This window comes from Leptospira ellinghausenii (assembly GCF_003114815.1).
Taxonomy (GTDB): domain Bacteria; phylum Spirochaetota; class Leptospiria; order Leptospirales; family Leptospiraceae; genus Leptospira_A; species Leptospira_A ellinghausenii.
In genome coordinates, this window is sequence record NZ_BFAZ01000014.1 from 1 (window position 1) to 45,435 (window position 45,435).

The 45,435-nt window shown below is 32.9% G+C and carries 34 protein-coding genes and 5 pseudogenes; 23 read left to right on the top strand and 16 right to left on the bottom strand.

What is annotated here, in order from left to right:
* From DI076_RS20220 to DI076_RS19365, 9 genes and pseudogenes are all read left to right on the top strand, one after another.
* A partial coding sequence (locus DI076_RS20220; RefSeq protein ID WP_167396567.1) for a hypothetical protein occupies positions 1-488 on the top strand: 488 nt, incomplete at its 5' end.
* Between the two features lies 1 nt (position 489).
* Complete coding sequence (locus tag DI076_RS19335) at positions 490-759, top strand: HNH endonuclease (protein ID WP_108961488.1); 270 nt, start codon at positions 490-492, stop codon at positions 757-759.
* Complete coding sequence (locus tag DI076_RS19340; RefSeq protein ID WP_135358416.1) at positions 734-1,204, top strand: hypothetical protein; 471 nt, start codon at positions 734-736, stop codon at positions 1,202-1,204. The genes DI076_RS19335 and DI076_RS19340 overlap by 26 nt, the downstream gene beginning before the upstream one ends.
* 108 nt (positions 1,205-1,312) lie before the next feature.
* The gene (locus tag DI076_RS19345) at positions 1,313-1,549 is read left to right on the top strand and encodes a hypothetical protein (protein WP_108961490.1); all 237 of its coding nucleotides are present in this window, start codon (positions 1,313-1,315) and stop codon (positions 1,547-1,549) included.
* Positions 1,550-2,133: 584 nt separating this feature from the next.
* Positions 2,134-3,891, top strand: a complete 1,758-nt coding sequence (locus tag DI076_RS19350) for an ATP-binding protein (RefSeq protein WP_108961491.1) — start codon at positions 2,134-2,136, stop codon at positions 3,889-3,891.
* Positions 3,892-4,319: 428 nt separating this feature from the next.
* Positions 4,320-5,819: pseudogene (locus DI076_RS20405) on the top strand (VPA1262 family N-terminal domain-containing protein); the annotation flags it as partial.
* Positions 5,820-5,866: 47 nt separating this feature from the next.
* A pseudogene (locus tag DI076_RS20500) lies at positions 5,867-5,914 on the top strand (hypothetical protein); the annotation flags it as partial.
* A gap of 14 nt (positions 5,915-5,928) precedes the next feature.
* The gene (locus DI076_RS19360) at positions 5,929-6,483 is read left to right on the top strand and encodes a hypothetical protein (protein WP_369689778.1); all 555 of its coding nucleotides are present in this window, start codon (positions 5,929-5,931) and stop codon (positions 6,481-6,483) included.
* Positions 6,480-8,447 carry a hypothetical protein gene (locus tag DI076_RS19365; RefSeq protein WP_167396568.1) on the top strand — a complete coding sequence of 656 codons (1,968 nt, stop codon included), beginning with the start codon at positions 6,480-6,482 and terminating at the stop codon, positions 8,445-8,447. Before DI076_RS19360 ends, DI076_RS19365 begins: the two co-directional genes overlap by 4 nt.
* 198 nt (positions 8,448-8,645) lie before the next feature.
* On the opposite strand, the gene DI076_RS19370 is transcribed toward DI076_RS19365, so the two are convergent.
* From DI076_RS19370 to mblB, 4 genes are read right to left on the bottom strand one after another with little or no spacing between them, the layout of a single operon-like run.
* Positions 8,646-9,062 (bottom strand): hypothetical protein, encoded by a 417-nt coding sequence (locus tag DI076_RS19370; protein WP_108961493.1) that lies wholly within the window; start codon positions 9,060-9,062, stop codon positions 8,646-8,648.
* Positions 9,063-9,113: 51 nt separating this feature from the next.
* Complete coding sequence (locus DI076_RS19375; protein ID WP_108961494.1) at positions 9,114-10,205, bottom strand: patatin-like phospholipase family protein; 1,092 nt, start codon at positions 10,203-10,205, stop codon at positions 9,114-9,116.
* Positions 10,206-10,214: 9 nt separating this feature from the next.
* Entirely contained in the window at positions 10,215-12,440 is a 2,226-nt protein-coding gene (gene cap2-3, locus DI076_RS19380) for an anti-phage 6A-MBL system cap2_3 protein (RefSeq protein WP_108961495.1), read from the bottom strand.
* A gap of 4 nt (positions 12,441-12,444) precedes the next feature.
* Positions 12,445-13,581 (bottom strand): anti-phage 6A-MBL system MBL-fold protein, encoded by a 1,137-nt coding sequence (gene mblB, locus DI076_RS19385; RefSeq protein ID WP_108961522.1) that lies wholly within the window; start codon positions 13,579-13,581, stop codon positions 12,445-12,447.
* Positions 13,582-13,683: 102 nt separating this feature from the next.
* Between mblB and DI076_RS19390 the strand changes: the two genes are divergently transcribed.
* The 3 genes from DI076_RS19390 (at position 13,684) to DI076_RS19400 (ending at position 15,635) form a co-directional block, all read left to right on the top strand.
* Positions 13,684-14,085, top strand: coding sequence for a helix-turn-helix transcriptional regulator (locus DI076_RS19390; protein ID WP_108961496.1), 402 nt, complete (start codon positions 13,684-13,686; stop codon positions 14,083-14,085).
* Positions 14,066-14,671 (top strand): ImmA/IrrE family metallo-endopeptidase, encoded by a 606-nt coding sequence (locus tag DI076_RS19395; RefSeq protein ID WP_108961497.1) that lies wholly within the window; start codon positions 14,066-14,068, stop codon positions 14,669-14,671. Before DI076_RS19390 ends, DI076_RS19395 begins: the two co-directional genes overlap by 20 nt.
* 208 nt (positions 14,672-14,879) lie before the next feature.
* Entirely contained in the window at positions 14,880-15,635 is a 756-nt protein-coding gene (locus tag DI076_RS19400; protein ID WP_108961498.1) for a hypothetical protein, read from the top strand.
* A 44-nt stretch (positions 15,636-15,679) separates the two neighbouring features.
* Here the strand turns inward: DI076_RS19400 and DI076_RS19405 are convergent, their stop codons facing one another.
* Positions 15,680-16,618 carry a nucleotidyl transferase AbiEii/AbiGii toxin family protein gene (locus tag DI076_RS19405; protein ID WP_108961499.1) on the bottom strand — a complete coding sequence of 313 codons (939 nt, stop codon included), beginning with the start codon at positions 16,616-16,618 and terminating at the stop codon, positions 15,680-15,682.
* Entirely contained in the window at positions 16,611-17,189 is a 579-nt protein-coding gene (locus DI076_RS19410; protein WP_108961523.1) for a hypothetical protein, read from the bottom strand. Before DI076_RS19410 ends, DI076_RS19405 begins: the two co-directional genes overlap by 8 nt.
* Before the next feature lie 528 nt (positions 17,190-17,717).
* Here DI076_RS19410 and DI076_RS19415 point away from each other — a divergent pair.
* From DI076_RS19415 to DI076_RS19435, 5 genes are all read left to right on the top strand, one after another.
* Positions 17,718-18,443 (top strand): tyrosine-type recombinase/integrase, encoded by a 726-nt coding sequence (locus tag DI076_RS19415; RefSeq protein ID WP_167396569.1) that lies wholly within the window; start codon positions 17,718-17,720, stop codon positions 18,441-18,443.
* A 195-nt stretch (positions 18,444-18,638) separates the two neighbouring features.
* Complete coding sequence (locus tag DI076_RS19420) at positions 18,639-19,283, top strand: hypothetical protein (protein ID WP_108961501.1); 645 nt, start codon at positions 18,639-18,641, stop codon at positions 19,281-19,283.
* A gap of 212 nt (positions 19,284-19,495) precedes the next feature.
* On the top strand, positions 19,496-21,982 hold the full coding sequence (locus DI076_RS19425) for a hypothetical protein (protein WP_135358417.1): 2,487 nt from the start codon (positions 19,496-19,498) through the stop codon (positions 21,980-21,982).
* A gap of 230 nt (positions 21,983-22,212) precedes the next feature.
* Entirely contained in the window at positions 22,213-23,478 is a 1,266-nt protein-coding gene (locus DI076_RS19430; protein WP_108961503.1) for a reverse transcriptase/maturase family protein, read from the top strand.
* Positions 23,479-23,633: 155 nt separating this feature from the next.
* Entirely contained in the window at positions 23,634-24,020 is a 387-nt protein-coding gene (locus DI076_RS19435) for a hypothetical protein (RefSeq protein ID WP_135358418.1), read from the top strand.
* Between the two features lie 312 nt (positions 24,021-24,332).
* Here the strand turns inward: DI076_RS19435 and DI076_RS19445 are convergent, their stop codons facing one another.
* From DI076_RS19445 to DI076_RS20505, 4 genes and pseudogenes are all read right to left on the bottom strand, one after another.
* A complete protein-coding gene (locus DI076_RS19445; RefSeq protein WP_108961506.1) occupies positions 24,333-24,974 on the bottom strand; it encodes a SprT-like domain-containing protein in 642 nt (213 codons plus the stop codon).
* Positions 24,975-25,246: 272 nt separating this feature from the next.
* Positions 25,247-25,990, bottom strand: a pseudogene (locus DI076_RS19450) (DUF5131 family protein); the annotation flags it as partial.
* Positions 25,991-26,533: 543 nt separating this feature from the next.
* Positions 26,534-27,694 carry a hypothetical protein gene (locus DI076_RS19455; protein WP_108961508.1) on the bottom strand — a complete coding sequence of 387 codons (1,161 nt, stop codon included), beginning with the start codon at positions 27,692-27,694 and terminating at the stop codon, positions 26,534-26,536.
* An 18-nt stretch (positions 27,695-27,712) separates the two neighbouring features.
* Positions 27,713-28,069: a DUF2085 domain-containing protein gene (locus DI076_RS20505; protein ID WP_108961509.1), complete on the bottom strand. Its 357-nt coding sequence runs from the start codon at positions 28,067-28,069 to the stop codon at positions 27,713-27,715.
* Between the two features lie 497 nt (positions 28,070-28,566).
* On the opposite strand from DI076_RS20505, the gene DI076_RS19470 reads away from it, so the two are divergent.
* Positions 28,567-28,854 carry a helix-turn-helix domain-containing protein gene (locus tag DI076_RS19470; protein ID WP_282432612.1) on the top strand — a complete coding sequence of 96 codons (288 nt, stop codon included), beginning with the start codon at positions 28,567-28,569 and terminating at the stop codon, positions 28,852-28,854.
* Between the two features lie 942 nt (positions 28,855-29,796).
* On the opposite strand, the gene DI076_RS19475 is transcribed toward DI076_RS19470, so the two are convergent.
* Entirely contained in the window at positions 29,797-30,375 is a 579-nt protein-coding gene (locus tag DI076_RS19475) for a hypothetical protein (protein ID WP_108961511.1), read from the bottom strand.
* Positions 30,372-37,421, bottom strand: coding sequence for an RHS repeat-associated core domain-containing protein (locus DI076_RS19480; protein WP_108961512.1), 7,050 nt, complete (start codon positions 37,419-37,421; stop codon positions 30,372-30,374). Before DI076_RS19480 ends, DI076_RS19475 begins: the two co-directional genes overlap by 4 nt.
* Positions 37,422-37,466: 45 nt before the next feature.
* Here DI076_RS19480 and DI076_RS19485 point away from each other — a divergent pair, with 45 nt between their 5' ends.
* The 4 genes from DI076_RS19485 to DI076_RS19500 all read left to right on the top strand — a co-directional run bounded on the left by DI076_RS19485 (position 37,467) and on the right by DI076_RS19500 (position 40,887).
* Entirely contained in the window at positions 37,467-38,375 is a 909-nt protein-coding gene (locus tag DI076_RS19485) for an LA_3334 family protein (protein WP_245918600.1), read from the top strand.
* Entirely contained in the window at positions 38,375-39,745 is a 1,371-nt protein-coding gene (locus DI076_RS19490; protein WP_108961513.1) for a Kelch repeat-containing protein, read from the top strand. Before DI076_RS19485 ends, DI076_RS19490 begins: the two co-directional genes overlap by 1 nt.
* A 10-nt stretch (positions 39,746-39,755) precedes the next feature.
* Complete coding sequence (locus DI076_RS19495) at positions 39,756-40,325, top strand: hypothetical protein (RefSeq protein ID WP_108961514.1); 570 nt, start codon at positions 39,756-39,758, stop codon at positions 40,323-40,325.
* 289 nt (positions 40,326-40,614) lie between these two features.
* Complete coding sequence (locus DI076_RS19500; RefSeq protein WP_108961515.1) at positions 40,615-40,887, top strand: hypothetical protein; 273 nt, start codon at positions 40,615-40,617, stop codon at positions 40,885-40,887.
* Between the two features lie 600 nt (positions 40,888-41,487).
* Here DI076_RS19500 and DI076_RS19505 read toward each other — a convergent pair.
* Together DI076_RS19505 and DI076_RS19510 are read right to left on the bottom strand one after the other, a co-directional pair.
* Positions 41,488-41,739: a hypothetical protein gene (locus DI076_RS19505; RefSeq protein ID WP_108961516.1), complete on the bottom strand. Its 252-nt coding sequence runs from the start codon at positions 41,737-41,739 to the stop codon at positions 41,488-41,490.
* Positions 41,740-41,835: 96 nt separating this feature from the next.
* Complete coding sequence (locus DI076_RS19510) at positions 41,836-42,069, bottom strand: hypothetical protein (protein WP_135358419.1); 234 nt, start codon at positions 42,067-42,069, stop codon at positions 41,836-41,838.
* Between the two features lie 478 nt (positions 42,070-42,547).
* On the opposite strand from DI076_RS19510, the pseudogene DI076_RS19520 reads away from it, so the two are divergent.
* Positions 42,548-43,105, top strand: a pseudogene (locus DI076_RS19520) (DDE-type integrase/transposase/recombinase); the annotation flags it as partial.
* Positions 43,106-43,175: 70 nt separating this feature from the next.
* On the opposite strand, the pseudogene DI076_RS20410 reads toward DI076_RS19520, so the two are convergent.
* Positions 43,176-43,424 (bottom strand): annotated as a pseudogene (locus DI076_RS20410) (helix-turn-helix domain-containing protein); the annotation flags it as partial.
* Between the two features lie 242 nt (positions 43,425-43,666).
* Positions 43,667-44,608 carry a hypothetical protein gene (locus DI076_RS19530; RefSeq protein ID WP_108961520.1) on the bottom strand — a complete coding sequence of 314 codons (942 nt, stop codon included), beginning with the start codon at positions 44,606-44,608 and terminating at the stop codon, positions 43,667-43,669.
* Positions 44,609-45,435 lie beyond the last annotated feature (827 nt).

Genomic DNA, 45,435 nt, shown 5'->3' on the forward strand with positions numbered 1-45,435 from the left:
TGTGTGATGTAGAAAAGTTCTATTCACCATATATAATAAGTAAAAAATTCCAAATTTCGGATTTCATCTATGTTCCTCTAACTTTAGAAGAACGAACAAAACTTAAAACTAGACGATTAATCAATCAATACACTGAGGAGGAAGTTATAAAATATAACAAAGATTATAGGTCAGCTATTCTACATAATGATTTTTACTGGAAAAATTTTAATGAAAAGGACAGAATGAAGAATGAAATCGAATACAATCACAGAGCTTTTAAGATATATAACTCAATAGAAACAAGGAAATGGTGTGATGTGGATTCATTATCTCGGGAACTAGAGTTAGACAAACGTGAGGTTTCATTCATTATCAGAAAATGGAGTGAGTATGGAATAGCTGAAATCATTGAGAGAAAGGAGCGATATAGGAAAGTTATGAAATTCAAAGTTAAGAATGTAAAACTGTATTATCTAATGTATTCGAATATAAAGGAAGGAAACTAAAATGCAAAAATTTAAACTCAGGGCTGGACACATCAGAACCCTACTACATAACCAAAATTTCAAATGTTATGTTTCAGGAATGGAACTCACCTATGATAACATTGAAATAGAACACATCATTCCTCTAACTATGGGTGGCGAACACTCCTTTGAAAACTTGTGTCTCGTGGATCGGTCTCTAAAAGAATTAAAACGATTCAAGACAAAGGAAGAAATTATAGAATTATGTAAGATAATTTTAGCCAATGAACTACAATTATCAAATAATTAAATCTATCATAGTCAACTTAGAGAACAGAGTATTAACCCATGAGCTGGAGGAGATTTACCTTTCCCCAAACTCATGGAGGAAATCTGTTTATAGGTTCTGTAGGAAAAACTTTGAAAAGCAAGAAAGGAGAAGAATGTCCTATGATATTTTCAAAATCAGAAATAATTCATATTTCAAGGAATCAGAAAGAGGGAAATGGAATCGGAAAATTAGCACTTTGACAGCCTCAAATTTTACCATAGTGAATGATGATGAAGACAGAATTCAAAGGATGATTTTGAAACTAGAAAGGAAAAGATTGGATACTACTAGGCAGTTATCCGACCCATTGCCACTAACTAGGCTCATCGAAAATTTTAACCGTCGGAAAACCGATGTTACCCGTGATGAATGGGACATTCCGATTTTACACCTAGTTAAGAAATTCAATTGGAAAAATTCGTAAAAAACAGGGGTTAGGTTCGATAATTATCAATTGGTCACATTAAGTCTCCTAGAGAAGGCTTGACAATCCATTTAAGTAAAGTATAATCAGGCTTTTATGGGGTAGGGAATGCTTTTTAATCATGTCATTACTAAATGTCAGGCTAATTTTAAATCTGGATCATTAGCTACAATGGAGTTATACAATCCGATTAATTCTACTTTCTATACAGGTGGTATTTTTTGGAATCATCCAATTGGCTTATGGTTAATAAGTGCCTGGTTTAAATCACTTATTGCTATGGATATTCGATTCAGAATTATCTATGAAAATGGAACAGTTATAGATACTCTGGAATTTAAGTAAAAAGAAATGAATTTCAAAGAATTTAAAGATGAAGTTTTCGGAGACAATCAGGCATTGGAAATAACCAAATTGATAATTTCCTAGATACCAATAAGGATATTTTTTTGCAAATCTGCATATAACTCTTGTGCCAATTTAAAATGAGTCATACCAAATAAGTATTTGAAAAAAGCAATGCTTTTCCCATATGCAACTAGCATAAGTTACAAGGCTTGCAAAATGTCTATATTTTCAATCAAATAATTTAATTAAAGATAAAAATGAATCATCGTTTCTCAAAGAAATATGTTGCATTTTCAAAACCCAGTAATAACTTCATTATATCCTTAATTGGGATTTTAATACTTTTTTAAACCATGTATTGAAACAAAACTATAATAGATGTACGATTATACTCAATCGCAGAATCAACGTTATGCAACATAATAATTACCCTAAAAGCTAAATATTGCCCTACAATATGTAAGAAATGAATGTTTTATAAAGTTGCGTCTTTTTCAGTTAAATTTTCATATAACGTAATTCGGAAAAATCAAGTCACGCTAAATGCTATGACACACTAACAATAAAGAAATATTTAACCTATGGACAAAGCAGCAAAGTTTAAAGTAGACCCAGCACTGACCAAAATTTTAGGAGAAAGTTACACTTCTGTTGAGGCAGCGATAAAAGAATTGGTTGACAATTGCTATGATGCGGACTCTACAATAGTTTCAGTTGAATTTCCTAATCCTTTTGACCATTCAAAAATTATCATAACCGACAACGGGGAGGGTATGACGCCCGATGAAGTTAGAGATCAATATTTAAAAATTGCAAGCAGTAGAACTTCACGTAAAGGAGATACCACACACGGTAAAAAACGAAAAGTAAAAGGACGTAAAGGGATAGGAAAATTTGCAGGACTAATGATTGCAAGTTTTATGGAAGTTAAAACTAAATCGAAAGGACAAGAAACAACCATTGTAATTTCAAAAGAAGACATACTAGACAAGGACAAAGACCTTGATGCAATTGAACTGCCACTAAGTTCAATTCCTTGCAGCAAGAAGAGCCACGGAACAACAATTACGTTGACGGGGCTAAATCAAAATTTTACTTTTCCTAATCCTGAAAAACTTAAACAAATTTTATCCAGAGAATATTTACGAGAAAACGATTTTACTGTGACTGTAAATGGAGAAGAAGTTAGTGTAAAAGATATTCCAGGACAAAAATTTGAAAAAGAAATAAAACTTTCAAATGGTCAGATTGTTACTGCTGTTGCGACAATAACAGACAAAGCTCATAAGTATCACGGAGTAAATTATAGAGTTGATGGAAAGGTTATCGGCAAGCCCAATAACCTTTTATCAGAAAATGAACTTGTCCCACAAAAAGTACAAAAAAGATTGCACGTCGAAGTAAAGGCAGATTGCTTATTGAGCGACACAACAGCGGATTGGGGAGAAATAAATGAAAGCAGTAAACTTAAACAAGAAATTGAAGAAGCATTGCAAAGCTGGATGGTTGATAGTTTACAAGAAGGTTGCAAACAAGAAATGATACTTGCGAAAGCAAGACATCAAAAAAAGATTAATGCTTACTTATCAAAACTCCCAGAATTTAAACAGCAGATTGCTAAAGCAGCACTTGAAAAAGTAATTGAAAGATTTTGGACAGAGGATGACAGCAAAATTGATACTATAATTTCCATAATGATTGATGCGTTTGAAAAAGGACATTATTGGGCAGTGTTAGAAAATATTGATCAAGCAGACGACCATCATATTGAAAAGTTAGCAGAAGCCTTCAATGAATTTGGTCTATATGAAATTACAATGATGACTCATCAGGCATCAGCAAAAGCTAAGTTCCTGGACAGGCTTCAAACTCTCATTGACAATCCCGATACATTAGAGGCAACAGTTCATCAAGCACTTTCAAATAACCTTTGGATTTTAGGTTATGAGTATTCACATTTTATTTCAAACCAATCATTGAAAAAAGCTTGCGAACAACTTTGTGACAAATTCTATAAAGGCGAAAACGCAAATAAACGACCCGATTTGTTTTTAGGAATGGCATATAATCGTGAACGACTTTTAATTGAGTTTAAAAGACCGTCACATACGTTGACACGATATGATGAAGCCCAAGCACAGCGCTACAGAGACGAACTTTCAACAATGTTTCCTAACGACAGAATTATTGTTAAATTAATTGGTGGTGATACAGGAGGAAAAATAAAACAACAGAACAATGCCAACGATCTGGCTTATCACTCTTTCACGGAAATTATTTCTAATGCAAGAGCTAATTATGATTGGCTGATCAATGAACTGACTCAATCAAATGGTTAACTTGATACAAACGACAAATAGAGGCAATCGAGATAACACGGGTTTATCAAAAACGATAGATTCTGATCAATACCCCCCCCCTCTTTTCTAAATTTAGAAAACCCTTTACCGTAAATACCCAGCCAATGTATTTTGCCCGAATTCGTCTAAATATTTTTCTATAAAAAATAACTACATAAAAACATTTTTATGGAGAAAAAGTAGGTGTTTTTTATTTATTAAAACTTAGAAAAGTATTAGAGAAATTCAAAGTAGCAATTTATGACTTTTGTGGAGAATTATCTGAAGAGCTGTCTTTAATAGGCAATTGAGATTTTCATACAAATGAAATCTATGGAAAAAGATTAAATTTTTGTTTTCTATATTTTTGATTAAACCCTCGGTAATTATAAGTGGATATTTTTACGACTCATGTTTAGCGGATATAAATGATAGAAAAACTTAAACAAAAATATAGTAAAGCCGTTCGGACAACCCTTTTGGCTCAGGATAAACTGACAAGTAAATGGTACCATTTTTTTTCTGTAATTGAATTGCAAACTGAAGATGAATACCCCTATTCGATTCCGAATGAAAAATGGGAAAATGGATGTGTCCGTGCTAAGCAATCTAATTTGGAGGAATACACTTTTTATCTTTCGATTGATGAGATAGCTTCAGTTGACGAGGCATTAAAATCATTTAATAATCCAACAGATAAATATGAAATTGATGGACATAAAATATCATTCTTTAACTCCTCTTTTGTAAAAGAACCATCAGGAAATTATCCTTTAGTTTTCGGTTCGAATTTCTTCACCGATAAGGGAGTTTCCTCGATCCTTCCAAAAAGGAAATCGGGTCTATTAGTTTGGTGTCAAATTGATGGTGAGCGGAAAACAGATGCTAAATTTATTTCAACGAAAAGTGTAACAAAAGAAATGTCTGCACTCCAAAGTTTAACATTAGAGTGGTTAGATTTTGACATTTTACAAAAAAGAGAGCATATCGGGAATGTATATTTATCTGCACCAAACCCATATTTTAGGGAAATTAAAGTATCTCTTTCAATTGATCCGTTAGGTGTGAATTACAAAGTATTAACACGAGGAATTACTTTTGAACCTTTAATATTTAGAATTATAGATAAACATGGAGATGCAATTGCATTTGATAAATCCATTGAAATAAAAAATCAAGCTGGTTTTATCGAGCTTCCTCACGAACCACATTTATTTGAACTAAGAATTTATAATAAAGATAAAGACTTGATAGCAATCCACGAACCTTCCACATTCGTACGTAGTTTTCGACTTGATATGTCTATGAAACATGAAGACATTAACATAAAAGTAAATTCAAAAAAAGGAATTAAAGAATTTTCTATTGAGAAATACTCAAAAGAATCACCTTATGTCTTTGGAAAGCCAAAAGATTTTATCCCTGAATACTTTTTTAGAAAAGCTGATGAAGAAAGACATCACAGTGATCTTGCAAAACGTAAAGAATTCATCTTTTACTCGGGTGCAAAGGAAGAAACGGAAATAATTAAACTGAAAGAAAGAGCTAAGTCTGATATAAGAGAAATAGTTAATAACGCCAATGATACATGTTACTTATGCGATCCATATTTCAGTAGTATGGACATAGTTGAATTTGCGTTCCATATTAGGAATATTAGTGTTAAAATAAATATACTTAACAGTAAAGAATTTATTACAAAGGAAGAGGCTAAAAATATAACAAACATAATAAATGAATATAATAGTAAAGGAATTGGAAAAATCGATGTTCGTATTCTTAGAGGCGACGGTATTCTTCATGATAGATTTGTTGTTACCGATAACAATATTTGGTTTATAGGTAGTTCATTTAATGAAATTGGAAAAAGAGCCACTTGCGTTGCAAAAATACCTGAATCCTCGGGAAAACTTATAATTAAAGAAATTGAAAAATGGTTTAGTTTAGAAAAGTTTTCTCAAAACATTTCAGACTTCGCAAACGAGGTAAAAAATGGCTAATTTTTTTCCCGAAAATTCGTTAAATGAAGCTCTTAAGATGCATGAATGTGGGCAAGAGGAATATTGGTTTTACCATCAAAGCTCACATCCTGACAATAACCCCTTGTTGTATCAAGAATTGATTAATAATGCTTTGAGTGAAATAATCGTTTGGGACCCTTATTTCAATGTAAATTTTCCTAATTCCGATCAAGATATTTTTGTAAATATTAAAAATGACATTACAATCAAGATTCTGACAGTTAAGAATTTGGTCAGACCAAACCATGATTATCTTACATCAGTTCATAGAGCAATGAAATCTAAAATTGACCCCGCAAAAGATTGCAGGTTTGGTTTAAGAGTTATAAATAAAGTTGATTGTGCAAATCACGGAAAGAGCCTTTTTCATGACAGATTTTTAATTATAGATAGTAATCAAGTGTATTTAATCGGAAGTTCTATTGGTTGGCATTTGAAATCTCATGGATCAACAGGTATTTTTAAAGTATCCAAGCCTGATACAATTTCCTTCATCCAATCAATTTTTAAATTTTATTGGGATAATTCTACAGAACATGAAATACCATTAGCCTATTTGCATCTATTATGAATGATGATAACTTTTACAAATATGACTTGTATACTCTCGAACATATTTATGCTGAGAGCAAATTCGTTAATGAGCTAGATACAATATCGTCGCTAAATGAATCTATAAAGTCTTTCATTGGACAAGTTTCCGACTATCTTTACCAATCAATAATAGAAAGCAAAAAAGTCGACATTGAGGAATTTGTATGTCCTAATATCGATAAAGAACTAGTCGCAAATTTTTCCAAAAATCCGCTCTATAGTTCATATATCGAAATAAATATTTCTGAATTTGTATTTAAAAAATTTTTAAAAAGAATTTTTGAGAAGGACGGACTAAATAATGAATCTCACTTAATTCAAAAATATATCCATTCCTGGTTAGAGAGAAAATTAGCGCTCAATATTGTCCAAGATTTCCGCTTTAAAACTTTAGATGTATTGAAAATATTAATAGATAAAACCGAGATGCTTCGTGGTTTTTACATTGATTTAGTTGATAATATTCCAAAAGAATGGGTTACAAACAATAAAGAAGATTGGACGAGTATTCAAGTTAGCCCCGATAAAATAGTTGATTCTATAAGACTTCATGATAAAGAATTTATTAAAAAATATGATATAACTTTATCGGAACTTTCAAAAGAAAAAAGTTGGACCTTTGTTCGAGAGGCAACCAGGGATTCGGAATATATTTGGTTAAACTCCGAGTTTCATTTTATTTCTTCCGTTCTCATTAGAACTGATATCTTACTATGGATTGAATTTTGGGATAATTTAAAACTTCCAATAATTCAAGATAGTGTGTTTTCATCATCGTATACTTTTATTCCCAAAGCATATTTACAATTAATTGCAGCATTGACAGAAAATAGAGTAAAGGTAAAATCTGATTTGAAAGTTCTACTGTTTATCGTTTCGAAAAATTTTTTCAAAAATTCAGTTGAGCAATCCAATAGATTTTTAATCTACGAGGATAATGAAAGGAAAAATGAAGGAAATTATTTTATTTTTGAAAAAGGGTTAGAAAAAAGAAAAGAATGGCTTGAAGAAAAGCGGAATAACTATGAAATTTTAGTCCAGTCACTAGTTTTAATTCTATCAAATTCGGAAATTGAAGATTGGATTTTTAGTTACAAACCGAAAAGAAATAATTCGCAATTTAAACAAGATGCAAACTATAATTCGGAAATTGAATTACTCATAGTTACTTACAAGAGAAAATTTAATGGGCAATTGAATTTTGAATTGGAGGCGTTCAATCTTCAAAAATTCAATTTCTATGTTGAAGTAGCGAAAGAAAAAGAATATAAAAAAGAGACTTTAATCTTAATCGAAGCAATGACAAACTTTGTTTCCTCAGATAATTTCTTTTGGGACAGAACTTTTTCGGAGCCATACGGGTCCACATTAAAAGGTTTAAGTTTCGTTATAAGCCAACAGGAGAATCCGATTCAAATTGCAAAAGAACTAATCAAAAAATTTAAAACTATTCATCAAGGTTGGAAGCCTTCCAAGATTGACCACTCGCCAATAATAAAAGAATCTTTCATCTGTTCAGGTGTTGCCCTTTTATTTGAATATGAATACGCATTCAGAGATAAAAGAGAAGAAACGATCTTTTTCAAAGAATTATTGGAACATATTTTAATGCAGATAAGGTTCTCACTGACTGATTATTCAGAATATTATCAAATTCCATTGAGGTTATTATTCTTGGTGGCAAATAAAATCTTTACAGAAGTAAAGGAATTATTTGAACTAAAATTAATCGATAGTTACGATGACTTCTATTCCCTTTTAGTTATTTTATCAATTGATAAAATTCCGCTTCTGGAGACCTCAAAAGAGCTACTTAAAGTAAGAATGGAAACAGATTTTTTATTGCTTAAACGTCAGTTAAAAAATCGTAATCAAGAGGATAAAATACACGAATTGGAAAAGATGATAGAAATTTTGGAAATTGAAAAAAAGGAGAGCTAACAAGAAAATTATTGGGATTGGGTAAAGTTGAAGTTAGTAATTACAATATAATTTTCTCACCTGATGTTTATTGTTTTCCTGGGAACTTGGATTATCCAATATAATCTAAATATGGAATATTCTTCGTAGCTTAGAATATCCCATAATATGTATAAATAATAGACAATTGTTTGATTTGCTTGAGAATCGATTCTTTCTTCAATTTCTTGCCCATTTTTTTCTTGAGGAACTTCTTTTGCTTAAATAAATTAAACCTGCAATTGCGCCAAAAGTAAGTACTCCTCTAACTGCTGAAGATGTTTCAATTCCATCTACAATTGAGCTACTAAAGTGCTGGCAATTAAAAGATGTCAAATTATATTGTCTTCGATCATTTAAAGCATGATATATACGTTGAAACACTTCTCGCATAGGCAATCTTGGTTCACGAATTTGAAAGAATTTCTCTTTCCCGAGAAACTCATTAAGAGTTACAATTTCAACATTTTTGTTTTGGTGATTGTGTAAAATTAAAATATTTCCAAAAGCATCTTTTCCTAATATAACTCCAGTATGCCTAAAGCCAAATTCTTTTGGTCTCGATATCTCCCAACCTATGTGCAAATCTAAATTCATATTCTACTTCTCCGCTTTTATGATTTTACAAATTTCAATTTTCCATCGACTTTAAAATTTCATTACTGCATGTGCCGTTTCAAAACCTTGCAATTCGATTTCGTCAAATTCGCTAGTTTTCATTTTTGATAACGAGGTTGGATAATTTGCTACTTTATTTCTAGATTCGTTTGTCAGAAAGGCATATTCATTTTCATTCTTTTGCATTGAATAAGTTCCGATGTAGATATAAGCACCTTTTTTTGAATTCTTAATGAAATTCATAAATGATCTTACTCTAAGTGCTCTAGTTTGATCTAGAGCTAAATCGAATAACCGAAGAAACCTTAATGGATTGAAGATTCCAGGTATTGATTTTGTTTTCAAAGGAAAGCCTGCATCAGAGACTATCAGATAATCGAATGGCTCATTTCCTTTAGTTTTAAATTCTTGGCTACCGCAGTCAAACAATGGTTCAATACCCAAATTGTCGTAAACGCCGCCATCATATAAATTTATCGTGTCATTTTTCTTAAGCGTTATTTCGCTATCATCGGAATCCCAACTGGTCCTCTTTTCCCAAAAGAAAGTATTCTTTCGTATTTTTAGTGGTCCAATCCCGCCTGGGAATGCTGCCGATACTGCTAAAGCATGGCTCAATGGGAAATTGCCTACATCGGCATAACCTAAAGTATATTCTCCCAACTTTTTTCCTTTGAATCGGAATCTTTTGCCAGTTTCAGCTGTCGTTGCATTTATAGACCATACTGGAATTGTAGGTAATTCTTTCAGCTTTCCATTAATACCCCAACATTTTTCTAATGCATCAGCCAATACGAGTGCCCTTGAAAATAAATTAATCCAGTTTTTCATTCTAAAAAATAATCTCAATAAAGCAGTTTTCAGTAGTGATTTGCTGGTTAAAGTAGATTTAAGATCAGTTGATATACGAGCCAAATAATCTTCGGAAGTTGGAAATTTATTATTATTTAGTGAATAAATTAATCCTATCAATAAACTTCCACCAGATACCGTTGATATATTCTTTACTTGTTCTAGCTTTCCTTTTTTAGCTAAATATCGTAACAAGCCTGCATGGAATGCAATAGCTCTAACTCCTCCTCCCGATAAAGCCAAACTTATTTTCTCAATTTCTCTCGACATAGTAATTCTCTATTTTATATAAAAACTTATATCTTCGCTGACAATAATCATTAATATAGGCAATCCTTCTGAATTCATTACCTTTGCAAATTTGTTTAATGATGTTAAATCTGTTTGGCTAGCTTCGGAAGAATGTCCCTTTGGATGAGAATGCCAGTCTCCAATATAATCACAATTTTCAGATGTTCTTTTTTTTACTTTTTCTAGATATTCTGCTAAGCCCTCAGAACCACGCTCGAATCCAGAGATCGACGATATACTATCTCCAGGTGCCTTTGTTATATCAACTATATATATGGACTTTGTTTTTTGATCAGTATATCCTATTATAATTCCGCCAGTCTCTTTCGGTAGGCTTGTTGCTCTTAAACGATTTAATTTGCTTTCAATAAAGCCATCATAGAAAATATTCCAATCATTAATTACAATACTCTTTGGACTAAAAAGTTCGACCTCATAATTGTCTATACGCCCAGTTTCAGCATCTAATTTTAAAATACAAAGTGCTGCATATTTAGATTTGAGTTTCAAACGAAGCAAATTTGATAAGGAAGATGAGAGTAAAATTACTCTTTCATAGGAAAGTATCACAGAAAGATCACTACAACTTGCACCTACCCTTTGTTTTGGAATATTATTTTGAAGAAAATTTTCTCCCCATTCTTCTGATATTAATGCTCTTAAGTAGGAGGTTTCAATAAAATCCAGCCTTTTGGATCTTTCGCTATCCTCTAAAAATAAAACGCCACCCGATCCAATTTGATTAAAAAACAGAGAACATGCACGAGGAAGTTCATTAGACATTGAGATGTCACGTAGTAAAAAACTCGATGCACTTGCATCCACTATCAAATCAATAGATTTATAATCTGAAAATAATTCTGATAAAATAGTTGGACTAAAGTTCTTGGGTGTATAGGTAACGGGTGGATTACCAGGTGAATAATTCAGGTTCATCAACTCTGAAACAAGCTCTGCTTTATTTCTCCCAATATCCTTTTCTTTTGCCAAATGCCGAAAAACATTATGAGGAGCTATGCAATCATTATCAAGTAAAGACCATCTTCCCCATCCTGACTTTGACCAAATTTCTGCAAGTGTGCTACCCAAAGACCCTACTCCAATTAAAACTCCATTAAAAGAAGCATCTGTGAATTCAATACCAGACATCAGGGAAGCGAATTTTTGTGTTAATGGATTTACGATTTCAACAGGTAGAATCGGAATATCGGATAAATGATCATTAGAAGAAGTTTCCTCGATACCAAGTAAATCAATCTTATAATACTTATTAGGGTCTACTGGGGAAATACTTAAAATTCCAAGAAGGTGACCCAGCGCACCAATTCCTTTAGGAATAAAGAATGCAAAAAAATCTGGTTTCTCCAATAAATTACCCGAACTATCATATCTTTTAAATTTTAAAAGTATGAATGTTTGTTCGATAATTTCTCTAACTGGAAATCCAGATGAAGAAGTTCTTTTCAAAATTTCCTCCTTTAGAATATCAATAACAGAGGAAGACCTTTTTTGAAATTGCTCTTCAAGCAGTTTTAGATTCCAAGGTGCAGGGAATACTCTAGTATGCTTTATTGGTTTAACGTCAAGAGTTAGGAAGCTACAATTTCTATCTGGATATGAATTTGAAAATTTGATTACTTTTGTCGTATTATCAAGATAAGCAAAGTCGAATGATTTTTCTTCTTCATAGGATGTCGGAAGTAATAGCTTATAATCACTTATAAAATATGGTCGTTCTAATTCCTGCTCATTTGAGTGTAAGCTGTCTTCCGAAGTTTTTAAAAACCACCAACAAATTCGATTCAGAAAATTTTGTAGAGTCCAATTCCGTTCTACTTCAGCCCACGATTCTAAATACATACATATTGTTTTAGGAATTATTCCAAATGAGAAATTCATGTGTAGAATATCTTCGGGAAAATTTTCACGAATTGGAACAACTCGGAATGGATGTTCAGGCAAGCCATTAATGTAAAGTATCGCTAGAGGCTCTCTGTTCAATATACCTACTGAATTTTTGCTCTTTATTGATGGGTGTTTTAGATCAACCAAAAGTATTTCAATTAGGTTGTCAGGACTGTGAAAAATTCTAGATTCATGTAAACAAAATTCCTTCCTCTCTCCTATTGCAAAAATTAAATTATTAACTTCCTGAGAATGCTCAGAAAGTCGATTCTCTGGAGATATAATTCTAGAATTTTCAAATATCATCATTAAATTATCCAGCTTTATAATTTTTGCTTACAGCAATATTTGAAGCAGATATTTTCTTCTCTTCCTTAGCTAAGCCTGTTTCATCGATGATGAACTTAATTGGCTGTGGGTTACTAGTATCTGATTCTTCCATAGTTACCAAAAACATGCAGCCCTTAACTTTATTTAAATATTTTTCATAGCACTTCTTTGCCTGTATATGCGGTGGCTGAGTCTGTTCGTAAGCTTCCTTATTATCTGGAATAGCGTGACTTGAACTTATAAGAAACGATCCTTCTTTTCCGTATAAAAGTAATTCTTCAATTTTTTCTTTCGGAATAGTTATTTCTTTGCCTTTTTCATCGCTTAGGGCTAAATAACTTGAATGATGAGGAACGTTAAATATATCCCACTTTAGTCTGTCTTCATTATTTCTCTTTTGCGACTTTGTGACAATATCCTCTAAAATATCCCACTTTGAATCCCCGACTGCGAGATAATCGTATATATCAGCTCCAATTTTAAACCTAATATTAAATATTAGAGAAGCTTCATTTCGAAATTCTTCATTCTCATCGACATGCTTCACAAAAGGAGAATGACAAAAAAATTCAACTCCATCGACAGCTAAAGAAAAATCGGGTACTAGCTGACCAGCATCGATAATCAAATGCTTTCTATCTTCAACGGAAATATTATTTTCATTGAGCCAGTCCTTTAAACGATCGGGTTTTGAAAAAACTCGGATTCCTTCTCCTTTTTTTAATCGGTATCGTGCTTCTTGTCTCCATATTACAAATTCACTACTCTGATCCTCATTTGCTGCTTGTTCCAAAATCATAGCTGCTGGAACCCAAAGGGTCTTAATCTTAATTCTTCCTTCACCTTGATATTTTGAGGCAAAATTTAATTCAAAGAATTCGGTGCTATTTTCTATATGATCCTTATCACCATGTGTAAAAGCTACAACATCAAAATAATCTCTGTTAGCTTCATCTAGCTCTTTTTTAAGCCTACCTTTAAGGTTTATTTCTGGTCCTCCATTTTCCTCTTCTGTCTTTTTGATATGTCTAAAGTCCATTAAAATGCGCTTTTTGTTGTTTAAAATAATCTGACTTGTATCACCATTTCCGACTGGGTAAAAAATAATTTCATGTTTCATAACAATACCTTCTTTGTGAAATATTATCCTATAATAGGATAATGACATTATGTCGTCAAGTAAAAGAGTTGAAATATTTTCCTATTTTAGTATATTTTACACGTGAGCATAAATGAAATAGTTGCCCTTAAAATCCGAGAGCTGCGAGAATCTAGCTTTTCTGGAAAAGGAATCTCTCAGACTGAATTAGCAAAAAAATTAAATAAAACTCCAAATACCATTTCCAGATGGGAAACGGGAGAGTATAAACCGAGAATTGAAGACTTGTATGAACTTGCTAAGTTTTTTAAAGTATCAATCCTTACATTTCTGCCAGGCGACACCGTAGGAACTGAAAAAGATCAGAAAATTGATATGATGTTTAGAGGAATGTCAGGACTTTCGGACAAAGAATTAAATGAAATATCAAACTATTTAGAGTTCTATATTGCAAAAAAACAATTAAATGCGATCCAAAAGAAATCCCCAGGGAGAAAGCGAAAAGATGAATCAAACACGGTATGAATATTATGAATCCTTAAAATTAAGTGCAAATAACTTAAGAAAAAAGTATGAAATAAATTTACCAAGGATTCTCCCCAATGAGATTAAAAAAATAATGAAAGCCGAAGGAATTCGAGAGATAAATTATTGGAAGGATTTTAACATTATTCGGGGAGCATACTTTGTAATTTCTGGGGAACCACATGTTGTAGTTAACAAGAATTTGCGTAGAGACCCTAAAACATTTACTTTAGCGCATGAATTAAAGCATCATCTATTTGATAAGGAATTAGGAAGTGTATATTGTTCAAACATTAATATAAATGAACAAATTGAAATAGGTGCAGAAATATTTGCAGCAGAGTTTTTGTTTCCTGATCAGCTTTATTTATATCACCTCAATGAGATGGGAGTAACAAAGGAAAATTTTAAACCAGCTCACTTAGTTTTACTAAAGAATGTTACAGATACAACTTTAAGTTATGCAGGTTTGGCTAAAAAAGCGGAATATCTTAAGATCGCTGAAAAAGGAAGTTTAAGTCAAGTTAAATGGAAAAGCTTGAGCGAAGAAATTTTAGGTAAGCCATTTTATAGGAAGACTGCATAAATTATAAATCTATACTAATTGACTTAAAGAATTTCAAACTTTATACAGTTTTGCTTTATTTATCTAGTTAAATATATTTCATTTTCTCTTTCAAATTTACTTAAATTTACTATAGATATACTTCTTTACAAAGAATTCACCGAATAAATTTAGCTATGCTCTAGTCATTCGAAGAAGAACATACATAGGATGCGAGGGGAAGTTTAGTTTGGAAAATAAAATATTTTTTATAGACGAAGCAAAAAATATATCTAATTCAGCGATAGAAATTCTTAATAGTAATTATTTATTTAAACCTTCCGTCTATCTTGAGGAAAAGCATCTTCATAATGATTTCGATGCAATTATAAAGAAAAGGATGAATGATTTAAATTTTCCACTTACAACTAAAACACTGGATGGATACGAATTTCCAATTTTGATGAATGAATACGTAACTATAAATAAGTATAAACGGTCTGATTTTTTTGAAACGATAAATGAAGAGCGCTCAAGTCCAGCAAAATTAGATTATGTAATTCTCGATCCAAACTGGATAAACAAAAATAAATATATTACATGCGTTAATAAATATGAGCCAGAAAGAGGAACAATTAGAGAGAAAAATGAAATCCCATTTTTTGTTTCAGTTGAATTTAAATTTTTGCATTTTGGAAAGGAATACAAATTAATCGATAGCTCAAAGAATTCGTTAGCTTTTTTTGAAGAGAATAAAGCATCAAAAAAAGTTAGAATAAAAAAAGAAATACTAGCTGACGCTACAAAGCAAATAAATGAAAGAATCCCGATTCCTAATGTAGCTTATTTTAATTCTGAGGTTCCCTTACCTAAAGCCGAGATCGAAACTATTTTATTAGATGTGAAAAACACTTTTAAAAACACTCAATTAGCTTTATGGTATTCTCAAGGAGGAATTACTCATAGGTTTAAAGATCAGAACGATTTTTATTCAATCAATATTTGAATAGAAAGTTTTTCACATATCTTAAGTTTAAAGCATAATTTGAATTATAGCTTTGGAAGAAATGATTTGATCGATGCTAGGATTTCATCCAAGGTAGGATAATCTCGATAGTAAAGAGCCTCAGTATTTTTGTATCTATTCTCTACTTCCTGTCGATGAGCAGAATTAGATAAAATAAAGGCTTCATTCTTTGTTAAATCAGTCTCATCATCTTTTCTAAAACGCTTTAATTTGTGTCTTCTGTATTCTTCAGAACCAACGAATGCTTGCACCTCGGCATTATTTAATAACTTATACATGTCATAATAGTGCCGTGCAAAGTTTTTAATTTCGACTCCTGCAATCATCTGCCTAAATTTAGTCGAAATGGCTTGTAGCTTTTCTACAAAAGTATACTGAGGTAAGTAGCAATTAACGTCAATAGCTCGATTATCGATGTAACCTCCTACATTACCTTTTGAAGAAATGTAATCGAAAACCCAAGAAGAAATGGTTATTTTACGAGATGGTTCGACATCATCAAATCCAATTTCTAATAGAATGTGTTCTTTAATTCCTGATACATGGAAGTGGGTTGGATATGTGATGGGAATCTCCGCATTTCTGCATGAATCATCGCTATAGTTGAGTTCTTTGCCTACCGATCCTGGAACTTTCAATTTCTCTTTAATGTTTTCAAAGAAATTTTTCCTTTTAAGTATAGCCTTTTCTGTCTTATTCTCTTGCGAACTTCTCGATTCAAAGTCCTTATCTTTAATAAGTAAATCAATATCTTCGGAAAATCGATCGATTATTTTGAATCCTTTGGAAAGAGACGTACCACCTTTCATGCTAAACTGAAATCCTGATTCCGATAAAGAATACAAGACATGCATAATCCAGTAATCTTTCTCGATCAATGACACAGGAATGTCCTGCTCACTCGAAACGATTCTTAGGAGCGATTCCCATTCTGGATCATTATGGATGAATATTTTATTCATAATTCTCCAGAAGACTATCTATCATTTTCCTAACAGCTACTTTACCGAAATCTTTTGCATACCTTTTGAGCTTTGCAATGTTCAAGTTATCAATTAGGTTCTTGATTTTATTTTCTAAATCCAAGGCTTCTTCCGCTAATTTTTTCCTTTCGTTTAGATACTCTATTAATAAGAATTCTCGGTTCACTTCTAGTGGATAACCGTTTCTTCTTTTGAAATATAGTTTATCGGAACCTAACTTGAAGCGTCCATGTCGTTTATGATTGTAGACGACCATTTCTTTGTACAACTGCGTCAAGCCTAAACCAAGACTGTTAAATTTATTATATTCAACGATCAAGAAGTCGTTTGTATTTAAGAACTTTTTTACAAGCTCTTTAGTGGCAACTGGTACTTCTCCAAATTTACTCGTTCCGAGACGAGAATAGAGACCGTTTCGCTCTTTCTTTACATAACCTATTTTGACGAGCTTCTTCAACTCCCGATCCACACTCGGAGAGTACGTAATAAGTTCACCTCTCCTGTAAGAGTGCCCTGGCTTGAGGTGTCGTTTTAGCTCTGCGATAGACATATCTTGATTTTCGGAAATTTCGAGTCGGTTGTCAAATATTTTACAAAATATTTTGACACTATCCGAGCTGGAGGCTATGCTAACTAGCCTAAATTCAATAGAATTTGCCTTAATTCTATTGAATTTTTGTCCCAAATGAAGGATTTAGGGGCTTTCACTGGGATAGGAATGGAAACTTTCCTAGATTCTTTATTTGAAGCTGGAAATATCGAAAGAATGTAAAGGTGACACCTAGGAGACAACGGAATAGTCAAAAAGCTCCGCAATGCCCCCTCCTCCACTCGGGTAGAATAGTAACAATTGAAGGATTATGTTATTTTTTTATTATAGTGCTAAATTATTTAGAGACAATGGGAAAGGTCCACTTTGATTTGATCCAAAATGGTCCGCAAAACAAACGCTACATTCCAATTTTTAAATAACTATAAACGGAACCTACCTCAAGCTTATCACGGAGTTCTCGAACAGTTTCTTCGTTTTCAGAAAGCAAAAGGTCTTCCGCTCAATACGGAAACGATAAGGCAGTTTTTGAATCTGCCTAAAATAAAAGGCTCTGGGGAGTATTCGCAGGCTTCGAAAGCATTCCGCAAATGTGCAATTTTCGTAGCTCTAAAAAACATAACTCCTGATACGAGAATTAAGTCCTATCTCACCGAAGAATCCAAACTAATAAAAGTTCCTAAAATAAATAGGACGGTATATAAAGAGAAAATTCTAACTTGGGATGAAATACAAAGACTAATTTCAGAATCAAAAAAATTAGATAACGAGAGAGGCAATAAATATCATAGACTTTCGCTAATTATTGAAACTCTTGCAGTTACAGGAATGAGAATTTCTGAACTCATAAATATAAAAATGAAAGATTGCAGTATTGAGGATGATCGAGTCTATGTTGAAATAATTGGGAAAGGAAATAAACCAAGAAGAATATTTCTGAGCCAAGAGCTACTAACTCGAATTAAGAAAGTATTCCAGTCTGATGAGCTATTATTTTTATCCAAACAAAAGAAGAAATTGAACAGATCATTCATACAAAAAGAAATTAATTTGCTCGGAAAATTAATTTTGTCAAAAGATTTTGTGACATGTCATACTTTTCGACATAGCTTTGCTACTCGAGAGATAAGCAGACTTGGTTGTGTCCGCCCAGTTCAAATATACTTAGGGCACTCAAGTTCTATTATCACAGAGATGTATAACCACATAACGATAAATTATGAGGATTTATTCCAAAGTAGAAAGCAGACTTAATTTTTTTAAAAAAAGCTAATTTTAAATTCATTATGTCCGTTATACTTGCAATTCATAAGTATAATTAAGATTTAAAGTATATTTATTGATCGTAACATTATCTCTAATTTTAAATTTTTTATTAAATCTTGAAAAAAATCCTCGAAAAATCATCTACTCTTTCCATACAGGTTTTAATGGCACCAGAGCCATTGGATGAAAATAAACATCCCGATTCAACTTGGAGCACTAGAATCCTCGAATTCACCTCAGCTCCCTCCGAATGAAAAAAATCAAATTAAAACTCGGGGCGAAGCTATGCAAAAAAGCATTGATCATCAAAATTTCAGAATTATGGATATCGATAAGGCAAGAAAAGATTTCTGTTCAATAGGCACAAGGAAAACGAAAGTTCGATTGAAATCATATTCGAGGTCTGATTTGTATGCCACCTTTCTGAAACTATTACTTGAGATAGAAGACTCAAATTTAAATGCTCAAAAATATCCTGGCTATACTAAATTAGCTTATTACCAGGAGAAGACAGAGCTACTACAAAGCATAATACCACTTTGCCATAGACTTAAACTTAGATTTGGTATACGCTCGAATTCAAATCATAAAAGTGTTAAAAAAGTTTTCTTTGTAGAAGTTGAAAATATCCAAATATGTTGGCACTATATAGATGAACTATATAATGTTCCTTTGTATGAAGGTGAATGGGATGGTCTCCAAAACTCTACGCTAGGTAAGATCGAATACCTAATACTTCAATCCTACCCATTCATCAACCTCAAAAAATGGCAGCTAACAAAGAATTTACTACCACCTAGCTCAAAACCTATCCCCAAACCCAAATAGTACAAAGTAGTTCTACTAATTTAGTAAAAGCCAAAGCTTCTTAAAATAATTTAAGAATTTCTAACTTTTTTCCAAACTGCCCCGTATTTGGGAATGATAGGAGTATATTTCAGATTAGAAATCAACCCTGGTAGGATGTCGCCGTGGGAAGCAGATTCTTAGGAATCTCTGGTTTCTATATTAAATTGATCAAGGAGTTTAATAGTCCCCCTATGCCTACACAGTTTTCCACACCAACCTTTATAACTAACCATAAGGTCTCCAAAGCCTTCCCTACCAACATTCCTAACCAACCAATAGTATTTCCACAAAATTCCTCTAGAATAAGCGTAAATGCTCTTATTCATGAGTTTGATAAGGTTAGAATACAATATCGGGACTTATATTTTCCCCTACAACTGACTATATCCTCCAAGAGAATTTCAGCAAAGTATCCTCTAAAATTCACAGAACTTTTACCAATAGTAGATAAAGCCATTAAACAATTTGAGAAATATCTATTTAAGAAACATTACAGGCGTGGTTTATCTATACCAAAACTTGTGTGGAGAGGAACAGGTTCTGAGGATCAAAGACGAGATCACTACCATATATTGATTTTGCTTCCACTTCAGTATGACCTCAAAGCTTTGCTTCTTTCCTTTATATCTGAAAACTATGATAGTTACGCCAAATTGATTGATCATGATTCCAGGGCAGATTTATTCATTAAAGAATACACGGGATCATCTCGGGAATTCTTGTATTATTTAGCCAGATTGGAAAAAGAGGAAGCGGGAATAGATAAATTAGAATTAGAACTAAGTAACATCTATGGACAGTTCTCACAAAATATCATAATCAATCATTGTGGATTTATCCATAATACAATATCAAGATGTCAATTGGCACAGCAAGTAACTTTGCATAGGGAGGCATTGAGTGAATTTGGGAATTTTGTGAATGCCTCAAGTAATGAAAGAATTGGTTCAAACAAACAGGATATTCACCTGCCTTCAGCCTACGATCATCCAATAAGAAAACTCTATAATGAACGATACAATTATGTAACTTTAGATGAAGCTAGGGAAGAGTTTGTTAAGACTTTTACTCATACCTTAAACTCGAATGATAACAATATTCATCTTATTATTGCAGTAACTGGCATTGGCAAAAGTTATCAAATCAATAGATTAAACGAATTACTAAAAAATGAATGTCGAGTTCTAATCGTATCTCCTCGGCACGATACAATCAACGAATATTCAATTGGATATAAGCTCCCCGAAGTCCCGAACAGCCTAAAGGATATATTTGATATTTCATATCGATTAGGAATCTCACCCAAGAAAGCCCTCAAACAATCCAATTGTAGTAACGAACAACGCTTATTCCTGAAGATAGAACTAGAAGATTTCGAAAAAAGAACCAACTCGATTTTAAATGATTCTCCAATAGTACATATTACGCATGCACGATATTTACTAATGAGTCAACGCCAGCTTTCGAAATGGGATATCATCGTAATCGATGAAGATATCATGAGCACCCTGCTATCACCAAGGAAAATACCAATCGGAAATATACAATTGGTCATGGATAAGTTGAATTCTAATATATTGGAGGAAGAAGAGGACATAAATAGAGAAAGAAAGAAATTGAGCGATTTTAAGTCTTTTATCTTTAGAAGCTCCGATCAATTCCTATCATCACCAACCGATAGAGAAGAGTTAATAGAAAAACTAGCTCCTATAATCCCAAACATTCCTAACCTTGACGCATACATAAGGATTAACGAACCTAAGTTACGGGAATTGGAATTAGAATTAAAGAGGAAAAAGAATCTCATAGCAAAACTCAACAGGATACTTTCTTCACCCGAAAATGAGCCTCTAAAAACTCCCAACTTTTCGAATGAAATGATCAAAGATATTGGAGCGGAAATTGATGAGTCAGTAAAGAAGGCTTTCGAAGAGATTCTAAATGAAGAAGAAATTACTGAAGATTACCTCCACTCTACTCTAAGTTTATTCTTAAAATCCAAAAATTACCAGAAGTTTGAAGGCTTTATTGAGTTTATTCCGAAGTTTAAATTCTCCAGCCAAAAGACAATTGTCCTAACCGCTACTCCATTAATGACTGCATATGAACTTTTAGCTGGTGATAGACTTGTGACCCACCGTATTAGTATACCTGAATTAATGGCGACTATAATTCAAGATGGAAGCAGAAGCCTTTCAAGGAACTCACTTAAAAATAAATATGGCGAATCTTTTTTCAACGATTTAATCGATGCATACATTGAACTCGGATATTCAGCAATATCATACAAAGATTCTCATCCTCTTCTATCTGCTCACTTCGGAGCTACAACTAGCCTGAGAAGTCTAGCAGGTCAAAATCTAATTATTGCAGGTACTCCTAATGTTAGACCCGAGACATTCAGAGTTCAGTGCGCTTATCTAGGTTTGAATTATACTTCTGTTATAAGTTATACCGAAGCCATAGAGCAAAGACCGAAGGAAGGTAACAATGTCACCTTTAATGGATATTCTTTCCCATTCATAACATTGAGCGAAGATGAAGATATAACAAGATTCCAACTCACAATTATTGAAGCCGAGCTTATTCAGGCTACAGGGAGGACGAGACCACATGAGCATTCGAGCACCATCTTTCTGTTTTCGAATTTTCCCATTTTAGGAGCAAAATTCCTATAAAGGACATAACATGAACTTATTTAAAAATTTCGAAATTAATGGCAGGATAACACTGTTTAGCTGCCTTTTTGGTTTTTTGAATTTTTTACTTCAAGTTCAATATTTTTCTCGAACATTTCGGGTATAAGATTATTGTGCCAATTGCCAGTATAAGGATTTTGAATATTTTTTTGCATTTTCAGGGATTTACAAACTCAAAGAAGAGTATAATTTAGAATGAGGAGGAAAGAATGGAACAAAATCAAAGTATAAAAACAAAAGAACCATTCGAGCCTTCCCTCAGTGAACTATTAAATAATATATGGGAAGAAGTGAATGCGATTGGATTTCTCAAATCAAATCCAATGGAACAAATTAACTTAGGCATAATATTCAAGCTCCTAAGTATGCTTAAAAGAAAATCAAAGCATCAGAAAAGTGAAATTTCAGAATGGTATTCTAATTCTAATCTTGCCACGGAGCTTTTAATCAAATGCAAAGGAAATAGATATGAATTTGGAACAGCGAAGCAGACAACAATAAAAACGAATGGGAAGAACCGAGTAATCTACTCCTATAGAATATCGGACAAGATAGTTCAAAAATTCATCTCTATAATTTTAAATGAAATCTGGAATCCAGAATTTTATCCTACATCATTTGCATACCGCAGTAACATGAGTATTAAGAATGGGATGAAGCTAATTGAAAAACAATCTAAAGAAGACAATTATAGCACCAAATTAGATATCCATAAGTGCTTCAATAACATTGATACCGTGAAATTGATTGAAATTATAGAAGTTAAAATTAAGCATCCTCAATTTTTAAAAATTATAAATAAATCACTAATTACCTATACGAAGTTTAACGGGAAAAAGGTGAAACATTTTGGGATACCTGCTGGTAGCGTTCATGCTCCCATCATGGCAAATCTATATCTGCACAACTTACTCGATAAACCTTCACAGGAGAAATTCCCCGATATTTCTAATATCTTTAGATATGCTGACGATATCCTGATTGTTACAAAGGAGGAAAGTACAAACAACCAAATCAACCAGTGGGTCGAAGACACCCTTAAAAACAGCAACTTGACCATCTCAGAAAAGACCCCTAACGTCACTTCGGAGCTTAAGAATGGTCAGCACTTTCTTGGATATAGGATAACAAAGGAGCAAGATCAGTTAGTTATAGACATAGATCAGGAAAGAATTAATCGAAAGATTCTTGAACTATGCTTAACCAAACCTGAATACCTCCCTAATTATCTTAGAAGCCAAATCAAATCCACACATATATCCAGCAGGACTTTAAGTTCTTGGCACAGCATTTTGGTCAGTCTCCCCTACGTCATTAGAAAGGAATTGAGAACCAAGCTAAACCCAGGCACCATAGAGACCATCCTCGCCAAGATAGAGCCTGTGAGCAAACTTTTGCTTAGAGAGTTGGAATCAGCTACTCGAACAAAAACCCCAAATCAATGCATAACTAATCAATCGGGAAAAGGAGGATAAAAGTAAGAAATCCCCGCATATTAGAAGGTTATGAACACCACAAGAAAGCTCCTAAAATTGAAAGGTTATTCTCTCTTATAGGAGCCATTGATTTCAAGAGAATTTAAGTAACGAATCATACTAATTTGAAGATGGCAAACAAGGAGAGAATTGAAATGGAATATATTGTAGAAAAAAAGGAAGCATCGGATGAAATTAAATTTTTAGTGGGGAGTATTGATCGCATCCATGTTTCAGAATTGATTAATGAACTGACACACTTCTATTTACTTGATACGTTTATGAAGGCAATTAATACGCTAAATAATGATAACTTGTTCGATTTTACCAATCAAATTGAAGTTAAAAGTTTGGAGCAGTTGATAATTAAATTTAATAGTGATCTGAATGGAATCAAGATAAATCCAAAAATAACCTTTGAGCATTTAATATTACAATTTCCTCAAAGGAAGAAGGAATTTGTCGACAAATATTCAGATTTAGAACGAGTAAATTTGTCTAAGATTTTCGATTCAATTATCAACGCTTTAGTAGCTTCCTGAAATTGTAACTAATACCTTGTTCGTTGCTTATCCAGTTTTGATTGGATTTTGACAGATACATTTCGATCTCGCTGCCTATCATCATCATTATATAGATCATGTAAGTTAGATTTAAAGCATACTTCTTGACACTTCATTTTTATTTGTTTTAGTCTTAAACTTGGATTACGGTGAATTAATAATCGTAACAATCGATCAAGATAATTCGTAATAGGCTCAAAATTGGATTCAATTCCACCAAAGCCTTGCTCAATGATTTTTGAATGCTTGTTGTTCAGTTCTCTGACGTTCATGAATATAATAAACTCCCCATCACAACATTGCTTGGAATTCAACTATACAATCCAGACAGGCAAATCGCAAGCCTGGTTTACCCCAAAGATTTACTAAGCACAGTGGGCAATAATATTTGACCTTCTTACCAGATAGACCATTTGGATTTGGATTAGTATCTACTATTTCACCCCACGGTAGCGTAAAACCGTTCTTTAATAGTATCTCAGTCTTCTGTTGAAACAATCCATTTTCAATTACGTAGTCTCCCATTTTTTGACCCGTTCTCTTTCCACCAGGCTTTCCTGTGTCAGAAGGCATTAGACCGATTGTCTCCATCTTTGTCCCCCACTCTCCGTTATGGTATGAGCGTCTAGAAGTCTGCTTTCCGAAATGTTCTTGCCAGAGATGAGTCATCTCATGAACCAATGTTGATAGCACATCTTCGATATTCTCTTTATTTATATGTGCAGGATTAATGGCGATTTCATCTGTCGTTATATTCCCTGTCGTTTTTTTGAACCTTTTTGGAGAATAATAGCCAGCAGTGTTCACATTTTTCCTCTGTAAAGTAATCAAGCATTTAGGAAGCTTACTTTCAAATAAATTCTCGTTATAAAAATCATATGCCGTGGTCAAGGCAGTATACGTAGAACGAGTTGGATCATTTTCTTCTTTCATTAATTTCTCCTTTGTTTGTAATGTTCATTACCAAATTTTCAAAAATCTGAACTCCACAAGCGAAAGAAATAAACATGTCTTTTTCGTTTACTCGTGAAGTTTTCACTATTTATCGATTATGAAATTGCAACATGCTCATGATTCGAGCTAATCACAGTTCCAAAATCAAAACTAATTACTGAATTCTCCGCTGATGCTAAGGGACCGAATTTTGACATTGTAATTGGCTCACCAAAGAATTGTTTTTCGAGATTAATTTTGATTTGCTTTAGTTCTGACTTTGTTGGCTTTGATTTGAACTTAAATTCAGGAAAATTATCATAAGTTCTACCATTGAGAACTCTTCCCGCCTTCTTCTTTCGAACACCTCCCCATTGTTTAAAATGCATTGGAACATTTTGTTCTTCACATTGTTTAAGAATTGATTGCACCCAAGATTCTTCCATTGGACGGCACCTAACACCACTCTCTCCCCCCAAAATCACCCAATCCACCTTCGTAAGATTGATAGTTCCTAGGTCTTCCAACAATGGCTCAATTGAAAGAAATCGGGTTTTAACATTGGTATTCCTAAGGATACTTACTCTTTCTTTATATGCCTTACAATTCTCAACAGTAACCCCCATCCAGATGTTATCTAGGCTAGAAAATTCCTTCAATTTAGAATCGAATAGTTGTTTCATTCGAATAGGTCGTTTGGTGAGTATTTGGTAGATATGCCAATTTGCTTCTCGCATCACTGTAAATACTTTGTGAATGTAATCATCGGTGAAGCTCTCATGAAACAAATCCGACATTGAATTCACAAATACCAATGAAGGTTTCTTAAATTTCAAAGGTTTGAGAAGCATTCCTGGCACTTCCCTCGGAACAAATCCCATTTCATATGCATTCCCCTTAACCCCACGGAAACGATTTGCAAACGTTTCGGCGTAGCAATTCTTACATCCTGCGGAAACTTTCTGGCACCCTCGCATAGGGTTCCACGTCTCATTGGTCCACTCGATACTTGTCATATTTCAACTCCTTTGGGGAATTTTTCCCCTCTACTTTAAATATACTCCGTTTGATGGAACGAAGGCTATGATTGGGAATTTTTCAAAAAAAAAGAAATTTTTTTGTCAAAGGAGTAACTTTCAAATTTGCGAAGGCGGATACAAAACAGAGAAAAACGGTCTAAATCAAGAAAGGATAAGTCCTCGGTAAACCTAAAGCTAAAAAAGGTATACTACACAATCAATAGTGAAAGCACGAGAGATTCAAAGAATAGAGAAAAAAATTTAAGGAAGTTTAATTAATTATAGAAAAACAAAAAATAATGAAGATGAGAAGGATTTAATTATTAATAATTTAAAAAATTGCATCGCATAGCATATTCTAGTGGATATACAAGAATCAACCAAATACTTACAGCGAAATATCTAAAAAGCATTTGCAACAACCGAACGAGGACTACTGCAAAAAAATAGTTTAACCATCACTTAATGCCTTTAAAACATTTTTCAAAATTTCTAACTACATTGACTTAGAACTTTACAATTTTAACAAAATGTTAAATGCTATTGCTTCCAATATGAATCGCCTGTCTCCTCCTCCCAATTAAAAATTCTATAATTCAAAACTTTTAATCTAATTTGTTTATACTTAATTACTTGCTCCTTTATGTAAGGAAGACCTTCCCTGAAATTAGCTTTATACTTTTCAAAATTATCTTTATTCAATATTCCATTGTATTTTGTGGATAAGTATGCTGTCTCCGATTGAGTATACACTTCATATTCCGCAATACAGACAACTTTATCATATTTCATTTCCTCATATTTTTCAATTTCCATACTAACGAAAATAGGTGGTGAGAAAAAACGTTTAAAGCCACCAGTATATTCATCATAAATGTTTAGCGTAAAACCTCGATTCTTAATATCATACGGTGTTTTTTTTAAATCTGTTTCAAAAACTAAATACTTTTTAGATTTTAAATTTGCATTTTCCTTTATGAGTTTTTCGTAATCTGATAGTTTCATCTCTAGATATTGATGAGTTAGAGTAAAAAACAAATCGGGATTCTCTATTTCATTTTGGTGAGCCAATATAAAATTTAATTTTTCATCGTAGCGTAAATCGATTATTTGTTCTAAAGGAATACCTCTAACCAACCTCTGTGAATCCTCTTCCATTTGCGTATCTCGAATTACAATAGCCTCTTTGAATTTATTCAAATTCTCATCACCAATAATGAAATATATTGTTTGAAAAAGAGACAATCCATCTTTATCCAAAAACTTTACAATAGGTGCCACATCAAACCATGGATTATTAAGATTTACATAATTCAATTTGAAATCTACCAAAGAAACATACGGTCGTATAGTATAAGGAACATTAACTTTTTTAATTTTCGAATCATAATTAATGTATTTTTTTAAATCAAAATTATAATTCCCATTTTTGCAAACTAAGTAAATCGTTTCCAGTTGATCATCAACATCCCAATGATTACAATGGGAAAGTGATGGAATATCCGTTTGAAATTTCCCATCTGGGTTTAAAACAAAATGATAATATTTTTTAATTTCTTTTGTTGATAATATATATATTGGTATTCCAACTACATCTAAAAGTTTATCATTGGATGCTTTTAATTTCTCAATATTTGTTGCACAGTTTAAAAAGATAAAAACTAGTGAAATAAGGAAAGCATAAGCTTGTTTATTATTCATTCTAAAAATTCCTATATATTAAAAATTAACAGTGAAAGAAATCAGGGCAAACAAAGTCATAGCATATCCAAAGCCTAACAATGTTCCCGTTACCATCCTACGGAGATTATTCGATTTGATTTTTGTAAATTCTTGAATTGTCCAATCAATCAACGCAGGAAGCATTAACGATATGTAAGTTATGACGCCGAACCTAATTGGCACGCTTATTATACTTATAATAGCAAATAGCTGCCCAATAATTACTCCAGTGCATCTGGCACATACAGGGAATTGCGAACCTTTATAAGTAAAGCTCCTCTCTGGTATTTGATGGCACATGAAAGGGAACTCTGCCAATGATATCCGACTAATATCAATGAAATTCCTTAGCATTATTTTCGAATAACAGTCGTCTTAGTCTTCCCGCTTCCACATAAACCGCATAATAGTCCAAAAGGACCTGCTAGGAAGAAGCCAATACAAGCTTTCAAAAATCCAAATCCCTTGGTTTCACTATTTACTATTATAGTTTCAGGAGTTCTTGATTCTATCTTTGGAGAACTAATTGAGTCCGAACTATTTTGAATCTTATCTGGAATAGACTTTAGCTGTTCGAGAGTAGTTACTTTTGACAAAGTAGCTCTCTGAAAGCAGCTAACGCACACTTTGTGTCCGTCAAATTTCATCAAAGATGTATTTAAGAATCTTAATTCGGTGCCACAACTAGGGCATATTGTTTCTGTCATTTTGATCCTTGGTTAAAGCAGTATCGCAGCTAACTGATTGTTAAAGTAATTTAGAGTTTGAAATTCTGTCAACATTTATAACGCTATATTTAGCGTGTTACTTGTACCGTGGCTATTATTTCGCCTTACAATTATACTTAGAATGTGGCAAAAAAGTACGACAGAATTCTACAGGAAATTGCAGAGAAGATCAAACAGACTAGGGAATATAGAGATATGACCCAAGAAGCTGTGTCAGGGCTAGAATTAGGAGTGAGAAATTATCAAAGAATTGAATCTATGGAAGGATTACCATCTCTGAAATCATTGTTGATTATCGCAGATGCGTTAGGAGTCCATCCCAAGGAGCTATTAGATGTTCCTGGACTGTCGAATCGACCTTTGAAAAAGAAATTCCCAGCCAGGAAGAGAAAGAGAGTCAAATCCACCTAGAATTATAATGGCAAGATTTTAATATTACAATTTGAAAGAGAGCCAAAAGTGACACTGCCTATAATTCTATTTTGTTTCCATAAACTCATAACATTAAAGAATGAGTTTAACCAACTTCAACTCAAAGATATTTAAAATAACGCCAAAAAAGAAAATCGATTAATTCTTTTTAAACAAATTGTAACTATTAAAATATTCAATCTAAATAGGAAATTCTTAACATACGATTCAAAAAAATAAAGTTTACAAATTTTTCTAGGTAGAAAGCTCAATTATAATTCGATCCATGTAACACAACTTATGATTTTAATAAATTAAAATGTGACAGAATGAAACAATTAAAAAAAATATTAAAAGAATATATCAATATATTTAAGTATCCAGTAGATTCAAATAAATCTCAAACGAAGTTTTCCGAGAAATTCAATCTAGAAATTTAAATAGGATTGGTTGAGTCCAAATATTATTCACAAGAGATTGTCGGTTAGAATTTGCTTTGAAATTTCCCATACATCTAAAATACCAATAACTTATGAAAAAACTTTAAACATTAAATTTCTTCCTTTCTTCCAAGAATACGAAGTAATGAACGTATTAAAATACCTTTTAGAACTATCCTAGATTAACTTTAAAAATTAGGTAGAAGTGAGAATTTTTAAAAACAGTGGAAGTCATAAAAAATGATTATCAGGTTTATCTTAATTCAAAAAATCTCTTCAAAATTGAACAATGAAAGCAAGAACTATATATTAAGTTTTCTCAGTCGGATTAGAAAAATTCACAATGGAGAAAAGAAAAAACTAACGCAAATTTGATTAATTAAAAGGGTAATTAATGCTTCCTTACATAAAATCAAGTTTTCGCATACGATTGCATAATAATCTCAATTTAATGAAATTAATTTGTTAAACTCTATTTGAAATTAAAATTATAGTTACTAATTTAGTCGCTACGCAAAAAAGGAGCTGAATTGCACCGGTCTCTATATCCATCAGTTTTTTCAAGTTCCTGAAATACACTACCATAAACATCATATATAGGATACCATCCCAAAGGATATGTAATCGGTGAAGAAATTGCTCCTAGAATAACACTAGAATAAGAAATTTCGGTTTTCATTGACTGACTAACATTAAAAATGTATATATTTCTATTCCTACCAATATCAGTTTCAACTTTTCTATGTAAAATTTCATTCTTCAACTCAATATCTGACAGATTAAACATTCCAGAAAAAGGTTTCTTTTTAACTAAAGCGAAACTAAATTCTCTCGGTGTTAGCTTATTATCAAAATGGAAACATATTTTTTTTTCATTATAATTTCGATTCAAAAATAATATTTCACTCTCATCATCAAAAATTAAATTTAACTGAACCTCAAAGGGAGGTAAAATTTCTAATTTGTCAAAATTTATTAAAAATGATTTCGCTTTCACCTTAGTATCAAAATCAATTCTTTCTTCTCTTGAAGAACATTGAATTGCAAAAAATCCCAATAAAATCAAATATTTAATTTTCAATCTATACTCTCCGTAACTCCAGCTCCAGAACATCTATAAATCTGAAGTTGTTGCAATTTCTCATACTTATCTTGCTCTATTTTCTTAATAGGATCATTTTGAATTCCAACAGAAGTGGTGTTATTTTGTGTCATAGTCGGCTTATAGTATGAGGCAATTTGAATCGCTTGCGAACAATTCGCAGAAACATTAGCCGCTCGTTGATCTTGAACGTAATTTGGATTTAAACTTACTGCTAAAGATGTTATTGCAACTCCAACGTAAAAGAAAATTACACCAATTTTCGCAGTTGCCGGAAAATTTGCCAAAATTCCACCAACTACAGTCAACACCATGCCAAATTTTACAACTCCAAGGTAAATTGAATTAACACGTTTAATACGTTCCCTTTCTTTTTTTAAATTTTTTCCTGTATTCCAGCCGTCGAGGAAAGCTTGCACCTTTTTTTCTTCAGGTGCTAAGAAATAATTCACCAAAGCAAAAGCAAGTGGTGGCGAAATTCCATTCCCCGTATAATCCTTATGTTTAATTGGATTCCCATCTACGTACATCATTCGATTCATCCCTTGCTCTTTTTCAGGAAATACTACACCATCATTAGATGCGAATTTACCCAAAGTGGAATCATAGTATCTTGACTTATAATAATACAGCCCACTCTCTTGATCTTCTTCTTGCCCTGTAAATTTATATTTCGTTATGTCAGGTCCATATGAATCAGTTCTTAATATCTCCCCGTATGGTTTATATGTAATGTGACTTTTTCCTCCTCTCTCCCCCCCGGCAAGAACATTTCCATTTCCATCGGTAATCATGGTTATGCTACCCAAATGATCAGGATGAAAAAAATACATTCCTGAGACCCGCGAGGTACTATTGGAGGAACCTCCACCAATAGTACCTCCATTACTTGGTGTATCACCAACAGAAGGTGTATTTAATGGAATTCCATTGCCAAGCCCAATCAGCCAAATAGGTGTACCTGATTCAGATTCTGCCCCTCCTAGCAACAATGGAAAACAACCAGTTGTCGTAGTGAATGAAAAGACAACAATTAGAATTGCTGTTCCATATCTAGGTATTTGGTTTCGAAAATCACATATAAATTTAGGCAAAATTGAAATTCCGAAATTATCAAAGCTATAATAACAGGGATTTTTATCATTTGATTCGCTTCGAGTTTTATAAACTAATAAAATTAAAAATGCTAGTAAAGCGAGCCAAGGAAGTGATCGATGACCTTCTTTCAACTTGCCATCAACGTATATATTGGTTTCTTCAAGGAGACTTTTTATGGTAATGCCAATTCGATTTTTCCAAAAGGTTTTACAATCAATATTCAAATTCTCACAAAAAGGGTTGGCAAATATGTCATTCGAAGCCATACTCGCAATCAGAATTGCATCCGGACGACTATACTGTGCAACTATATCACCCTCAATTCCTACAACATATAAAGTATGTTTTTCTTCCTGACCTGGAGTTCGATGAATTTCATAAAAATTTCCAAAACTATATGTAGTAGTATTGGAATTTTGGAGCGATTTTTTTATTCGCGACCCAGAGTAATCATATGTATATTCAAATCTATCTCCACCCATGGTTTCGATTCTTTTGAGTTTGTTTTGAGCATTATATACTAGATGATCTCCATTTCTTCCAATCATATTACCCATTGCATCATAATTATAACCAATAATTCCAGTGTTTGAACCATTCACTTTTGTTACTGCATGAATATGGTTTCCGTTATCATATGAATATGTAAAGGCTCCCTTTTTTAATAGGTTGCCATTTTGACTATATTCATATTGCTCCTCTCCGTATTTTCCAACCGCTTTGGTTACTCGATTTAAATGATCATAATCAAATCTTTGACTACGGGATTCGTTTACCAGGTCAGAAATAGCAGATATATTACCACGCATATCATATTCATACTTAATGCTCTGTTCTACGGAATTATCTTTCAGATAAGTAACAAGTGATAATGGTCGCTTTCGAAGAGGATCATAACCTATTTTAGTCTTTATACCATTCCCTGTTTTACGTTCTATAAAATATTTATCATTTTCTAAAACTGGACCTTCATAACTCACAACAGTGTGATTCAAACTATTTCCGTCGTGAGAATCCATCGTTAAAAAAGCAAGTTGACCAGTTCCAGTATAATGATTTCGTATTTTTGTGCCTTCCGGATAAGTAATAGTCTTCACACGACCAAACTGATCGTATGTTCTCTGGAAAAGAATCTGCAAATCATCAACAGTACGCTTCTCTCCAATGATATTACCTTTTCGATCATATGCTAATTCGGTAACTCCTGACTCATCTGTAATCATGGAAAGCATACCAATCGTATTGGTATTACCTATTGAATTTCCACTATCATAATTATAAATTATTGGATTCTCATTCCCAGGAAATACTTTAGTTACGCGCCCAAGTCCATCTACCTCATTTCTGATGATCGTTCCTCTAGAATCAGATTGAGTAATTAAATCTCCTGCAACATTGTAAGCATAGGAAATTGCTCCTGAGTTGGAATCACTGTATCTTGTTTTTCTTCCGCCAATATCATAACTAATTTCTGTAATTCCATTGCCTGGGTCAGCAATCCTAATGATATTATTCGAATTATCATATTGATATAATATACTTTCGCCCTGGATAGATTTTGATATAACTCTACCCCAATTATCTAAGTTTTGAGTTTCAGTTCGAATAACTTCAGATTGGTTGGTAATCGTAAGAACAATCGAGCGTATACCATAATTATACTTACTAATCTCCCCTGTTGCTGCAATAACTTCTTTTATACGCTCTTGTGTGTCCTCATTTTGATTAAAATAGAAAGTATATTTCCATAAAGGAGACTCACCAGTAAAATAGGAGTTTGATTTTTTTATTTCTCGTCCAAGGGAGTCAAAAACGTATTGAGTTGTAGAAACGACTCCTTCAGCTACCAAAGATTCTTTTTTTAAAACTTTCCCTTCTAAGTTCTTGTATTCCTTTACCCATACATCACCTTCATCCGTATGGGTGGTTTGCTTTGTCGACAATAGTGAACCATCGAAATCATATTCATAAGATTCAACTTTACGACTATCCAAATATGAAGAGATTTTTCTTCCATGATAGTCAAATTCGTGTGATGAAATATTCCCATTACTATCTTCGAAACTTATCTCTAAATCAAGCTTGGGATCATAACGTTTTCTACTAATCTGTCCGAGAGCATTCCTAATTAGAGTTGCTTTGCTACGAGTAATATCATTGTATTCATATGATAAAGACCTTCCTAATGAATCAGTAGTGGACGAAACATTCCCGATTTCATCATAAGAATAATAAATAGAATACCACTGACTAAAGCTTACTAACTTACTTTCCGAGGCTACATCAGCTCCATTATAGGTCCATTTTTTATGTTCAACCAAACTCCCATTAACAGTTTTTTTTGATTCTATTGGTAATGCTAATATATTCATAGCTGAATTGTCTGAATAATGCATTTCCAACCGCGTAACTCTACCATTAAAATCTTCCACAGCAGATGATTGTGAATAAGCAAAGGCTTGATCATATGTAATTGAATTAGTTATCTGGTCTTTTAAATTCCCGTTTTCAAAGACTTCTTTAGTTGTTAAAGTGGGAATTCTCAATCTGGTGCCAGTATGCGGATTAAAAACTGAATATGCATAAGCATTTCTTTCTAATAAAGTATTATTTCCAGTATAAATTTCTAATTTAGATAGAAGACCAGCATTTGATCCATTATGAATGTATGAAGATATTCTTTTTCCTTTTATTTCTCCGTTAACAAAATTAGTCTCTGTAACCGTTTCAAATCCTAAGTTTTGACTTGTTTCCAAGTCTCCCGGTCTATATCGAAAGTTTGCATAAGAATATTCAGATTTATAATTAGCATATTCAAGCCCTGCCTTTGAAGAAATTGATGCTACTAGCAATTGAGGGGAAACGTTTGGCAAAGTTGTTGTATAACTACCTGTTCCTTTAAGAACAGCTCCTTGCATATTTTTTTTCCATAAATAACTAATTGAAGTTTCTGCTCCGTTAATGTTATTAATGACTTTACTTAACATACCACCAGTTGCAGTCGGAGTGTCTGACGATATCTGTTTAGTAACTAAACTCTTTCCATATTGGTAAAAAAAATCAGGTATACCATCCTCATTTCTATCTTCAAATCTGCTTTCAGCAATTTCATGTGATTCAACTGAAAAATCAGATGTCCTGATGAAATTACCCTTTCCGTCTCCAGTGTATATATGATAGGAAGTATTTTTAAATTCCTTAACTACGAAGTCATACTTACCATCTTCGTTCACATCAACAAAATCAAAGCTAGATGCAGCATTTAGATTTGGATCATCTCTTTCTGCAAATCTATCAGGTTTAATAATTGTAGGCATACCTGATGTAACTATTTCATTTGTATCAAAATATCCACCCTTGTTAAAAACCACATTTAACGTAGATGATATAGCTGCAGGATTTTCAACTCCATAATCATAAGGATTAAAATGACTGTTTGAATTAGTTAGCGTTACTAAATCTGGCAATCCATCACGATTTATATCAACCAACCAATTCTTTCCATTATAACCTACCATAGATTTTGGTAAATTAATAGCTGATTGAGAGAGAGAATTAGTTGCTAAATTAATTTTAGTAGAAACTAGTTGATACTGTGCTCCATCTAAATTGACATTTCTCATTCGACTAATTTCAATATCAATTTCGTTTGCTTGTCTTTGAACTAAATCCTTGTATTTAACCTCAAAAAATTGTCGGTCAATCGCTTCAATCAGCTGAGCCTTTTCTGATTCGGTTGCAGTGCCTGGTCTACCAAGTAATTCCCAATATAACCAACGCCATTCATAAATAATAGAACTCTCAATATATCTTACATGGAAAAAATCTCCATATCCACCATTAATCAAAAATTGCATTTGCTCTTTGAAATAATTCACTTCTGCTTGTGCATCTGCGATTTCTTGCTTATGTCTTTCCTTGACTGCTAAAAGTAAATTTTGCTCGGGAGGAGGGTTTACGTTCAATATTTGCAAATGTTCAGGAACTCTATCGCCGTCAATATCAGAAAATTGATTCATTCTATGGGCTACGAAAGGATTCGTATCCAAAGTTTCCTGCACTAAGCTTCGATTTCCACCATACCAAATTATCTTTTCAGCTTTAAAGCTTTTACCTTGGGAAATAAAAATAGACATTCGATCGTTGGTTAAATGAATAAAATCATTTCTTCCGTCATTATTGATATCCACTGCATGATCGACTCGTTGATAATTTTGAGTTAGTCGGTAGTTTTGTGAAGCTGGGTTAAGAGTTATATTTGAATATGCAATCGGATTTGTTAAACCACTCCCATTTGAAAATGAAATATTTAATTTACTGTTTTGTTCGAACAGAAAATCAGTAGTTCCATCTCCGTCAATATCTGCTAAAGTAAAAAATGTATTGTATTTAATAGGGAATCTAGGGGATTCAGTGCTTCTATTATTTTTTAAATCGTCAGTTTTTAAAAAAACCTGATCATTATCCATTCTTCCTAATAATCTAGAAAACTCGGCTATTCCATCTCCATCTAAATCCGTTGGCATTAATACTTTACCAGGTGATACTACTCCATTATTACATCCATCCGCACTAAATATCACATATTGACCACAATATGCAAAAGCAAAATCAGGACATCCAGGGAAAGCAGTGCATAAACAAGCAACCACACCGACATCACAAGCTTGCCTATACTTATTTCCAATAGGATACCTTCCCAATAATTCAACTTCTGGATAATATTGGTTTGCTTGGATTAATTCAGCATTAGCATTAAAACCTTCGGAAGTTCCCCCACCAGAAATAGTACCAAATTTAAGTCCCTTATTATTGATTCCTAGTTGCGTAGCGAAAGTATTTAAATCTTGCCTTGCCTCTTCTCGGATACTTGGCTTTCCAATAAAGAATGCAACCAAGTTATATAATAACTCACGATCCATTAAAAAAGCTCTATCTATAATATCACCAAGACTTCCATATCCACCTGAAAGTGATTCACTACCAGAATTAAGCTTTGCTCCAATTCCTTCATGACTTGGTGTATAAATAAATTCTAATGGTAAATGGGTAGCGAGAGAGAAAAAGTTATCTTTTTCAAATTGTATTTTTGTAAGTAAACTAACCTTCGTTTTCGCATCATTTGAGTAACTAAATTCATAAGAATGAACGTGCGAATTGTCAGAATAAAACCGTATTCGACTAATTAGCCAATCCCGTGTTGTTAACGTTTTCTCAGAATAATCTGTCTCAACATCTTCTCTAGTTGTATATTCAATGCGAACTTCTCTTACTCCACCAGCATAAGAAATCCTAGTTAAGTATAATTCTCCTTTCCGCACTTCCCATTCATAATTGATAGTTTCGCCATGTGGTTCACGTTTTTCTCGTAATGCCCAAGTTCGAACAGCACCGTTTGGGTGAAGTAATTGTGCTCCGCTTCCACCATAACTATATTTGTTACCATCCTTATCATATGCTATAATTTCAGTAGGTCCTCTTCCTGAATCTCCTTGCGGAAAAAAACTAACGAATCTCTCTTCTTTTGAATAATATACTGATTTATTACCATTTGAGTCTACTAATTGACCATATTCGGAGCTGTAATAGCTATCATTGGAATTATAATTAATCCCATAGGAAATATCTCTTTTTATATAAGAAATTCCCGATAATCCGTATCCTTTCCCCAATAAACCATTCCCACCACTTGATGAATATGAAATGTTCAACTCGGGAGTTAAATCACCAGTCCCATCTGGCACTTCTAAGGGAAAATTAAAAGATGCATTCCCATATTGATCTGCATTTATTTTAGGCATTTGGAGGGGTAGTCTTTGCCCTCCCAAAAAAGACAAAAACGAAAATATAGAAACTAGAACTAAAACAATTTTAATAATATTTTGTCGCATAACCTGAATACATTTTATAGGAATAATTCTTGTCATATAACATAGTTACAAATTTAATGTCAACTATTCCGCATAACATTAATGAATTCTTTAAAATATCTTCATCTAACAACAATTGTTTGTTTATTCATCTCAACAGTCAGTATCTCATTAAACGCAGCTGAGCTTAGATTTCCAAATGGAGATGGCTTCTATGCTGAATTCGTATATGAAGATGAACGAATGATAGTAGTCAGATTCAAAGATAAAGAATACAAAATACCAAAGAAAGAACTCGAGTATTATGATTTATCTAACAAGGGACAACTGAATAATTCTTACAAAATTACAATTTTATCACTAAAAAATGGAAGTGTGATAAGAGGAACAATCGCAGAACGAAAAAAAGATGAAATCATAATCAAATCCGAATTAGGGTTTTTGACAATCAATAAGGATGAAATCAAGAACAACAATTCAGAAACTGACGAACATCCAGAATTTCCTATCGTTTATCTAGCAAATGATAAACTAGATAACCTAACAAGAATCGGAGGAAGTGTTTCCTTTTTACCATTGTTTGCTCCTCTTGGCACTCAAACGCCTCCGTTATACGGCATTTCATTGTTTACTGAACCCGCATTTTTGCGATTCAAGAATACTTATCAATTAGGATTCAAATACGAATATTTACAATCAACTGGTCCGATTAGGGAAATCAGTATACATTCTGGTTTCACTTACCTTTATCAATCGAAGGTATTTAATTCAAACCCACTTCTCGATTTCTACGGAATCATAGGATTAGGGATTTCCACGGTAAATTATAAATATGATCAAAGTAATTCAAAGGTTGGGGCAAATCCATCCGCTTATGTTGAACTTGGGTGGCAAGGTCTCAAATACGGACCTTCTTTTTATCGATTTGGATGGAAGAATCAATGTTTCTTCGAAATTGAGAAAACCCATTGCGGATCAGGTCTTGAAATAACAGGTGGAATGAATTTCTAATGAAGCTAATCAAGTTTTTGTTCTTAGTATCTCTCATAAATTTTCTCAACTGTGCAAATCCACTTACAGATGGTGGGAAAGCAAATACAGCTAAAATTGAATGGCAAGTCGCTACAAATATTACGACAAATTCAGCAGTTGTAAGCTGGAAATGTTCAGGAAAACTTCCAGGATTTTTAATCACCACTGGTCCAAACTATAGCAATGTTGATACTTCCTTTTTGGAAAATGAAATACATGCAGTTTCTCTATCAAATTTGATTACAGATTCAGAATATCGCTACGTTCCTTCTTGTGGATCAAAAGAAGGTGGTTTAGGAATTCCAGCAACATTTAGAACTTTATCTGACAATGCGACAAGATATCGACGAGGAATTTGGATCATAGGGGGAATTGGATCGGATAAAAACGCAGTTAGCGAAATAGATTTTTTCGATCCAGTTGATAACACTTGGTATCCAGCTATTACTAATGTACCTACTCCAAGACTAAACGCTCAAATAGTTTCATTCAAAAATAAAATTTATGTAATCGGTGGAATTGTTAAAAATGGTGCCTCATATACTATGAGCCGTCTAGTTGAGGCATACGATCCAATAACAAACACATGGAATCGAAACCTTTCAGATATGCCATCCACTCTTCAAGGCGGTGTCGTAGGTTCATTTGATGAAGAAATAGTCATCTTAGGTGGAACAACAACAACCGACATGACAACAGGAACAATCTTTAATACAATATATAAATTCTACCCAAATTTAGGGAATAATGGGACTTGGGTTAGCCTTCTCTCTAGCACAAATATCTTCCCTCGAATTGATATGGCTGGTTGCACCTATAATGGTAGTCTCATCTTTACTGGCGGAAGATTTTATTCAGATGGATTAGCTTATGCAACGACAGATGCTTATTCACCCTCTCTCAATTCTACTTCAGGTAAAATTGAAGCATCAATTTCTTTAGCAAGACATGGTTCAGGGTATGCGTGCTACAGACCAATTTCTACTGATCCCTTTCCATCTGATACACCAGCAATTTTTGTTGCTGGTGGCTCGACTGGAACAAACATATCTCAACCTGTTACGGCAGTAACAAATTCTAATCGATTTGATTATTCGTTTCTAGGAACAGCTTCAAATTCATTTGTCACTGGTTCAAACATACCTGTAGCATTATACTACCCTGCTATGGAAATTTCTTACGAAAAAAGGAAATTATATGTATTTGGTGGAGCCTCGGAATTCAATTTGCCTATAGATCAAGTGTATACTTTAGATTTAACAAACCCTGGCGGTAATCCATGGGTTCAAGATTCTTTGAATATGCCGAGAAGTAGATTTGGTCATAAAGCTGTGATTTTGAGTAGATAAGAGCTAAAATATGAAAAATATCCTTATCACCACTTTACTTTTATTAGCAATTTCTTTGTTCGCCGAATCTATTTCGGAAGAAGAGATATTTTCTTTTCGTTATTCATTAAAAAATAAGAATTTTGAAGAAGCAAGCGATCTTCTAAGTAAATTCAAAAATGCAAAAATAGACCAAGCAAAATATGAACTGCTTGAAACTGAATTTTGGATAGCAAAAGGTGAAGATTTATATCAACAAAAGAAATATAAATCTTCTTTTGAATATTTTAATAATGCCTATTCTAGATGGAGAACAAACCCCTTAATCAAAGAAAGGTATACAGAATTGGCTGGGAAAGTATTACATGATGAAGAACAAATCCAAATTATTGCTCAAAGTAAGCCAATCACGAAACAGGCAGAAAAAGAAAAGGAAATCGTATTTATAGATACAAATTCTGAATCGTATTTTATTATAAATAGTTTTCGAATTGAATCACTCGAAAATGAATTAAAGCTTTTGTACGTAATTGCTGGATCAGTTTTTACTCTACTATTAGTTCAAATAATTATAAATTTAATTCTACTAATACGAAAATAACATGATCATAACACTTTTGAAACTATCATTTAAATACTGTAGTTTTAAATCACTAAATTCGGTAAATACAACCAAATAATTTTAATACCCAGACATTCTTGAAAAAATTTATGCCAAAAAATAGGCATAAATTTTCTGCCTTGTACAACAGAAGATTCTCTCAATTCTAGAAAGCAAACGACCAAAAATAAGATTGTATTACTATCTGAAATTAAATCCATTATACGCCCTGATTCAGAAAAAGCAGTAAATTTTGATACTAATTATGGCTAGATATTAAGAATAGATGATGAAAGAAACAGAGGGTAATGAGAATCCCGTAGACTATAGAGAATTAATTGCTGATGATACATCGACAAAGGGTTACAAAGTGCGGGTCTTACAATTCCTCATTCACGTTAAAGATAAATTGGATATAATTGAAGAGTTAATCATTAGAATTATGGAATTTTTAGAAAAGAAAATCAAAGAAGAGAATCCATTTGCTGATTTGAGCAAAGGGAAAAATGCAAACCTTCCCTTCGGTCTTTTCCCAAGGGAAGGAAAAATCTTAACTAAATAAATTAAACATAAGCCTGATAAGCTCAATCCATTTATCTAATGTACTTATAATCTGGAAGATTTTATGTAAATCCTCCAGATTATAATTCCTTCTTTTCACTTTGGTTGTCGGATTTAAACCTACAACTTTGATTTGTTGCGTTTTTCTTTTCGCAATCTTCATTTTTCGTTCCCATCTCAAACAACATATAAAATTTATATTTTTTACCCATCCTTCAGGAACGGAAGGGATTATGTCACAATAGAATGTCAATAAATTTCGATCAAATTTTATTTATTTTTATTTAAATATAGACTGTTGCCATTTTGACGCAAACAGAGGAGGGTTTCTAGTAATTAACTATTATTCGAATTTCTAAAATTTTTTTTATTATTATTAATTGTTAGATTATATCGACAAATATCACAATAATAGTTTGTTATGATACTAATGTAGTGAATGACATCATCGATATCATAGAAGATGTTTCTTAGGTTCTTTCTTGAGTAATCAGGTATGGCATATAGTCCGCAGAAAGACTGGAGCCTTCCCTCCTCAATTAAATTGAAGAGGTGAGATTCTCTATTTACCTTTAGTAGATGAATTTCCAGTTTAATGTGATTAAATTTTGTCGTGATCGATTAAGGATTCTATATTATTTTTAATCGATGTTTTCAACATTTCTTTTAAATCAGTCGCAGAATATATCGATTTTACTAGTGGATGATTAACATCTGCTAAAATTTCCCAAGAAATGCTCCCTCTTAAAATTTCTTTTTTATTTTCAAAAGCGATAGCCACATAATTTCCGTTTATTAAGTTTTCATCGAAAATGAAATTTCTTCCTTTGTAGTCAAATTTGTTCAAAGCCATTCTTTACCTCTTAAAACCCATCATTATATCATACCTAACCACATTGTCAACTAATACCTGTGAGACATAAAGCGACATACTCGTAATTCTGGGAAGCTATACAAAAATAATCGAATAATTTAATACATCTTCATCTTTCGTTTGTGTTTTTAATAATTCATTGTGTAGCCAAGAAGATATATTGTGGTCTACCATTCCATTAAGGTTCAAAGTTTTTCCATCCTTTAAATTAAATGAAATGTTAACCTTACGACCTGAATGATTGACATTTAATTCCATTATTGAGCTTCTTAATCTTTCTATTTCTGATTTTCCACAGTTGTTATTCATTTTACCTTAATTTTAAATAGCCGTTTGGTAAACAAGCTTTTTTCGATAGAATGTAAGGTATACCATATGCGTATCTCCATTTAAGATTCAAGTCCTGAACTAGATCGGCTAACCGATAGTACATAGCTGAAGATATAGCCTCCTCTACTCCCAATTTATTGAATTTAATTCTGAAGTTCCTGAATACCTTCTTCCAAGTTCTATCATTCTTGGAAGTTTCCTTGTAGTGATTCATCCTTTCCTGAATCTTCTTAAATCGAGAGAATGAAATATCTTCCTTAACTTTTCTTGGATCAATATAGAACTGATTGAGATTTAACTTATCCAGAATCAGCAACTCTGTCTTAACCCAAGGATCACTAAGATAATAAGTATTGAACTTCTTAATCTGACTATTCAAGAAATCATTAGAGATATCTCTATGACTCCGAATTACCAAATTATTCAAGCGTTCAGTTACCATCTGAGATTTCAGCTTCATCGAGATAGGCACATTCAGGCTGATTTTAAATGGGATTAGGTCACTATGGATACATATATGGGGGAAACTTTAAAAGGAATAAGAAGAGGCTACCTTTAGAATGTTATAGACTGTCATTCAAGATATGCATGGGGAACTCTACATACATCGAAGATGTCAAGCAAGGCTGTACAGACGTTAAACAATGAAGTTCTTCCTTTCTTAGAAGAACACAACACTCCGATTAAAACAATTCTAACCGATAACGGACGAGATTATTGCGGGAGAAAAGATCAACATCCATTTGAACTATTCCTTCAACTAAAAGACATCGAACATAGGATTACGAAAGTCAAAAGACCTCAAAGCATTGAATTTGTGGAAAGGCTTCATCGAACGTTAATCGATGAACACTTTAGAGACGCTGGAAGTACAAATTTTTATGAAACAGTCGATGAGATGGAAAAAGATTTTCAGATTTATCTAAATCTCTATAACTACGAAAGATCATACCAATGCAGAAATATGAATGGAAGAACGCCCTATCAAGTTTCAAAGAAGGAATACGAGAATTAAAAATTGAAGAAGATCAATAATCTATAAAAAGTTAGAGGATCGTCTAAGGCGAATACTGTATCTGTACATTCAATATGTTTGATGCTCGAAGCTGACCAAAAGCTGGAATCTCGATTGCCGTCTGCTGTACAGCCTCTTCCTTTTCTGTTTCAATTCGATTCTTTAAATTAGGCTTCCGCCTACTTAAATCTTGATGTGCAAGTTCTCCATCCTTTTCATAAAGCTATTGAAATCGATAGAAACTATCTCGTGAGTAGCCCATGATGTTACATGTTTTCGATAAGTAACCGAGTGTCTCTGATAGGTTCAAGACACCCATTTTGTTTTTTATATTTTTTATCTTTGAGTCATTCTTTTCTCCTGGTATTTTTTTAAGAGTGTCAGCTCAAGATTAATTATTACACATATTGTCTAGTCTATAATTCGTTAGGAACTTCAGTAAAAAAAGATGAACTAATCCAATTATTAAAAATTCTTACACAGAAATTAGGACGTTTTGTTAAGTTGAAAATTCCTTTCATCTTCTTTGAGTCTACAACGGAGGATGATGAAGAATAGGTATCACTTAACTGGTTCTTTCCCAGAAATGAATGCTTTTAAATAATCCCATCTAGATTTTTTAACAAAAACTAGCTCTCCGACATTATTAACTAAATTCCTAATCGAATTGTTATAAGCCATACCTATAAAATCGAAGAATAACGCATTCATATCAAAGTTTATTTTGTCTGAATTAGGTAAATTTTCTCCAATAACTGCTCTTGGATTTGTCCGCTTAAAATCTAGTTCTATGTTACCTTTTCGATTAACACATACAAATCTCGGTACATTTGTTATATCTCTAATATAAACACTAAAGTGAGACTGAAATTCACTAGAGTGTAAAACTCTTATTAAGTAAATTTTTTCAGATAATTTTTTAAATACGTATCCAAGAAGTGGGAACCGATTATCAAATGGGATGATTTTATTTTCATCTTCAACGAAAGAAACATATTCCTTTTCATTCAAAACCTCTTTACTTTCACATGTTACTAAGTATTTTAATTCGTTAGAATCGCGAATAAAATCATTTAATAGACTTATTAACCAAAATGATCTATCGAGAATTTCATTTCTATGGAGTAAAGAATTCTCATATTTGTTTTGAAATCTTTCCGCATTTAGTTTATGTATTTTATTTCTTTCATTTTCCTTTCTATTTTCAATTACTCTATCAGTTACAGCCTTACACCTTGCAAAAGCATAATCTAATATATTTTGAAATAATAGAGGAACTAAAAACATTGAGACGATGGGAAACCAAATCCTCTTACTACCCCAATTGAAATATGATTTAAACTCGCCTACTGCTCCAGGGTATTGTATATCTAAAGCAAGTTCTACAATTATGTCAAAATTAACTATAAAGAATGTTGTTATGAAGGAACCTATAAAGGGATGTCCTATTTTATCTAAAATTAATCCCGAAATTCCTCGTGAAACGATTGGTTCCTCTGACATGAAAACTCCTCAAAGCAGAAAAAAGCAAGGAGTAAAATCCTCGCTCTCTATCAGCTAACATGTGGAATTTCCTGTCTAGTGAATTTATGGATTAGTAAAATATACAGACAAAGGTTTCGAAATTGAGGTATCAGGAACCACATTTTTTTCCAAACGATAGACACGGCTAGGATAGTTTTCTCAAAAAGAATGAACTAGAATTGGTATAGATTCAATGTAATTATCATTAGAAGATACCGTGGATACCTCTCCTAAGTAAATCAATTCATTCCCCTTCCTCATCTTCGCAACCAATGTGTGTTTGAATTTGCTGGAAATGAGGGTGGAAATGTCTTCAGTCAAAATTCATAGGTCCACTAAAACCCTCGAGTTTCCTTTAACTCGTTTCCAGCCTGATTCCAAGGCTATCTCTTGAAAGACTCTAGAAACTGGAGAATAATCAAAAGATTCCCTATAGACAAAATCATGGTTCTGATTACTTTGAAATTCATCTATTCCATTAGAATTAATTTCAGTTCGAATTCGCCCATGACATCCAACCAAGAGTGCCAATAAAATGAATAGTTTTACCGTTTTTTAGTGTTCATGGTTCCATGATAAATGGTCCACCTAACAAATGGCTGCTGAAAATGGTCCCCGTCGGATGTTTACTATTTTAATATATGTACTTTTTTCCTATTGACTGAACCTTAAAAACCCAAGTTTTCTGTCTTTATGGGTCATAAAACAATACTATCTAAACCCCCGATTTCGGAGATTCCCCAGGATCATACAGGAAGTGAGCAACATACCCCTAATTCTTCCAAGCCGTACCACCCCTTCCCACA

Coding starts and splice junctions, on each gene's coding strand:
- DI076_RS19505 (WP_108961516.1), bottom strand. CDS start 41,739: ATGGCTTTGAACAAATTTGACTACAAAGGAAGAAATTTCATTTTCGAT.
- DI076_RS20505 (WP_108961509.1), bottom strand. CDS start 28,069: ATGCTAAGGAATTTCATTGATATTAGTCGGATATCATTGGCAGAGTTC.
- DI076_RS19340 (WP_135358416.1), top strand. CDS start 734: ATGAACTACAATTATCAAATAATTAAATCTATCATAGTCAACTTAGAG.
- DI076_RS19480 (WP_108961512.1), bottom strand. CDS start 37,421: ATGACAAGAATTATTCCTATAAAATGTATTCAGGTTATGCGACAAAAT.
- DI076_RS19335 (WP_108961488.1), top strand. CDS start 490: ATGCAAAAATTTAAACTCAGGGCTGGACACATCAGAACCCTACTACAT.
- DI076_RS19430 (WP_108961503.1), top strand. CDS start 22,213: ATGGAACAAAATCAAAGTATAAAAACAAAAGAACCATTCGAGCCTTCC.
- cap2-3 (WP_108961495.1), bottom strand. CDS start 12,440: ATGATGATATTTGAAAATTCTAGAATTATATCTCCAGAGAATCGACTT.
- DI076_RS19445 (WP_108961506.1), bottom strand. CDS start 24,974: ATGAAAGAAGAAAATGATCCAACTCGTTCTACGTATACTGCCTTGACC.
- DI076_RS19500 (WP_108961515.1), top strand. CDS start 40,615: ATGAAAGAAACAGAGGGTAATGAGAATCCCGTAGACTATAGAGAATTA.
- DI076_RS19425 (WP_135358417.1), top strand. CDS start 19,496: ATGCCTACACAGTTTTCCACACCAACCTTTATAACTAACCATAAGGTC.
- DI076_RS19410 (WP_108961523.1), bottom strand. CDS start 17,189: ATGTCTATCGCAGAGCTAAAACGACACCTCAAGCCAGGGCACTCTTAC.
- DI076_RS19530 (WP_108961520.1), bottom strand. CDS start 44,608: ATGTCAGAGGAACCAATCGTTTCACGAGGAATTTCGGGATTAATTTTA.
- DI076_RS19375 (WP_108961494.1), bottom strand. CDS start 10,205: ATGTCGAGAGAAATTGAGAAAATAAGTTTGGCTTTATCGGGAGGAGGA.
- DI076_RS19510 (WP_135358419.1), bottom strand. CDS start 42,069: ATGAATAACAACTGTGGAAAATCAGAAATAGAAAGATTAAGAAGCTCA.
- DI076_RS19495 (WP_108961514.1), top strand. CDS start 39,756: ATGAAAAATATCCTTATCACCACTTTACTTTTATTAGCAATTTCTTTG.
- DI076_RS19350 (WP_108961491.1), top strand. CDS start 2,134: ATGGACAAAGCAGCAAAGTTTAAAGTAGACCCAGCACTGACCAAAATT.
- DI076_RS19395 (WP_108961497.1), top strand. CDS start 14,066: ATGAATCAAACACGGTATGAATATTATGAATCCTTAAAATTAAGTGCA.
- DI076_RS19345 (WP_108961490.1), top strand. CDS start 1,313: ATGCTTTTTAATCATGTCATTACTAAATGTCAGGCTAATTTTAAATCT.
- DI076_RS19485 (WP_245918600.1), top strand. CDS start 37,467: ATGAATTCTTTAAAATATCTTCATCTAACAACAATTGTTTGTTTATTC.
- DI076_RS19490 (WP_108961513.1), top strand. CDS start 38,375: ATGAAGCTAATCAAGTTTTTGTTCTTAGTATCTCTCATAAATTTTCTC.
- DI076_RS19420 (WP_108961501.1), top strand. CDS start 18,639: ATGAAAATAAACATCCCGATTCAACTTGGAGCACTAGAATCCTCGAAT.
- mblB (WP_108961522.1), bottom strand. CDS start 13,581: ATGAAACATGAAATTATTTTTTACCCAGTCGGAAATGGTGATACAAGT.
- DI076_RS19370 (WP_108961493.1), bottom strand. CDS start 9,062: ATGAATTTAGATTTGCACATAGGTTGGGAGATATCGAGACCAAAAGAA.
- DI076_RS19360 (WP_369689778.1), top strand. CDS start 5,929: ATGCATGAATGTGGGCAAGAGGAATATTGGTTTTACCATCAAAGCTCA.
- DI076_RS19435 (WP_135358418.1), top strand. CDS start 23,634: ATGGAATATATTGTAGAAAAAAAGGAAGCATCGGATGAAATTAAATTT.
- DI076_RS19455 (WP_108961508.1), bottom strand. CDS start 27,694: ATGAATAATAAACAAGCTTATGCTTTCCTTATTTCACTAGTTTTTATC.
- DI076_RS19365 (WP_167396568.1), top strand. CDS start 6,480: ATGAATGATGATAACTTTTACAAATATGACTTGTATACTCTCGAACAT.
- DI076_RS19405 (WP_108961499.1), bottom strand. CDS start 16,618: ATGAATAAAATATTCATCCATAATGATCCAGAATGGGAATCGCTCCTA.